At 68.2% G+C, this 56,656-nt stretch carries 52 protein-coding genes, 1 tRNA gene and 4 pseudogenes; 29 read left to right on the forward strand and 28 right to left on the reverse strand.

From position 1 onward, the window contains the following. Window positions 1-70: 70 nt before the first annotated feature. Complete coding sequence (locus ACYVE9_RS00285) at window positions 71-1,081, reverse strand: sigma-70 family RNA polymerase sigma factor (RefSeq protein ID WP_461025616.1); 1,011 nt, start codon at window positions 1,079-1,081, stop codon at window positions 71-73. Between the two features lie 176 nt (window positions 1,082-1,257). Between ACYVE9_RS00285 and ACYVE9_RS00290 the strand changes: the two genes are divergently transcribed. After that, window positions 1,258-1,794 carry a GNAT family N-acetyltransferase gene (locus tag ACYVE9_RS00290; RefSeq protein ID WP_461025617.1) on the forward strand — a complete coding sequence of 179 codons (537 nt, stop codon included), beginning with the start codon at window positions 1,258-1,260 and terminating at the stop codon, window positions 1,792-1,794. 124 nt (window positions 1,795-1,918) lie between these two features. On the opposite strand, the gene ACYVE9_RS00295 is transcribed toward ACYVE9_RS00290, so the two are convergent. After that, window positions 1,919-3,442 (reverse strand): MFS transporter, encoded by a 1,524-nt coding sequence (locus ACYVE9_RS00295; protein WP_461025618.1) that lies wholly within the window; start codon window positions 3,440-3,442, stop codon window positions 1,919-1,921. A 140-nt stretch (window positions 3,443-3,582) separates the two neighbouring features. Continuing rightward, window positions 3,583-4,197, reverse strand: a complete 615-nt coding sequence (locus tag ACYVE9_RS00300) for a TetR/AcrR family transcriptional regulator (protein WP_461025619.1) — start codon at window positions 4,195-4,197, stop codon at window positions 3,583-3,585. Window positions 4,198-4,509: 312 nt separating this feature from the next. Between ACYVE9_RS00300 and ACYVE9_RS00305 the strand changes: the two genes are divergently transcribed. The 6 genes and pseudogenes from ACYVE9_RS00305 to ACYVE9_RS00330 all read left to right on the forward strand — a co-directional run. Continuing rightward, window positions 4,510-5,736, forward strand: coding sequence for a metallopeptidase domain-containing protein (locus tag ACYVE9_RS00305; protein ID WP_461025620.1), 1,227 nt, complete (start codon window positions 4,510-4,512; stop codon window positions 5,734-5,736). Window positions 5,737-5,962: 226 nt separating this feature from the next. Further along, complete coding sequence (locus tag ACYVE9_RS00310) at window positions 5,963-6,529, forward strand: methanogen output domain 1-containing protein (RefSeq protein WP_461025621.1); 567 nt, start codon at window positions 5,963-5,965, stop codon at window positions 6,527-6,529. After that, entirely contained in the window at window positions 6,526-8,346 is a 1,821-nt protein-coding gene (locus ACYVE9_RS00315) for a PP2C family protein-serine/threonine phosphatase (RefSeq protein ID WP_461025622.1), read from the forward strand. The genes ACYVE9_RS00310 and ACYVE9_RS00315 overlap by 4 nt, the downstream gene beginning before the upstream one ends. A gap of 393 nt (window positions 8,347-8,739) precedes the next feature. Then, window positions 8,740-9,705 (forward strand): anti-sigma factor RsbA family regulatory protein, encoded by a 966-nt coding sequence (locus tag ACYVE9_RS00320; RefSeq protein ID WP_461025623.1) that lies wholly within the window; start codon window positions 8,740-8,742, stop codon window positions 9,703-9,705. Between the two features lie 126 nt (window positions 9,706-9,831). Beyond that, window positions 9,832-10,002, forward strand: coding sequence for a 50S ribosomal protein L32 (rpmF, locus tag ACYVE9_RS00325; RefSeq protein ID WP_461025624.1), 171 nt, complete (start codon window positions 9,832-9,834; stop codon window positions 10,000-10,002). Window positions 10,003-10,028: 26 nt separating this feature from the next. Continuing rightward, window positions 10,029-10,163, forward strand: a pseudogene (locus ACYVE9_RS00330) (GTP-binding protein); the annotation flags it as partial. Between the two features lie 58 nt (window positions 10,164-10,221). Here ACYVE9_RS00330 and ACYVE9_RS00335 read toward each other — a convergent pair. Both ACYVE9_RS00335 and ACYVE9_RS00340 read right to left on the reverse strand, forming a co-directional pair. Further along, a complete protein-coding gene (locus ACYVE9_RS00335) occupies window positions 10,222-10,788 on the reverse strand; it encodes an NADPH-dependent FMN reductase (protein ID WP_461025625.1) in 567 nt (188 codons plus the stop codon). 132 nt (window positions 10,789-10,920) lie between these two features. Then, window positions 10,921-11,550 (reverse strand): hypothetical protein, encoded by a 630-nt coding sequence (locus tag ACYVE9_RS00340; protein ID WP_461025626.1) that lies wholly within the window; start codon window positions 11,548-11,550, stop codon window positions 10,921-10,923. 292 nt (window positions 11,551-11,842) lie between these two features. Between ACYVE9_RS00340 and ACYVE9_RS00345 the strand changes: the two genes are divergently transcribed. Beyond that, complete coding sequence (locus ACYVE9_RS00345; RefSeq protein WP_461025627.1) at window positions 11,843-12,493, forward strand: DsbA family oxidoreductase; 651 nt, start codon at window positions 11,843-11,845, stop codon at window positions 12,491-12,493. 125 nt (window positions 12,494-12,618) lie between these two features. Here ACYVE9_RS00345 and ACYVE9_RS00350 read toward each other — a convergent pair whose 3' ends face one another. The 3 genes from ACYVE9_RS00350 to ACYVE9_RS00360 all read right to left on the reverse strand — a co-directional run bounded on the left by ACYVE9_RS00350 (window position 12,619) and on the right by ACYVE9_RS00360 (window position 16,008). Further along, window positions 12,619-13,530, reverse strand: coding sequence for an NADP-dependent oxidoreductase (locus ACYVE9_RS00350; RefSeq protein WP_461025628.1), 912 nt, complete (start codon window positions 13,528-13,530; stop codon window positions 12,619-12,621). 43 nt (window positions 13,531-13,573) lie between these two features. Continuing rightward, the gene (locus ACYVE9_RS00355; RefSeq protein ID WP_461025629.1) at window positions 13,574-14,734 is read right to left on the reverse strand and encodes a nucleotide disphospho-sugar-binding domain-containing protein; all 1,161 of its coding nucleotides are present in this window, start codon (window positions 14,732-14,734) and stop codon (window positions 13,574-13,576) included. 89 nt (window positions 14,735-14,823) lie between these two features. Next, entirely contained in the window at window positions 14,824-16,008 is a 1,185-nt protein-coding gene (locus ACYVE9_RS00360) for an MFS transporter (protein ID WP_461025630.1), read from the reverse strand. Between the two features lie 504 nt (window positions 16,009-16,512). Between ACYVE9_RS00360 and ACYVE9_RS00365 the strand changes: the two genes are divergently transcribed. The 12 genes from ACYVE9_RS00365 (at window position 16,513) to ACYVE9_RS00420 (ending at window position 29,222) form a co-directional block, all read left to right on the forward strand. Then, complete coding sequence (locus ACYVE9_RS00365; protein ID WP_461025631.1) at window positions 16,513-17,268, forward strand: SDR family NAD(P)-dependent oxidoreductase; 756 nt, start codon at window positions 16,513-16,515, stop codon at window positions 17,266-17,268. Between the two features lie 14 nt (window positions 17,269-17,282). Continuing rightward, the gene (locus tag ACYVE9_RS00370; RefSeq protein WP_461025632.1) at window positions 17,283-18,305 is read left to right on the forward strand and encodes an LLM class flavin-dependent oxidoreductase; all 1,023 of its coding nucleotides are present in this window, start codon (window positions 17,283-17,285) and stop codon (window positions 18,303-18,305) included. 2 nt (window positions 18,306-18,307) lie between these two features. Then, window positions 18,308-19,243: an MBL fold metallo-hydrolase gene (locus ACYVE9_RS00375; RefSeq protein ID WP_461025633.1), complete on the forward strand. Its 936-nt coding sequence runs from the start codon at window positions 18,308-18,310 to the stop codon at window positions 19,241-19,243. A 56-nt stretch (window positions 19,244-19,299) separates the two neighbouring features. Then, window positions 19,300-20,154 (forward strand): AfsR/SARP family transcriptional regulator, encoded by an 855-nt coding sequence (locus ACYVE9_RS00380; protein ID WP_461025634.1) that lies wholly within the window; start codon window positions 19,300-19,302, stop codon window positions 20,152-20,154. A gap of 156 nt (window positions 20,155-20,310) precedes the next feature. Next, window positions 20,311-21,096: a 3-oxoacyl-ACP reductase FabG gene (gene fabG / locus ACYVE9_RS00385; protein ID WP_461025635.1), complete on the forward strand. Its 786-nt coding sequence runs from the start codon at window positions 20,311-20,313 to the stop codon at window positions 21,094-21,096. Between the two features lie 81 nt (window positions 21,097-21,177). Continuing rightward, a complete protein-coding gene (locus ACYVE9_RS00390) occupies window positions 21,178-22,446 on the forward strand; it encodes a beta-ketoacyl-[acyl-carrier-protein] synthase family protein (protein WP_461025636.1) in 1,269 nt (422 codons plus the stop codon). Beyond that, on the forward strand, window positions 22,443-23,666 hold the full coding sequence (locus ACYVE9_RS00395) for a ketosynthase chain-length factor (protein WP_461025637.1): 1,224 nt from the start codon (window positions 22,443-22,445) through the stop codon (window positions 23,664-23,666). The genes ACYVE9_RS00390 and ACYVE9_RS00395 overlap by 4 nt, the downstream gene beginning before the upstream one ends. A gap of 67 nt (window positions 23,667-23,733) precedes the next feature. Further along, window positions 23,734-24,189 carry a nuclear transport factor 2 family protein gene (locus ACYVE9_RS00400; protein ID WP_461025638.1) on the forward strand — a complete coding sequence of 152 codons (456 nt, stop codon included), beginning with the start codon at window positions 23,734-23,736 and terminating at the stop codon, window positions 24,187-24,189. Between the two features lie 85 nt (window positions 24,190-24,274). After that, a complete protein-coding gene (locus ACYVE9_RS00405; RefSeq protein WP_461025639.1) occupies window positions 24,275-25,561 on the forward strand; it encodes a DUF6365 family protein in 1,287 nt (428 codons plus the stop codon). Window positions 25,562-25,629: 68 nt separating this feature from the next. Continuing rightward, window positions 25,630-26,796, forward strand: a complete 1,167-nt coding sequence (locus ACYVE9_RS00410) for an acyl-CoA dehydrogenase family protein (RefSeq protein ID WP_461025640.1) — start codon at window positions 25,630-25,632, stop codon at window positions 26,794-26,796. A gap of 244 nt (window positions 26,797-27,040) precedes the next feature. After that, window positions 27,041-28,177: a DegT/DnrJ/EryC1/StrS family aminotransferase gene (locus ACYVE9_RS00415; protein ID WP_461025641.1), complete on the forward strand. Its 1,137-nt coding sequence runs from the start codon at window positions 27,041-27,043 to the stop codon at window positions 28,175-28,177. Window positions 28,178-29,149: 972 nt separating this feature from the next. Further along, window positions 29,150-29,222, forward strand: a tRNA-Arg gene (locus ACYVE9_RS00420). Window positions 29,223-29,293: 71 nt separating this feature from the next. Here ACYVE9_RS00420 and ACYVE9_RS00425 read toward each other — a convergent pair. The 10 genes and pseudogenes from ACYVE9_RS00425 to ACYVE9_RS00470 all read right to left on the reverse strand — a co-directional run bounded on the left by ACYVE9_RS00425 (window position 29,294) and on the right by ACYVE9_RS00470 (window position 36,226). Further along, on the reverse strand, window positions 29,294-30,448 hold the full coding sequence (locus ACYVE9_RS00425) for a tyrosine-type recombinase/integrase (RefSeq protein ID WP_461025642.1): 1,155 nt from the start codon (window positions 30,446-30,448) through the stop codon (window positions 29,294-29,296). Further along, window positions 30,448-30,642, reverse strand: coding sequence for a helix-turn-helix domain-containing protein (locus ACYVE9_RS00430; protein ID WP_461025643.1), 195 nt, complete (start codon window positions 30,640-30,642; stop codon window positions 30,448-30,450). Before ACYVE9_RS00430 ends, ACYVE9_RS00425 begins: the two co-directional genes overlap by 1 nt. Further along, window positions 30,639-32,030 (reverse strand): replication initiator protein RepSA, encoded by a 1,392-nt coding sequence (repSA, locus tag ACYVE9_RS00435; protein WP_461025644.1) that lies wholly within the window; start codon window positions 32,028-32,030, stop codon window positions 30,639-30,641. Before repSA ends, ACYVE9_RS00430 begins: the two co-directional genes overlap by 4 nt. An 89-nt stretch (window positions 32,031-32,119) precedes the next feature. Beyond that, window positions 32,120-32,437 (reverse strand): SpdD-like protein, encoded by a 318-nt coding sequence (locus tag ACYVE9_RS00440; RefSeq protein ID WP_461025645.1) that lies wholly within the window; start codon window positions 32,435-32,437, stop codon window positions 32,120-32,122. A 22-nt stretch (window positions 32,438-32,459) separates the two neighbouring features. Beyond that, on the reverse strand, window positions 32,460-32,615 hold the full coding sequence (locus ACYVE9_RS00445; protein WP_461025646.1) for a hypothetical protein: 156 nt from the start codon (window positions 32,613-32,615) through the stop codon (window positions 32,460-32,462). A gap of 11 nt (window positions 32,616-32,626) precedes the next feature. Beyond that, entirely contained in the window at window positions 32,627-32,818 is a 192-nt protein-coding gene (locus tag ACYVE9_RS00450) for a mobile element transfer protein (protein ID WP_461025647.1), read from the reverse strand. Between the two features lie 32 nt (window positions 32,819-32,850). After that, window positions 32,851-33,505: pseudogene (locus ACYVE9_RS00455) on the reverse strand (DUF2637 domain-containing protein). A gap of 85 nt (window positions 33,506-33,590) precedes the next feature. Beyond that, window positions 33,591-34,946 carry an FtsK/SpoIIIE domain-containing protein gene (locus ACYVE9_RS00460; protein ID WP_461025648.1) on the reverse strand — a complete coding sequence of 452 codons (1,356 nt, stop codon included), beginning with the start codon at window positions 34,944-34,946 and terminating at the stop codon, window positions 33,591-33,593. Window positions 34,947-34,949: 3 nt separating this feature from the next. Further along, window positions 34,950-35,306: an SCO3933 family regulatory protein gene (locus ACYVE9_RS00465; RefSeq protein WP_461025649.1), complete on the reverse strand. Its 357-nt coding sequence runs from the start codon at window positions 35,304-35,306 to the stop codon at window positions 34,950-34,952. 140 nt (window positions 35,307-35,446) lie between these two features. Next, window positions 35,447-36,226: a GntR family transcriptional regulator gene (locus tag ACYVE9_RS00470; RefSeq protein WP_461025650.1), complete on the reverse strand. Its 780-nt coding sequence runs from the start codon at window positions 36,224-36,226 to the stop codon at window positions 35,447-35,449. Between the two features lie 18 nt (window positions 36,227-36,244). Here ACYVE9_RS00470 and ACYVE9_RS00475 point away from each other — a divergent pair, with 18 nt between their 5' ends. Continuing rightward, complete coding sequence (locus ACYVE9_RS00475) at window positions 36,245-36,709, forward strand: NUDIX hydrolase (RefSeq protein ID WP_031186072.1); 465 nt, start codon at window positions 36,245-36,247, stop codon at window positions 36,707-36,709. Window positions 36,710-37,110: 401 nt separating this feature from the next. On the opposite strand, the gene ACYVE9_RS00480 is transcribed toward ACYVE9_RS00475, so the two are convergent. Next, entirely contained in the window at window positions 37,111-38,517 is a 1,407-nt protein-coding gene (locus ACYVE9_RS00480) for a hypothetical protein (protein WP_461025651.1), read from the reverse strand. 479 nt (window positions 38,518-38,996) lie between these two features. On the opposite strand from ACYVE9_RS00480, the gene ACYVE9_RS00485 reads away from it, so the two are divergent. Continuing rightward, a complete protein-coding gene (locus ACYVE9_RS00485; RefSeq protein ID WP_461025652.1) occupies window positions 38,997-39,752 on the forward strand; it encodes a DUF5131 family protein in 756 nt (251 codons plus the stop codon). On the opposite strand, the gene tcmP is transcribed toward ACYVE9_RS00485, so the two are convergent. The 6 genes and pseudogenes from tcmP to ACYVE9_RS00515 form a co-directional block, all read right to left on the reverse strand. Next, window positions 39,749-40,861 (reverse strand): three-Cys-motif partner protein TcmP, encoded by a 1,113-nt coding sequence (tcmP, locus tag ACYVE9_RS00490; RefSeq protein ID WP_461025653.1) that lies wholly within the window; start codon window positions 40,859-40,861, stop codon window positions 39,749-39,751. The two genes, ACYVE9_RS00485 and tcmP, sit on opposite strands and share 4 nt — an antisense overlap. 612 nt (window positions 40,862-41,473) lie before the next feature. Continuing rightward, window positions 41,474-41,779, reverse strand: a complete 306-nt coding sequence (locus ACYVE9_RS00495; protein WP_461025654.1) for a hypothetical protein — start codon at window positions 41,777-41,779, stop codon at window positions 41,474-41,476. Beyond that, window positions 41,776-42,507 carry a GntR family transcriptional regulator gene (locus ACYVE9_RS00500; RefSeq protein ID WP_461025655.1) on the reverse strand — a complete coding sequence of 244 codons (732 nt, stop codon included), beginning with the start codon at window positions 42,505-42,507 and terminating at the stop codon, window positions 41,776-41,778. Before ACYVE9_RS00500 ends, ACYVE9_RS00495 begins: the two co-directional genes overlap by 4 nt. Beyond that, entirely contained in the window at window positions 42,476-42,745 is a 270-nt protein-coding gene (locus tag ACYVE9_RS00505) for a hypothetical protein (RefSeq protein WP_308048163.1), read from the reverse strand. Before ACYVE9_RS00505 ends, ACYVE9_RS00500 begins: the two co-directional genes overlap by 32 nt. Before the next feature lie 199 nt (window positions 42,746-42,944). After that, on the reverse strand, window positions 42,945-43,241 hold the full coding sequence (locus tag ACYVE9_RS00510) for a hypothetical protein (protein WP_461025656.1): 297 nt from the start codon (window positions 43,239-43,241) through the stop codon (window positions 42,945-42,947). A 15-nt stretch (window positions 43,242-43,256) separates the two neighbouring features. Continuing rightward, window positions 43,257-43,531: pseudogene (locus tag ACYVE9_RS00515) on the reverse strand (hypothetical protein). An 80-nt stretch (window positions 43,532-43,611) separates the two neighbouring features. Between ACYVE9_RS00515 and ACYVE9_RS00520 the strand changes: the two are divergent. Then, a complete protein-coding gene (locus ACYVE9_RS00520) occupies window positions 43,612-44,367 on the forward strand; it encodes a GntR family transcriptional regulator (RefSeq protein WP_461025657.1) in 756 nt (251 codons plus the stop codon). Window positions 44,368-44,604: 237 nt separating this feature from the next. Here ACYVE9_RS00520 and ACYVE9_RS00525 read toward each other — a convergent pair whose 3' ends face one another. After that, window positions 44,605-44,976, reverse strand: coding sequence for a hypothetical protein (locus ACYVE9_RS00525; protein WP_461025658.1), 372 nt, complete (start codon window positions 44,974-44,976; stop codon window positions 44,605-44,607). Window positions 44,977-45,465: 489 nt separating this feature from the next. On the opposite strand from ACYVE9_RS00525, the gene ACYVE9_RS00530 reads away from it, so the two are divergent. Beyond that, complete coding sequence (locus tag ACYVE9_RS00530; RefSeq protein WP_461025659.1) at window positions 45,466-46,353, forward strand: hypothetical protein; 888 nt, start codon at window positions 45,466-45,468, stop codon at window positions 46,351-46,353. Window positions 46,354-46,363: 10 nt separating this feature from the next. Here ACYVE9_RS00530 and ACYVE9_RS00535 read toward each other — a convergent pair whose 3' ends face one another. After that, on the reverse strand, window positions 46,364-47,131 hold the full coding sequence (locus ACYVE9_RS00535; RefSeq protein ID WP_461025660.1) for an IS5 family transposase: 768 nt from the start codon (window positions 47,129-47,131) through the stop codon (window positions 46,364-46,366). Window positions 47,132-47,939: 808 nt separating this feature from the next. Then, window positions 47,940-48,344 (reverse strand): annotated as a pseudogene (locus tag ACYVE9_RS00540) (UTRA domain-containing protein); the annotation flags it as partial. A gap of 210 nt (window positions 48,345-48,554) precedes the next feature. On the opposite strand from ACYVE9_RS00540, the gene ACYVE9_RS00545 reads away from it, so the two are divergent. The 5 genes from ACYVE9_RS00545 to ACYVE9_RS00565 all read left to right on the forward strand — a co-directional run bounded on the left by ACYVE9_RS00545 (window position 48,555) and on the right by ACYVE9_RS00565 (window position 56,023). Then, a complete protein-coding gene (locus ACYVE9_RS00545) occupies window positions 48,555-51,683 on the forward strand; it encodes an NACHT domain-containing protein (protein WP_461025670.1) in 3,129 nt (1,042 codons plus the stop codon). Between the two features lie 79 nt (window positions 51,684-51,762). After that, window positions 51,763-52,206, forward strand: coding sequence for a DUF3592 domain-containing protein (locus ACYVE9_RS00550; RefSeq protein WP_461025661.1), 444 nt, complete (start codon window positions 51,763-51,765; stop codon window positions 52,204-52,206). A 199-nt stretch (window positions 52,207-52,405) separates the two neighbouring features. Further along, the gene (locus ACYVE9_RS00555) at window positions 52,406-54,487 is read left to right on the forward strand and encodes a restriction endonuclease (RefSeq protein WP_461025662.1); all 2,082 of its coding nucleotides are present in this window, start codon (window positions 52,406-52,408) and stop codon (window positions 54,485-54,487) included. Between the two features lie 209 nt (window positions 54,488-54,696). Further along, window positions 54,697-54,912, forward strand: a complete 216-nt coding sequence (locus ACYVE9_RS00560; RefSeq protein WP_461025663.1) for a hypothetical protein — start codon at window positions 54,697-54,699, stop codon at window positions 54,910-54,912. A 253-nt stretch (window positions 54,913-55,165) separates the two neighbouring features. Then, entirely contained in the window at window positions 55,166-56,023 is an 858-nt protein-coding gene (locus tag ACYVE9_RS00565) for a hypothetical protein (RefSeq protein WP_461025664.1), read from the forward strand. The last annotated feature ends 633 nt before the right edge of the window (window positions 56,024-56,656 follow it).

Genomic DNA, 56,656 nt, shown 5'->3' on the forward strand with positions numbered 1-56,656 from the left:
GCCGGCGACCGCGGTGTGCGGTCCGCCGGCCCCGGGGCTCGGTGCTGCGGTGGCTGCGTCGGTCGGCGGATCAGGCCGCCGCGTCGAAGCCGGTGTCGTGCGCCATCTTCTTCAGCTCCAGCAAAGCGTGCTTCTCGATCTGCCGGATGCGTTCCCGGGTGAGGCCGTGCTGCCTGCCGACCTCGGTCAGTGTGCGCTCACGACCGTCCTCTATCCCGTAGCGGGCCTTGATGATCGAGGCCGTGCGGTGGTCGAGCCGTGCGAGGAGGTTCTCCAGCTCCTCGCTGCGCAGCAGCGACAGCACCGACTCCTCGGGCGAGATGGCCGAGGTGTCCTCCAGGAGGTCACCGAACTGGGTGTCGCCCTCGTCGTCGACGGACATGTTGAGGCTGACCGGGTCGCGCGCCCAGTCCAGGACGTCGACCACCCGCTCCGGCGTGGAGTCCAGCTCGGCCGCCAGCTCCGCGGGCTCCGCGTCCCGGCCGTGCTCACGGTTGAACTCCCGCTGCACGCGCCGGATCCGGCCGAGCTCCTCCACCAGGTGGACGGGCAGGCGGATGGTGCGCGACTGGTCGGCGATGGACCGTGTGATGGCCTGGCGGATCCACCACGTCGCGTAGGTGGAGAACTTGAAGCCCTTGGCGTAGTCGAACTTCTCCACTGCTCGCACCAGGCCGGCGTTGCCCTCCTGGATGAGGTCCAGCAGAGGCAGTCCGCTGCGCGGGTAGCGGCGGGCGACGGCCACCACGAGACGGAGGTTGGACCGGATGAAGACGTCCTTCGCGCGCTCGCCCTCGGCGACTACCGCGGCCAGTTCCTCTTCGGTCGCGTGGGCGCTCGGCGCGTCCTCCGACGGGGTGTCCCGCCCTTCGAGGATCCGCTGCGCGTAGACACCGGCCTCGATCGTGAGGGACAGCTCCACCTCTCTGGCGGCGTCGAGCAGCGGGGTACGGGCGATCTCGTCGAGGTACATGCCGACCAGATCGCGGTCGGCGATGTCGCCGGCGCGCACACTGCTTGCCCCGCCAGCTTTGGCGCCCTTGGAGCCCGGCTGACGACGGGCGACGGCACGGGTTGCCATGCGTGCTCCCTTGCAAGTGATCAGTTACTGGTCGGTGGCGGACCAGAGAACCCTTACGACATCCGGGTTCCCGCTTCCGAAGGAATCAACGTCGGGAATCCGGACAGAATTCCCAACTTGCTCATCGTTCTTCGGATCATGCAGTACCCTGTCCGGCCGCGGCGAAGGGACAACCAGTGGCGGACCACAGAGACATCCAGGTCAGTGCGGGCACCGAGGGGGACCTCGGAAGCCTCACCCGCATCTACAACCACTACGTCTCCGAGACGCCCGTCACATTCGACACCCGGGTGTTCACCGCGGCAGAGCGACGTCCTTGGCTGCTCTCCCACCCTGAAGACGGCCCCCATCGCTTGTTGGTTGCGCGTGGTCCGGGTACCCGTGCCGTGCTCGGGTACGCCACCAGCAGCCCGATGCACGCCCGGGCCGCCTACGCGACGTCCGTGGAGGTGAGCGTCTACCTCGCCCCGGACGCCGTCGGCCGCGGTGTCGGCACGCTGCTCTACGGCGCCCTGTTCGCGGCGCTGGAGAAGGAGGACGTGCACCGCGCCTACGCGTCCGTCGCCCTGCCCAACCCGGCCTCCGAACGGCTGCACACCCGTTTCGGTTTCCGCCACGTCGGCACCTACCGGGAAGTGGGACGGAAGTTCGGCCGCTACTGGGACGTCGCCCGCTACGAGAAGCCCCTCGACCGACCGGGCCCCGGCGCCTGACACGCCCCCGGACCGCCCCGAGATTCCCGGAACCGGGGACCGAGAGTCAACGACCCACAACCGTCGGCCATCAGCGCTCGGCCCCCGCCCCTGACCCTCCGTCCCGTCCGAAGGTGTCAGCCGGTCAGTGGGCCAGCACCGGCACCTGCTGCGGTTCGTCGTCGGCCGAGCCGTCGTCCGGGCCCGGCTTGGCGGCGTCGGTCTGCACGCGGGCGTCGACGAGCGTCACGGCCAGGGCCGCGGCGACCAGGAGGATGCCGACGGCCCACCAGATCGCCGACGTGTAGCCGTGCACCATCGACTCCAGCACCACCAGCCGCTGCGCGGACCCGGTGGCCGCACCGGCCGCGTTGGCCGCCAGGTACGAGGTGGTGGCGCCGGCGGCGATGGTGTTCAGCAGGGCCGTACCGATGGCCCCGCCGACCTGCTGCGAGGTGTTGACCATGGCGGAGGCGACCCCCGCGTCCTGCGGGCGCACCCCGTGCGTGGCGAGCGACATGGCGGGCATGAAGGCGGTGCCCATGCCCAGGCCCAGCAGCAGCTGCGCGGGCAGGATCAGCGTCGTGTAGGAGCTGTCCGTCTCCAGCTGGGTGAGCAGCAGCATGCCCAGGGACGCCGTCAGGAAGCCCGGGCCCATGAGCAGCCGGGGCCGCACCCGGGTCATCAGCCGGGCGCCGATCTGGGTGGATCCGGTGACCATGCCGACGATCATCGGCAGGAACGCGAAGCCGGTCTTCACCGGCGAGAAGTCCTGCACGATCTGCAGGTAGTAGGTGAGGAAGAGGAACAGGCCGAACATCGCGATGACGGCGAGGCCGAGGGAGAGGTAGACGCCGCCGCGGTTGCGGTCGACGAGCACCCGCAGCGGCAGCAGCGGCGACTGCGCGCGGGACTCCACCAGCACGAACGCGGCCAGCAGCACGACGGCGGCGACGAACATGGACACCGTGACGCCCTCGGACCAGCCGTGCTCCTCGGCGCGGGTGAAGCCGTACACCAGGGTGACCAGTCCGAAGGTCGAGAGCAGCACGCCGGGGATGTCGAGCGAGGAACGGTTGCGGGTCCCGGCGGGCTCGCGGATCACCAGGTAGGCGCCGGCCGCGGCGACCAGCGCGAAGGGGATGTTGACGTAGAACGTCCAGCGCCAGTCGAGGTACTCGGTGAGCACGCCGCCCAGGATGAGGCCGATGGCGCCGCCACCGCCGGCGATCGCGCCGTAGATGCCGAACGCCTTCGCCCGCTCGCGGGCGTCGGTGAACATGACCGACAGCAGGGACAGCGCGGCGGGGGCGAGCAGCGCACCGAAGGCGCCCTGGAGGCCTCGGGCGCCGAGCAGCATGCCCTGGTTGACGGCGGCACCGCCGAGTGCGGAGGCGAGTGCGAAGCCGGCCAGGCCGGTGATGAAGGTCCGGCGCCGGCCCCACAGGTCCGCGATGCGTCCGCCGAACAGCAGCAGACCGCCGAAGGCCAGCGCGTAGGCGGTGATGACCCACTGGCGGTTGCCGTCGGTGATCCCCAGGTCCGCCTGGGCGGAGGGGAGGGCGATGTTCACGATGGTCGCGTCGAGCACGACCATCAGCTGGGCTATGGCGATGAAGACGAGCGCTGTCCAGCGCTTGGGATCAGGTCGGGATGCCGTTTCGGACATGGCGGGGCCACCTCGGGGCGCAGTTGCGAGAAGTCGGACGGAGTGGCCGGTCGGCTCTGGACCGGTCGGGAGTCAGGTGGGGGCTGGAAGGGGGCCGGCTCGTGCGGCCCGCCGCCTGTGGGGCGTGGGGCCGGAACAGGTCATGCGGGTTGCCGGAGTGCCTCCAACGTCGCGGGGGTGCCCGGTAGTTCGGACCTCGCCGGGGCACGCAGCCCGTCGAGGAAGATCTGCACGTGGCGTTCGGTGAAGCGTTCGAGCTGCGCGCAGCCGCTGCCGGGCAGCGGACGGGTCAGCTGGCTGAGGACGACGGTGAGGTCTCCCACCGCGACGTCCGCACGGACCTGGCCGGACTGCTTGGCCTGGTCCAGCAGTTGCTGGATCAGTGCCTCCAACCGGTCTCGGGCGGCGTGGAGTTCGGGGGCCTGCGCGTCGAAGCGGGGGGAGAGCATCGGGCAGAGCGCCCCGATGCGTTCGGCCATCGCTCCGGACACGAAGCGCCGCAGCGCCTCGAAGGCGTCGGTCTCCTCCGCGAGTGCCGCGCGGGCCCGGGCGGCGATGCTCTCGGTGACGGCGAGCACGACGCCGCGCACCAGGGCGTCGCGGTCGGTGAAGTGCCGGTAGAGGGTGGCGTTGCCGACGCCCGCACGGCGGGCGACCTCGTCCAGCGGCACGTCGGGGCCCTGCTCCACGAGCAGCTCCCGGGCGGCGGCTGTGATCCGCTCACGGTTCCGGGTGGCGTCCGCTCGCATCACCATGACCAACTCCTCCGACTGCGCCGCTATGTGTCGTCCGACCGCTACCGCCACCTTGGCCCCCGCCTCGGACATCGGGTCTGCGTCCCGAGCCCCGGGGCGGGAGACCGGCGTGGTGCGGTTGGCGACGAAGCGGGGAGAGACCCCCCGCTTCACTGTCATGACTGCTAAACGGGGACAGGATCCCCGTTAATTTCCCACCCCCGAGTGACCCGCCTCACATTTCCTTTCGCCATCGGTTCGTCACCCACCGTGCTGCACCCGGCCGGCGCACTCCGCCTGGCGACCGGGGACGGCGCCCGCGAGCATCGGCCCATGGAGTCCAGGGGCCGACCGCGGCGCAGCACCGTCCTGGCCGCGATAGGCGCGCTGGCGTTCTCCCACGGCGTCGTACCGGTGGAGGCCGCCGAGCGGGTCCGGCCGGGTTCCCCGCCGTCCGGAGCGTGCGCCCTGCGCGGATACACCGGTGACGTGTCGGAGGCGCTTCCCACCCCCCGTGGTTACGCGCGGGCCCACGGCACCGTGCGGGCGCTCACCCTGTTCGTGGACTTCCCCGACGCACCGGCGACCGTCAGCACGCGGGAACGCTACGCGGAGTTCTTTCCGGAGACCACCGAATATCTGGCCGCCAGCTCCTACGGCCGGCTCGACTACCGCCCCCGCCCGGTGCACCGCTGGTTGCGGATGTCCCGGCCGCTCGATGAGTACGGGATCAGCCGCGGCTCCCGCTGGCACGCGGGCAGCAACCGCGGTTACGACCGGTTGCTGCGCGAGATACGCGCGGCGGTGGCGTCCGAGGTGGACTTCGCCGCCCACGACCTGGTCAACGTGCTGGTGAACCCGGACGCGGGACCGCCCGCCACGGACACCGTGCTGTCGGTGACGTTCGCCGGCCACACGCTGCTGCCGTCGGTGCGCAACGTCAGCTTCGTCTGGAGCCGCCAGCCCGGCGAGAGCGCCTTCCGGGTCCTTCCGCACGAGAACGGCCACGCCTTCGGCCTGCCCGACCTCTACTGGTCCGGCGAGGGGCCGGCGCCCCGGCTGGCCGGCCACTGGGACGTGATGGAGTCGGACTGGGGACCCACCAACGACTTCATGGCCTGGCACAAGTGGAAGCTGGGCTGGTTCGCCGCCGACCAGGTGCACTGCGTGACACGGCCGGGCGTGAGCGAACACCGCATATCCCCCGGCTCGCTACCCGAAGGAGTGAAACTGGTGGCGATACCCGTGGCACGGGACCGGGTGCTGACGCTGGAGGTCCGGGTGCGCGGCCCACTCGACCGCATGGTGTGCCGACCGGGGGTGCTCGTCGCCCGGGTCTCCACCCGGGTGCGCAGCGGAGCCGGTCCGGTCCGGGTCGCCGACGCCCGTCCGTCCAGCGGCGGCTGCGTTGGCCGAGGCGTCGTCGACCTGCACGCCGAACTCAGCGACGCCCCGCACGCCCCGGGGGACTCCTACACCGATCCGGGCACCGGCGTCCGGGTGGACGTACTGGAGGCCGACCCGGACGGCACCCACCGGGTCCGTGTGTCCCGTCCCTGAGGGCACGGGCCGCCCGTCCACGCGCCCCGAGGGCCGGCACGGGACGGGAACCGGACAGCGCGGGGCCGCGCCGGCGTCCACACCCGTACCGCTGGCCGCGTCCGCACCTGCGTGCGCACCCGTGACGGGGAAAGCGGGGGCTTCGTTGCCCCGGACCGAGCAGGTCTTCTAAGTTGTTGCCGTCGTGCGTCCGCACGGCCGGGACGGGACGCGACAGGAGCAGGGCATGAACCGAGCGATGGACAAGGACGTTGCCCTCGATCGCGACGTGTTCCTGCGCACGCTGCTGAGAGAACTGGCCGGCTCGCTGGAGTCGGTGGTGGGCCTGGAGGAGGCCTCCGGGTACATCAGCCTGGTCGGCCAGTCGGTGGGCACCCAGATCGACGAGGCCTACGTCAAGGCGCTGGGCGTCGACCGGCTCACCCCCGCCCAGGTGGCGGACGTCCTCGTCGACCTCAAACGACGCATCCAGGGCGACTTCCACGTCATCGAACAGGATGACGAGAAGATCGTGCTCGGCAACCACGCCTGCCCCTTCGCGGAGAAGGTCATCGGCCGCGAGTCGATGTGCATGATGACCTCCAACGTGTTCGGCACCGTCGCCGCCCGCAACCTCGGCTACGCCAGGGTCGAGCTGCTGGAGACGATCGCCCGCGGTGACGCCGGCTGCCGTGTGGTCGTGCACCTCGCCCCCGGGGCGGACGCGGACGCGAGCCGGGGCCGGGAGTACTTCGGGGACGCCGCACTGCAGCCGGCCCACGAGCCACCGCACCCGGGGCCGGTGGCGGAATGAGCCTGGGCCTGTTTCAGGCCGTCACCAGACTGCTGCCCCACCCGGTGCTGCTGTGCGACGGGACGGGACACGTGCTCGCCGCCAACCCCGCCGCCGCCCGGGCGGTCACCGGGCTGCGGACAGGAGCGGACCTGTTCGACCTGGGCGTCGAGGACCCGACCAGGCTCCGGACCCACCTCGGCAACTGGTTGCGCAGCGGAAGCCTGCTGCCCGGCGTCCTCGCCGTCCGGGACGCCGAGGGCCGCAGCCACCGGTTCCGCTGCCACGGGGCGCGGGCGACCTGGTGGGACGGCCCGAACCCGGCGGCGCAGCTGCATCTGACCCGGCTGGACCAGACCGACCAGTTCGTCGCGCTGAGCCAGCAGGTCGAGGCGCTGAACCGGGAGATCGCCTTCCGGAGTTCCGTCGAGGCGGAACGGGAGCGCCTCCTCGACACCGAGAAGGCGACGCGGGCCCGGCTGCAACGCATGTACCAGCTGACGGCCGCCCTGGCCGCGGCGGCCACGCTGCCGGAGGTCGCCCAGGCCGTCCGCGAGACCGCGCCCGCCGCACTGAACGCCACAGGGGTGCAACTCCGCCTGCGCTGGGAGCGGTTGGTGCCCGCCCTGCATCCGAACGACAATCTGCGCGCCCTCTCCGGCGACATCTGGGCCACCGACCACGACACCCCCGAGGCCCTCACCGGAGGCGACCCCGCGGAGACCGCCCTGAGAAGGGCCACCCCGGCGGAGGCCGCCTCCGTGCGGAGCGCCTCCGCGAGGGGCGCCCACCCGGGGGGTGCCGCCGAGGAGGCCGCCGAGTTCACGGGCCTCTTGAGTACCGCGGTCCGCTCCGTCCGGCCCTCGCTGCCCCGTTCCACCCGGGCCGAGCCTGCGCCTGCGCCGGTGACCGCCCCGCTCGAAGCAGGCGGCGTGGTCCTCGGCAGCCTCGTCATCCAGCCCGACACCGGTGACCCGATCGAACCGGAACACCTCACGGCCATCGTGCAGCAGATCGCCCAGGCCGTGCGGCGGGCGGGCCTGCACGAGCACGAGCACCGGCTCGCCGAACGCCTCCAGCGCAGCCTGCTTCCGCACCTGCCGGCCGTCGACGGCCTGGAGATCGCGGACAGCTACGCACCCGGCGTCGACATGGTCGAGGTCGGCGGCGACTGGTACGACGTCCACAACCTCGACGCCGACCACGTCGGCCTCACCATCGGCGACGTCGCCGGGCACGGCCTGCCCGAAGCAGCCGCCATGGCCCGGATCAGCGCCGCGCTGCGCAGCATCGCGCTCCGCTGCGGACTGCGTCCCGGCACGGTCCTGCGGGAACTCAACGAGTTCCTCGGCACCTACCACGCGGGGCTGATGGCCACCGCCTGCTACCTCGTCTACAACCGGCACACCCGGGTCCTGCGCTACGCCAAGGCCGGCCACCCGCCGCCCCTGCTGATCAGCGCGGACGGCCGCAGCCGCTTCCTGGAGGAGGCGCTGGCACCGCCGCTGGGCCCGATGCCTGGCATGCGGTACCGCGAGGCCGAAACCGTCGTCGACGGCGGGGACACCCTGCTGCTCTACACCGACGGTCTCATCGAACGCCGCGGGGAGAGCCTGGACGTCGGACTGCGCCGGCTCACCGACCTCGCCCGCCGAAGCACCGGACTCCCCGTCGAGAACCTGTGCCGGCGGTTCCTGGACCACCAGCCCGGTGCCGAGTTCCCCGACGACCGGGCGCTGCTCGCCGTCCGCTTCCCCGTCGCACCGCCCGTGGCGTCGTCCGGGGCCGCGGGAAGCACGGTCCGGCCCGCTATCCCGACCCCGAACACCGCCAGGTGACCCGGGCCGGCGGTAGCGACGTCCCGAACGCCGAAGGCGGCCGGGAGGGCGTCTTCTCGCAGGACGGCATGGAATCGTTATGGCGCAATATGCCGCATACCGAACAAAAGGGGTTTGACCGGTCGCCGACCGCGCACCCGTGGCTTGTAACCTCTCCAGTCGGTGCCCGCACCAGCGCTCGTCGAGGACCGTGCTTGAGGGTCGCAGTCAGCCGTGACACCGACGGTCCGCCGCTCAGGGGTCGAGGCGTCGCCCTCACCCGCGAGAGCGGCCGGGGACAGGAGGAGAGGCGGCCACCGGAGCCGCCGCTGGAACGCGCACGCGCGGGCAAGCGGGTGAACGACGCGGACACCGCCGGGCGGACACCGCCCTGATCGTGGAGGAGGGCACCGAGTGGGGAACGGCAGGACGGCAACCGACACCTCGGCGCCGACCGGGGAATCCACGTCCTTCGCGCACCCCGCGTTGTTCTACCGCACCATGGACGCCTACGTGGCGGGGGTCGGCGGTTTCGTACGCAAGGCGCTGGAGGCCGAGGAGCCGGTGTTCGTCGCCGTCCCCGGCGCCCACCTCGACGCGGTACGCGACAGCCTCGGCGACACCGGCAGCGGCGTCGACTTCACGGACATGACGCAACTGGGCGTCAACCCCGGCAGGATCCTCTCCGCCCTCCAGGGCTTCGCCGACCAGCACGAGGGGCGCCCCGCCCGCATCGTGGGCGAGCCGATCTGGCCGACCCGCTCACACGCCGAGATCCTCGAAGCCACCCGGCACGAAGCCCTGATCAACACGGCCTTCTCGGGCCGCGAGGCGACCATCCTGTGCCCCTACGACGTCGCCGCCCTGCCCGAAGCGGTCGTCAGCGACGCCCGGCGCACCCACCCCACCCTCATCGAGGACGGCCGGCAGTCGCCCAGCCCCGCCTACGTCGACCCGGCGGTCGTCTGCGCGGACTGCGACGAGCCGCTGCCCGAACCCGCCGACGCCCGCCCGCTGGCCTACGTCAAGGGCCAACTCGGTCTGGTCCGGGAGCACATCGAGCAGTGGCTGACGGGCACCCGCCTCGATCGCGCCCGCTGCAACGACCTCGTGCTCGCCATCAGCGAGGCCACCGCCAACTCCATCGCCCACGGCGGCGGCAGCGGCACCCTGCGCCTGTGGACCACCGAGGCCGGCACCGCCGTAGCCGAGATCCGTGACAACGGACGCCTGCGCAACCCCCTGGCCGGGCGCCGTCGTCCGTCGATCACCTCGGCCAACGGAGGCCGGGGGCTGTGGATGATCCACCACCTGTGCGACCTCGTCGAGATCCGCGCCACCGACGCCGGCCTCACCCTCCGCCTGCACGTCGCACCCTGAGCGCGCCCCCTCAACACCCCCTGCACGCCGGCCCCGGAGCGGGCATGCGCATTTCGTAATGGAATCCATTTTCATGTAGCGTCTGGCTCTCGTCCGCCCCATCCGTCTCGTCCCCGGAGGACAGCCATGGCCGTGCCCAAGCGCAAGATGTCCCGCAGCAACACCCGCCACCGCCGCGCCCAGTGGAAGGCCACCACCACTCAGCTCGTCCCCGTCACCGTCGACGGTTCCGTCTACCGGGTGCCGCAGCGACTCGCGAAGGCCTACCAGCGCGGCCTGCTGCGCCCGGAGGACTGAGGACATGGCAGCCGACCGCCTAGCCCGTGACCGTGCTCTCCGGCTCGGCGCGGGCAAAGACCACACCGCTCAACCACGTACCGCAGAACCGCGAGGGACTGCGGGTCGCGGTGATCGTCAACGACATGAGCGAGGTCAACATCGACGCCACCTTGAACCGGCACCAAAGCCCTGACAGGAAAACCCCGTTCCGTCGCACTGTGAAGGCACGCCACCGAGCTACAGCCGCTGCGGGACCCGTCTGGTGGCGGCGAGAGTCGCCTCCACCAGGCCCTCAAGACGCGCGACGGCCCCTGGGTCAGTGAAGTGTCCGTCTGCAGTGCGCAGTCGGGTTGCGTTGCCGAGAGCGACGGGCTCGTGTGGGATCACGGTCGCACCGCAGTTGGCGAGAATCTGACACAGGTGGGGCTGTACGTTCGCACCTCCCTCGCGTCCGGGGGAGGCGCTGAGAACTGCCACGGGAAGCTCCGTCAACACCCCGCCGGGTTCCCCCCACGAGAGCCAGTCGAGGGCGTTCTTGAGTATGCCCGGGGGGTAGCCGTTGTAGGCGGGGCTGCTGATGATGAGGGCGTCGGCAGCCCGTAACTCGTCCATGACCGACAGCAGTGGTGACGGGCGTCCCTTTCCCCCCATATCTTCGTCGAACAGGGGAAAAGCGCTCAGAGGCACGACGAAGGTGCCCTGCCCCAGACCCCGTCGTTCGATGAGCCGTTGAACCGTGGCGATGGCGGCGGAGTTGACGGACTTCCGCCGCAGACTTCCCGACATCAGTGCGATCTTGGTCATGTGGCTGTTCTCCTCTGGCGCATGGGGTCGGTCGCCTACGCGGCCCGCCGCACGGCACCGTGGGCGGGGCTTGCGGTGCGCCGGGTCCCGGCGAACCCGGCGCACCGCAAGCCGGTTACCTCGCCTTCCGCGTCAGTTGACGACGGTCGTGGAGAGGGTGACCGGATTGGCCGGGTCCGGGTAGCAGGGCAGCTCGCCGTGTTCAAGGGTGGTCGGGTCCTGGGCCTGCCAGTGGAAGCCCGGGTCTGCGGCGCTGGTACCGCCGACAGAGGTGGTCAGCGTGCCACTGGACGGAGCCTTCAGCCGGACATCGAGGGTGGGCACGTCGGCGTCAACCCCGGCCTTGAAGGGGCCGGTCGCGAAGACCGTGACACGGCCGGGGGTGAAGGTCACCGTCTGCTCGGAGTCTCCCAGGTTGGAGCCGCCGACCAGGTTGTAACCGAGAACCCTCGCCCCCTCCGGGAGGTCGTAGACGAACTTGACGTCCCAGACCTTGGTGTTGAACTCCGTACGCGGGTTGATCGGCTCGGGGTCGAAGGAAACGGTGAAGGGCTTGCGCGCCCTCACGTGAGCCGGAGCGTCCACGTCGAAGGTGCGGCTGTACTCGAGAACGTGGGTCTGGCCCTCGTACTCAACGGGACACAGGTACGGCACGGTCGAGGAACCGGTCGTCGCGGTCGCAGACGACGGAACGGCGAGGGCCGTGCCGGCGGCGAGGGCCGTGACGGCTAGGACACGCGGCAGAGTGCGCTGTGTACGCAACGTATATCTCCTTGATGAGGGGCCTTACTGCTCCTGCACGGAGGTTTCGGCCCGATGAGGAATAGGCGCTTCAGTCACGTCCAAGCCCGGGGCAGGTTTCTCCGCCCCGCGCCTGGTACGCACTCCCATCTTCGACAACACACTTCGAAGCACACTCGAATTCGCGTCCACGGTCTGGCACCGGCTCGCGATTCGCTTGACCTGGAGAGTGGGTGAGCCTGCACAATCAGCATGTTGTCCGCCGTATCGGAACGTGCTCGCCGTTCCGCCCCAGGGGAAGGAATACTGTTCCATGCTGACCGTGGAGATATGGTCCGATGTCGTCTGCCCGTGGTGCTATCTCGGAAAGAAGCGCTGGGAAAGGGCGCTGGCACGATTTCCTGCGGCGGACCAGGTGCACACCGTGTGGCGGTCGTTCGAGCTGCGTCCCCGCCAGCCGTCTGTTCCGGGGGATTCTCTTACGGAGACGATGCGGCGCGACGGGCACTCCGACGAAGAACTCGGCAGCATCTTCCAGTGGATCGGTGGGCTCGGCGAGGAGGAGGGCATCGTCCTGCGGCCGAGCGAGTACCGTCCGGTCAACTCCTTCGACGCGCACCGGCTACTGCACCTGGCCAAGGACCGCGAACTGGTGGACGCGACGAAGGAACGGGTGCTGCGGGCGTACCACAGCGAACTCCTGAACATCGCCGACCACGATGTACTGCGAGGGCTGGCGTCGGACGCCGGGCTGTTGGACAGCGACGTCACCGAGCTGCTCGCGGGCGACGCCTATGCCGACCAGGTACGAGCGGACGAGGCGCGGGCAGCCGTCATCAAGGTCACTTCGGTACCGTCCTTTGTCGTTGACGGGCGCGAGTGTGTGCACGGCATGGTCGACAGTGACGCGATGCTGGCCATGCTGCACCAGGAATGGGAACGAGCGTCCAGCCGCTCCGCATAGGTGAGTGGGCACGGCGGGCCGGGGCCCGCACGGGCAGGCCGCCCGTCTTCCGGGAAGGTGGGTTTCCGGAAGACGGGCGGCCGTTCTTCGCCACTGATGCGGGGGCAGAATGGCAGGGCGTGGCATCAGTCCATGACGATGGCGACCTTGCCCCGTACGTGCCGGGTCTCGACCTCGCGGTGAGCGTCTGCGGCCTCGGCGAGGCCGAAGGTCCGGGCGATCTCGATGCGCAGCTTGCCCTGAGTGTGGAGCTCGACGAGTTCCTGGAGGCGCTCGGTCGAGCGCTGACTGAACAGCGCGAGGATGCCCAGCTCCTCAACGCGCTCGAAGCCCACCAGCGTGCCGATGCGGTCGCGGTTGTCGAGGAGTTCCACCGAGGCGTCGAGTGCCTCGCCGCCGGCGCCGTCGAGGATCGCCGTGACTCCCTGGGGTGCCGCTTGCCGTACCCGCTGGACGAGTCCGGCACCGTACTCGACGGGGACGGCTCCCAGGGAGCGCAGGTAGTCGTGATTGCGAGGGCTGGCCGTGCCGACGACGTTCGCGCCATAGGCACGGGCGAGCTGCACCGCGACGGTGCCCACGCCACCCGCCGCCGCGTGGACGAGCAACGTGTCGCCCTTGCCGACCTTCAACCTGTCGAGAGCGGTGTGCGCGGTCTGGCCTGAAGCGGAGAGCACCCCGGCAACGGTCCAGGGCATGGCGGCGGGCTTGGCCACGATCTGGTCAGTGGGCACCACCAGGTACTCGGCGTGGCCAGCGAGCATGGCCCAGCCCAGGACCTCACTTCCGATGTCGAACCCGTCGGCGCCTTCGCCGATCTGGTCCACCACTCCGGCGAACTCGTTGCCGATCTTCTGCGGGAACGAGAGGGTCTGCCCCGGAGGCGTCCAGCCGCCCCGCACAGCGCAGTCGGAGGCTTGGATACCGGCGGCCTTGACCCGGACCCGGACTTCACCCGGCCCAGGCGCGGGGGTCTCGACTTCGAGGAGTTCGACCACCTCAGGACCGCCGAAGGAGTCGATCGCTGCAGCCTTCAAGGGTTTGCCTTTCGTTCGTTGTTCTACGGGGTATCGAGGGGGTTCATGAGGTGGGCACAGCCGGCTCCACTCGGCCCTGCTCCGCCTGCTGTTCCAGCACGCGGACGACTTCAGCCGGGGTCGGCATACCGGCCATCTCGGCACGGAGGCTCTCTGCCCGTTCCTGGAAAGAGGGAGTGCCGAGGATCTCCCGCACAGCGTCGGTGATGGTCTCAGCCGTGTCCTCACCAGGTGCGATGATCTTCGCCGCTCCGTAGTCCGCGAGGCGGGTGGAGTAGCCCACGACATAGGGCAGATAGGGGATGATCACCTGCGGTACACCGTGTGCCATGCTGCCGAGCACCGTGTTGCCGCCGCCGTGGTTCACCACTACGTCACAGGTCGGAGCCAGGACGTCCAGTGGCAGCCAGCCGGCACGGATGTTGTCCGGGAGCGGCCCGAGGCGGGCCGCCATGTCGTCGGGCGCGCCAACCAGCAGCTCCACGTCCAGATCCTGGACGTTCTTCACCAGCGCGGCGAGCACGTCGAAGTAGTACTCCGGTGTGATGCGGCTGCCCGCCGTCACCATGACCCGAGGGCGCTCTCCCTTGACGTACATCCACGGCTCCAGCTTCTTCGGAGTGGTGTACGGGATGTAGCGCATCGGCTGGGCTGCGGGCGCGTCCCAGAGCCGCAGGCTCGGCGGGCAGGTATCCACGAACAGGTCGGAGCGCGGCATGTCGTACAAGCCGAGTCGCTCAAGGGAGTAGCCGAGTTCGGCCGCGGCGGCGAGATCGATCGTTCGGGGCTCGCCCATGTCCACCGCGTGCTTCACGTAGGGCACGCCGGCGCACGCGGCTACCAGCGGAGCGGCGAAGGCGAAGACACCCCCCACCACGAGGTCCGGCCGCCACCGCTCGACGAGCGGGATCAACCCCTTCAGACACTTCTCAGCGAACCGGCCGAAGCAACGGCCGTTGAACAGGAAGCGCTCGTGCAGGTCTTCGGGAATTACCCGGCGGTTGCCGTCGTCGTCCAGGAGCGTGTCCATCATCGATGTGGAGGTCACGGGAACTCCGGGAAGACCGGCGTTCGTCACGGTCTGCATGACGTCCTCGGGTCCGGCCAGGAAGACCTCGTGTCCCGCGTTGCGGGCGGCCTGTGCCAACGGGATGAGGGAGAAGATCACTCCCGAAGTCCCGCCGCATACGAAGAGAATTTTCATAGCGCAAATCGTCGGTGATGGTGTTCCAGGTTGACTCAAAAACGGTTCGACACCGGTGTGACGACCGATCCGGCGACTGCGGGACACGATCAGGCATCCGCGTTCTGGGCGGCCTGTTCGCCCTGCGGTGCGGGGTCTGTCTTGGGGGAGCCCTTCAGCCGCACGAAGAACATCGTCAGTAGCACGAGAACCGCGAACCCCGCCGCAAACAGGAATCCGCTGGTGATCGAGGTGGCGGTGGCTACGGGACCGATCACCACCGGCGCCACGAACTGGCCTGCGAAGTTGGCCGTACCTGAGAGGGCCAGCGCCTGCCCCCGCATGGAGACCGGCGCGGTCTCCCCGGTCAGCATCGCCAGGGCCGGCACGGAGATACCGCTTCCCGCGCCGAACAGCACGGCCGCGAGCGCGAGCAGGGCCGGCTGGGTGGCCAGCGCTCCGACGAGGAAGGCCGCCGCCCACAGGGTGAGCGCCATGCGCATCAGCGGTGCGTACCCGAGGTGGGCCCGGAGCTTGCCGTAGAAGAAGCCGGAGACGCTGCCCGCGAGGGAGATGCTCGCCGTGATCGCCGCGATGGTGAGGGGGTCGTCCACCCCCAGCTGGTCGAACCGCTGAGGCAGGAAGACGATCAGGACGTACAGCAGGAACGAAGCGATGAGCGAGAGCGCGTAGAGGCCGAGCAGCCGAGGCGTCGACCGCAGCAGAGTCAGCGTCCCCGCCCGTGACGACCGGGGCACCGGAGGGATGTTCGGCATGGCGATCAGCAGCGCAATGGCCGTAGGGATTCCGATGAGGTAGATGGCGAAGGGGCCGTGCCAGGAGAATCCGGCCAGCACGCCCGCAAGCAGCGGCCACACCACTCCCCCCAGGCCGATGGCCGTGGAGCGCCACCCTGCCACCTTGTCGCGCTCCGCGCCTTCGAAGAGGGCCATCAGCGCCACCGTGGTACCGGTGAAGACTGCGGCAGCGCCGATACCGAAGACGAACCGACTGGCGATCAGGGCCGGATACGACGTGGTGACCAGGCCGGCGCCGCCGGCGACGCCGTACAGCACCAGGCCGGCGACCATGGGAGTGCGCAGCCCCCAGCGATCCATCGTCCATCCGACGAGCGGGCTGACGATGGCGAGGGACAAGCCGTGGGCGGTGAGGATCAGCCCGGCGGCGGTGCCGCCGACATCGAGTTCGGTGCGGATCTGGGCCACGACCGGAGTGAGGACCGTGCCCGCCATCACCGTCAGGGTCGAGGCGAGCAGAAGTGTGGCTGTCGTCATGTGACGGCGACCGGCACTGGTGAAGAGCGAAGGCGTGGTCAAAGCGACCTCCAAGTCGGAAGGGTTGAGCGAACGGGGTGGGAGGACGCCCGGTTGACCGCCGGCCCGGACACATGCTGCAACTTCAACCGCAGTTGAGGTCAACGTGGTGGGCAGCAAGGTGCCCCGACCGGTCCGCCCGGCTCCGGTTGCGGACCGGCCTCGAACGATCAGCCTTGCATGCGGCGTTCAAGGATCGTTCAAACACGCTTCAACGGAATCAGGCCCGGCACACACCATGGGGCGCGGAAGCCGGAACCCGGCCACAACGCCGCGCGCGGGACAATTTTGGGTACAGAACGACAAATGGTGGTCAAATCGGGTTGCCTGGAGTCGCTCAATGCTCTTGCATTCACCTATGACAGCACCGGTACTCCCGGAGATTCCAACCGATGGCGCCATTCGGACTTACTACCGGTCCATGTACCTCAGGGAGTTGCGGCACATTCCTACGGAGGGCTTCTTGTGACGGCACAGCGAACGGAAGATCGAGTCGCACTGGTTACTGGTTCCTCCTCCGGAATCGGTGCCGCCATCGCCTCCTGGCTCGCTACAGAGGGAATGCAGGTCGTCATCAACTCGGCACGTTCCCCTGCACAGGGACGCCTGTTCGCGAATTCACTGCCCGACGCTTTCTACGTGCAGGCCGACATCTCTGACGAGGCGGACGCACAACGGCTGGTCGATGCCACCATCGAGAGGTTCGGCAGGCTCGACGTACTCGTGAACAGTGCGGGCACCACCCAGGTGATCCCCCATTCCGACATGGATGCGGCGACACCTGAGATCTGGCGGAAGATTCTGGGCGTCAACGTCATCGGCACCTGGCAGGTGAGCACAGCCGCGGCCCCCTATCTGGCCAAGGCGTCGTCCGGCCCCGGGAACATCGTCAACATCTCGTCCGTGGCGGGCAACCGACCCGTGGGCAGCTCCATTCCCTACGCGGTCAGCAAGGCCGCACTTGACCACATGACGCGGCTACTCGCAAGCGCGCTGGGCCCGAACATCCGAGTCAACTCCGTGGCACCCGCCCTGACGGAAACCCCTTGGACCCGCGACAACCCCTTCTTCCAGAAGATCGCGGAGAAGGTGCGTGAACAGACGCCGCTACGTCGGGTGGGCACCGACACCGACGTGGCGGAAGCGGTCCTTGCGGTCGTGCGGAACTCCCACATGACCGGCGCGGTCATCCCGGTAGACGGCGGCGCCCAGCTGATCTGAGAGGTCGAAGCTCCATGAAGCTCGCAGTCAACCTTCTCGCCTCGGAGGCCGTGCCGCTGGCCGAGGCAGCCGAACAACTGGGGTACGACCTGGTCCTCGCGCCCGAGGGATACCGCAACGACGCCGTGAGTGTCCTGGGCCTGGTGGCGGGCAGAACACAACACATCGGCCTGGGATCGGCGGTCATGCAGATACCGGCCCGTCCGCCGGCGGCCGCGGCGTTGACAGCTGCCACGCTCGACGCGCTGTCCCACGGGCGGTTCAGGCTGGGGCTCGGGCTGTCCAACCCCGATGTGTCCGAGGGCTGGTACGGAGTGCCCTTCGACCGGCCGCTCGCCCGGACCCGCGAATACGTGGAGGTTGTCCGGGCTGCTCTTCGCGGCGGGCCGGTGACGTACCAGGGAGTGCATTTCGCGCTTCCACCCGCTGACCGTTCGGCCGCCCCGCTGCACCTGTACACCGAGGGCTACCGGCCCGAACTGCCCCTCTACCTGGGAGCAGTCGGCCCGGGCAACCTACGCCTGGCCGGAGAGATCGCGGACGGCTGGATCGGCGTGTTCACCTCCCCCGACGGAGTACGGGACGCGTTGGTGCAGATCACCCGGGGACGGGATGTCCGGAAACTCGGACTCGACGGCTTCGAGGTGATCACGTCTCTGCCGACAGCCGTCGCCGACACGGTGGAGGAGGCGGCCGAACAGTTGAAGGGTCAGTACGCCTACCTCATGGGCATCGGCGATCCCGACACCAATTTCTACTGCGCGTTGGCACGCCGCCTCGGCTTCGAGGACAGCGTCGAGCAGATGGTCGCCCGACTGGCAGCCGGTGACCGCGCCGCCGCCCGGGACACCATCCCGACGGAGTTCATCGACATGACGGGCCTTGCCGGCCCACCGGAGCGCATCGCCGTGCGCATGAAGGAGTACGAAGCGGCCGGGGTGACCACGCTGAGCATCATGGTCTCGGCAGCCGCGACCACACCGGAGGGGCGGCTGCGGATTCTGCGTACCTGCGCGAGGGCGGCGGGACTGCAGTGAGCATGCCACCCCACCTCACACGTCCCCTTCCGCACTCCGCCTCGCCGTATCTGTCCGAGGTGGCCGAGGGCACCTTCGCCTACGTCCAACCGGATGGCGGCTGGTGCCTGAACAACGCCGGCTGCCTCGTCTCCGACGGGCAGTCCCTCCTGGTCGACACCGCGGCGACGCAGAAACGGGCACTGGCCCTGAAGGAGGCCATCACCACGGTCTGCGCCAGTCCGCCCCGGTTCGTCGTCAACACCCACTCGCACGGGGACCACACGTTCGGCAACTCCGTCTTCGCGGAGCACGCCGCCATCGTGGCGCACGACGCGACCCGTGCGGAAATGGACGCCTTGGGTCTCCACCTGACAACGCTCTGGCCGGATGTCGGGTGGGGCGAGCTGTCCGTGACGCTGCCCACGGTGACCTACCACGACCGTCTCACACTGCGTGTGGGACAGGAACAGGCTGACCTGATCGCCTTGGGTCCCGCTCACACCGCCGTCGATACGGTGGTGTGGCTGCCACGTCAGCGGGTGCTGTTCGCCGGGGACCTCCTCATGTCCGGTGCCACGCCCTTCTGCCTTATGGGCTCCGTCAGCGGCTCCCTGGAGGCCGTTGCGCAGTTGCGAGCCCTCGACCCCGAGGTCGTGGTGGCGGGTCACGGCCCGGTCACGGGCCCGAGCGTGCTGGACACGGTTGATCGGTACCTGCGCTGGCTTCAGCACGTAGCGGCCGACGGCCTGGCCGCCGGCCTGACACCCCTGGAGGTGGCGCACGAGACCACCCTGGGCGAATGGGCCGAACTGCTGGATTCCGAACGGCTCGTCCCCAACCTGCACCGGGCTTACGCGGAGGCGCAGGGTGCCGTGCCAGGGCAGCAACTGGACGTCAGCGCCATGTTCTCGGACATGGTCACCTACCACGGCGAGCTGCCGACGTGCCATGCCTGAGCGAGCTGCCCGCAGTGCAGGAAAGCACCCATGTGGCGAGACGAGGAGCACCTGACATGCAGTTCAACATCATCGGCTCATTCGAGATCATCGACGACGAGGGCGTGGCGCACACGCCGGGAATGCCGAAGGTCTGCCAGACACTCGCCGTGCTCCTGACCCGCCCCGGAGAGATCGCCAGCTTCGACTGCCTGACCCAGGAGTTGTGGGGTGACAGTCCGCCGCGTACAGCGACGACCACCTTCCAGACCTACATCTACTACGCGCGGCGCATGTTCGTGAACGAGGGGTTGGTTCCCGCCGGCCGAACCCTCTTGAGGACGCACCCGCAGGGCTACACGATCGACGTGGGCGAAGACCAGGTGGATGTGAAGATCTTCGAGAAGCTGGTCGCCGACGGGCGGCGGGAGCTGGAACGGGGCCACGCCGAACGGGCGGCTGAGGTGCTGCGCTCGGCACTCGCCCTGTGGCGCGGTCCAGCGCTGAGCAACTTCCGCGCGGGCCAGGTACTCAAGGGCCGCATCGCCCGCCTGGAGGAACTGCGTGTCCTTGCCCATGAGTTACGAATCGAGGCTGAGCTTGCCCTGGGCAGGCATCGGCTGGTCATTTCCCAGTTGCGGGAACTGGTCAGTGTGCACCCACTCAACGAGTGGTTCCACGGGCAATTGGTCATGGCCTTGCACCGATCGGGTCGTCGGGCAGAAGCCCTGCGCTCATACGAGAACCTTCGTCGCCTCCTCAGCGACGAGTTGGGCGTCGAGCCCGCGGCCGAACTGCAGTGCCTGTATCTGGACCTGCTCGGCCCCAGACAGGAGCGCCGGTCGACAGCCCCGACGGCGGCCCGGCTTACGGGCGTGCCGAGTGCGCACGCGCCCAGGCGCCACGTCAGGTCCCGGCGCCTGAGTGCCTGACGGGCGCCCCCGTCCCTCTCAGCGGCGCGGCCAGCCGCATTCAGCGTGCGATACGCCGTTTCGGTTCCATTTTGAACACGGGTTGAGCCGGCACAGCGATGCTTGACCCGCCCTCGTCTGACTCGCACGAACTCACTCATCTACGGAGGACGAACCATGAGCGCACAGAACACCCGCGTGGCGCTAGTGACCGGAGCCACGAGTGGAATCGGGCTGGCGGTCGCCAGCCATCTCGCCCAGGGCGGGGCCCGCGTATACCTGTGCGGCCGTGACGCGGACCGGGTCGCCGACACCGTGAAACATCTGCGGGACCAAGGCTTAGAGGTGGACGGCACCACCTGCGACGTCACCGTCCGAGCCGATGTCGAGCGGCTCGTCAGTTCGGCGGTGGACCGATTCGGATCGGTCGACATCCTGGTCAACAACGCCGGCCGCAGTGGTGGCGGTGATGTCGCCGAGATGACCGACGAACTGTGGTTCGACGTCATCAACACCAATCTCAACAGCGTCTTCCTGATGACGCGCGAGGTCCTCTCCAACGGCGGAATGCGCGAGAAGGGATGGGGCCGCATCATCAACATCGCTTCCACTGCCGGAAAACAGGGTGCTGTCACCGCCGCCCCGTACTCCGCCTCCAAACACGGCGTCGTCGGCTTCACCAAAGCCCTCGGTCTCGACCTTGCCAAGACCGGTGTGACCGCGAACGCCGTCTGCCCCGGGTTCGTGGAGACCCCCATGGCGGAGAAAGTGCGCCACCACTACGCCGACATGTACGGCGTCAGCCTTGAGCAGGCTGCCGAAAAAGTCACCGCGCGGGTACCGATCGGGCGATACGTCGACGTCGAGGAGGTGGCGGAGATGGTCGGTTACCTGGCCGGCGACGCGGCAGCACCCGTCACCGCACAGGCGATCAACATCTGCGGAGGACTCGGCAACTACTGACCCGGGTGGGCGTGGCACGGCAGCACACCCGTGCGGCCTCCTCGAGTCCTGTTCGCCCGATGACGACATAAGGAGCCAGCCTTGAGCAGGCGAGTAGTAATCACCGGCATAGGTGTGCGGACCGCAGGCGCGTCCGGCCAGAAGGAGTTCTGGGATCTACTGTCCTCCGGCCGGACAGCCACCCGGAATATCTCCTTCTTCGATGCGTCCCCCTTCCGGTCGCGCGTGGCGGGAGAAGCCGACTTCCACCCGCTGGACGAGGGCCTGACCCCCCGAGAGATCCGCAGAATGGACCGGTCCACCCAGTTCGCGGTGGCGTGTACGCGCGAAGCGATGGCTGACAGCGGTCTGGAGTTCGCCGGAGCACAGCCGCACCGGATCGGGGTGACTCTGGGCAGCGCTGTCGCCGCGGCAACCAGCCTGGAGAACGAGTACCAGGTGATGTCGGACCAGGGACGTGAATGGCTCGTCTCGCCCGAATACCTGTCGCCGCACATGTTCGACTACCTCAGCCCAGGTGCCATGGCCGCCGAGGTGGCCTGGGCCGCCGGGGCCGAGGGGCCGGTGACCATGGTGTCCGACGGTTGCACCTCCGGTCTGGACGCGGTGGGCTACGCGGTCCAGCTGATCCGCGAGGGCAGTGCGGACGTGATGATCTCCGGTGCGTCGGACACCCCGATCACCCCCATAGTCGTCGCCTGCTTCGACGCCATCAAGGCGACGAGCAGGCGCAACGACGACCCGGAGCACGCCTCCCGGCCGTTCGACGCCACCCGTGACGGCTTCGTGCTCGCCGAGGGCGCGGCCATGTTCGTACTGGAGGAATACGCGTCAGCCAGACGCCGGGGCGCGACCATCTACGCCGAGGTCACCGGATACGCGACGCGCTGCAACGCCTACCACATGACCGGCTTGAAGAAGGACGGCCGGGAGATGGCGGAGGCGATTCGGACGGCGCTCGACGAGTCGCGGATCGACCCGACGGCGGTGGACTACGTCAACGCCCACGGCTCCGGCACCAGACAGAACGACCGTCACGAGACGGCCGCGTTCAAGCTCAGTCTGGGTGCACACGCCTACGCGGTGCCGGTGAGTTCCATCAAGTCGATGGTCGGTCACTCGCTCGGCGCGATCGGCTCCGTGGAGATCGCCGCCAGTGCCCTCGCCATCAAACACAACGTCGTCCCACCGACGGCCAACCTGCACCAGACCGACCCGGAGTGCGACCTGGACTACGTGCCGTTGACGGCCCGTGAGCAGCGGGTCGACACCGTACTCACCGTCGGCAGTGGCTTCGGTGGATTCCAGAGCGCCATGGTGCTGCGCACCCCGGAGGGAGCGACCCTATGACCAGCACAGCAGTGATCACCGGCCTGGGCATTGCCGCACCGAACGGCCTGGGCGTCGAGGCGTACTGGAAGTCCGTGCTCAGCGGCCAGGGGGGCATCAGGGTGGTCAACCAGTTCGACGCCTCCCGTTACCCCTCCCGGTTGGCGGGTCAGATCGGCGACTTCAACGCCGAGGAGCACCTGCCCGGACGTCTGCTTCCCCAGACCGACCGGTCCACCCAGCTCGCCTTCGCCGCGGCCGACTGGGCCCTGGACGACGCCAGGGTCGGTGTCGGCGAACTGCAGGACTACGACATGGGCGTCGTCACGTCCAACGCGTTGGGAGGCTTCGACTTCACCCATCGAGAGTTCCAGAAACTGTGGGCCCAGGGCCCGGCCTACGTCAGCGTCTACGAGTCCTTCGCCTGGTTCTACGCGGTCAATACGGGGCAGATCTCCATCCGGCACAAGATGCGCGGACCGAGCGCTGCCCTGGTCGCCGAGCAGGCCAGCGGACTGGACGCGCTGGGCCACGCCAGGCGCACCGTCAGGCAGGGCACGAAACTCGTGCTCGCCGGCGGCGTGGACTCCGCACTCGACCCGTGGGGCTACGTCTCCCAGTTGAGCGGTGGCCTGGTCACTACGGCCACCGATCCGGAGCGGGCGTACCTTCCCTTCGACACTGACGCCTCCGGCTACGTACCCGGTGAGGGTGGCGCGCTGCTCGTCGTCGAGGAAAGCGAGAGCGCCCGAAACCGCAAGGTGGACCGGATCTACGGCGAGCTGGCCGGATACGCCGCGACGTTCGATCCGCCTCCCGGCTCGGGCCGTCCGCCCGCCCTCGGCAGAGCGGCGGTCGCCGCCCTCGCCGACGCCGCGATCGCTCCGGAGGACATCGATGTTGTCTTCGCCGACGGGGCGGGGGTGCCCGAGCTGGACGCTGCTGAGGCCGAGGCCATCAGGAAACTGTTCGGGCCGCGCGCCGTGCCGGTCACCGCCCCGAAGTCGCTGACCGGGCGGCTCTACGGAGGCGGCGGACCGCTGGACGTGGCCACCGCAATCCTGTCGATCCGTGACGGCGTGATTCCACCGACGTACGGCGTCTCGAAGGTCCCGGAATCGTACGGCATCGACATGGTGCTCAATGAGCCGCGTGACCGCCCGGTCCATCACGCTCTGGTCCTCGCGCGCGGCCGCAGGGGCTTCAACTCAGCCGTCGTGATCAGGTCGCCCGACCACTGAGCCGTGTGAACGCCGCGCGCCCCCTGCCCCCTACTCCTCTTTTCCTGCTCTCACGGAGTGTGCACCCATGACTGTCGCAGCCAGCTCCCCCTCAGTCCTCCCCGGTTCGCCGGTGACCACCGACCTCTACACCCGGACTCAGCACTTCTACGCGCACCAGATGCAGCACCTCGACGCCGGCCGCTTCGAGGAGTACGTCGCCACGTTCACGGAGGACGGTGAGTTCCAGCATTCCCCCGGCGCACAGCCGGCCGTCGGACGTACCGCGATCTTGGACGAACTCATTGATTTCCACCGCAGGTTCGAGAACGACCCGGTGCAACGGCGGCACTGGTTCAACCATGTCGCCCTTGAGTGGTGCGAGGACGGAAGTATCCGCTCGACGGTCTACGCCCTTGTCGTGACGGTGCGTCCGGGCGGCAAGCCGGAGATAGCCCCGAGTTGTGTCGTGCATGACGTGCTGGCCGATGGCCCGAACGGGATCCAGTTGAAGTCCCGACGCGTCACCCACGATCAACTCTGATCCGCCCGCATGACGCCTCGGACCGCTCGCGCTGAGGCGTCATGCCCCGCTTCTGGGCGCAGCCGGACGCAGATCGGAGGACCTCATGCGACTGCTCTTCATCTCTTCCCTGTCCCTCACCCTGCACGAGACAAGGATGGGCGTCGATCTCGCAGACCAACTGGCTCCTGCAGGAGTGCGGAGCCACTTCGTGGTCGATGCCTACAACGAGGGCCAGTTGAAGGCCACTCGCCACCCCTACACGATCGTCACGTCCGCGCTGGGCTCCCGAGTCCGGGAGAAGGTGGCACAGGTGGTGCGGGAGTTCCGCCCTGACGCGATCGTCCTGTGCGACTACACAGCGCACTGGATGACGCATGTCATCAGCTACGAGACGGACCCGTGGTACGTCGAGAAGTTCGACGTACCCGTCATTCCCATCGATCTGTACGATCTGACGCGCACCCGGCGCGAGGTGGAGATCCTTGGCCGGACCATGCAGGTCAGTGACCGTCTCCTGGCCATGCCCGCGCACTTGTGGCCCGTGCCGGGAGTGCGGCCGCACGCCGACGCGGACAGCCCCGCTTTGCCGTACCGAGCCGAACCCACGGTCCGGCCGCTGTCCCGCGCGGCCCGGCTCGCGGTGCGGTCCTCCCTGGGGGTGAGCGAGTCGGCCCGGCTGCTCGCGGTGCCGTCGCTGCCCTGGCAGCACCTGATGCAGACACGTGCCGGTCCGGCCACGCGTGCGCTGGCCCGCCGTGTCCCTGAGTTGGTCGCCCACTACCTGGCCAGACTGCCGAAGCACACGCACTTCCTGTTCATCGGCCCGGTGTGGGACGCGTTCGACAGGCTGCCGGCTGACCGGGTGGTCACAAGACCCACGTACTCGTCGCAGCAGTACACCGACCTGATCGGCGCGTCGGACGGGGTGTTGGCGCTCTTCCTGCCGTCCTTCGCTCTCGAACGGGCCATGCTTTCCGACGTGCCGGGGCTCTTCACCCTCAACAGCTTCGCGCTGGGCGCCACCTCCGAGCGCGGCACAGTGCCGGGAGCTGACGAGCTGGAGCGGGCCTGCGGCGGGCTGTCCCCCACGGTGCGCGCGTGGCTGGCCGACTTCCCTGACGAGATTCCACCCTTCCACATGTGGCCGCTGAGGTGGACCGGAGTCGTCGGCCCGCTGCTCCAGGACAACCCCTTCACGGACACCGCCGTTCGGGCCGAGCTGTTCGACGAGGAGTCCGTGGTGGCCGGTCTCGAGGCCACCCTCTACGACCCGACGGTCCGAGACACCCTCGCCGAGAGCAGGGCCGGATACCGGGACGCGATGGAGCGCCTCCCCGAGACCACCGAGGTGTTCATGACCGCCGCGCGTCGGGTGGGGCTGAAGGGCTGAACGACAGCCCACACCGCCCGAATCGATCGACTCTCCGGACGACACCGGACCGACATACGGGAGATTCCGTGACCGCTGACACAGCTGTGAAACCCCTGGCCGCCGCCGCCCGGAAAGTCGTCCCACTGGCCACCCGGCACGCCGCAGACGCCGACACCGGCCGCGAGCTCCACCCCGACGTCGTCGACGCGCTTTTGGACGCGGGGTTCGCGCGCCACTTCGCTCCGCTGGGCCTGGCAGAGGAGAGGGCGGGCCTGGTGGAGCAAGGGGGCGGCTTCACAGACCTCCTCGAGGCCACCGCGGCGGTCGGACAAGGCTGCGCCTCCGCCGCGTGGGTCGCCTCCGTGATCGCCAACTCCGGTCGTCTCACAGGCTACTTACCGGCAGCCGGGCAGGAGGAAGTCTGGGCGAAGGGTCCCGAAACGGTGGTGGCCGCGGGGCTCATCCCCGCAGGGACCGCGACCGCGGAGACCGGCGGCTGGCGCGTGGCGGGCCGTTGGCCGTATGTCAGCGGCATCCGGTTCGCCCATTGGGTACTGGTCGCCGCCCGAGCTGAGCTCCAGGGACGTTCAGAGGTGCGTTTGTTCGCGGTCAACCGGAACGATCTCACGGTCGAAGACACCTGGTTCACCCTCGGTATGCGCGGCACGGGCAGCAACACCGTGGTTGTCGACGACGTCACGGTCCCGACGGAACGGTCCATCCTTCTCAACTCCGTTGTGACCGGCGCTGCGTCGGACTCAGCGGCCCGCTGGCACCAGGTACCCCTGAAGGCGGTCAACGGACTGTCCCTGACCGCTCCGCTTCTCGGTGCCGCGCACGGTGCTGTGCGCCGCTGGTCGGAGCTTGTCGGCTATCGCCTGGCCGACGCACCCGCCGGAGTTTCCGGCGCCACTGACCAGAGCGTGTACGAACAGGTCCTCGCGCGCAGCGACGGTGAGATCCACATGGCCGGCCTCGCCTTGACCCGCGTCGCCGATTCGGCCGACTCCGGGGGCGTCGCCGCATCCGGGACGGCACGCAACGTCCGTGACTGCGCCCTGGTCGCGGATCTGCTCAGCACCGCGGTGGACCGCCTGCTGCGCAACGCCGGCACGCGGGCTCACGCCGAGCACGAGGAACTACAGCGCTTCTGGCGCGACATCACCTGCGGCGCGGGGCACAACGCGCTTCAGTTCTCCCCCGCGGCCCAGCTTCTCGCCCGCACGGTCCTCACCCCGGAAACCGCCCAGTAGGAGCGGCTTGAGCCGCATCCCCCTCGCTCGACCACCGGCACTCCCGAGGCGGTACCGAGCGGATCGCTTCGGAACCAGACGATTCGACGCATCCCTACCACGGACACGGTGGCCGGCCCGACGTCGTGGTCGACCCGTCGCGGACCCATTCGGGCTGACGCGCCGGCAGGAGCTGTGGCGGGCCGGCACAGCGACCGCCTGCCAGAGCACATGACAGCCCGCCCAACCCTTTCAGGAGGCAGACGTGATCAATCTCTTCCAGCCGCAAGTCGGCCAAGAGGAACTCAAGGCTGTGGCAGAGGTGTTCGACAGCAAGTGGCTCGGACACGGCCCTCGCACCCAAGCGTTCGAAGCCGCCTTCGCGGAACACATCGGCGCCGCACCCGGACAGGTCATCTTCGTCAACTCCGGCACGGCGGGCCTCTTCCTCGCCTTGGAAACGCTCGACCTGGGCGAGGGCGACGAGGTGGTACTACCGTCACTCAGCTTCGTCGCGGCTGCCAACGCCATCTTGGCGACCGGAGCCCGTCCCGTCTTCTGCGATGTCGACGCGCGCACTCTCAACCCGACGGCCGAGGACATCGAGCGGGCCCTCACTGCGCGCACCAAGGCTGTCATCGTTCTCCACTACGGCGGCTATCCGGGCGACATCACGCGCATCGCCGAACTGTGCCGCGAACGGGACGTCAGCCTGGTCGAGGACGCCGCGTGCTCTCCGGCCTCCCGGGTCGACGGCCGAGCCGTCGGCTCGTTCGGCGACCTGGCCATGTGGAGCTTCGACGCCATGAAGGTCATGGTCACCGGAGACGGCGGCATGCTCTACGTCCGTGATCCGCAGCGGGCCGCCCGTGCTCGTCGGCTCGCCTACCACGGGTTGGGCCAGCCCAGCGGCATTGGATTCGCCAAGGTCTCGCACCGTTGGTGGGAGCTCGACGTTCCCGAATTCGGGCGCCGGGTCATCGGCAACGACATGACGGCGGCGATCGGCACCGTACAACTCCGCCGCCTCCCCGAGCTCATTGCCCGCCGAAAGGAGATCGTCGACCTGTACGACCGTGAACTGACCGGTTTCCACAGCGTGCGCACTCCGCCGCCGCTGCCCGAGGGGCACGAGTCCAGCTACTACTTCTACTGGATCCAACTCAGCCCCGAGATCCGTGACCAGGTGGCCTCCGACCTCTACGCCGCGAAGATCTACACGACCTTCCGCTACGCGCCGCTTCACAAGGTGCCTCTTTACGGGGCCGAGCACCCGCACTTGCCTGGATCCGACCGGGCTTCGGAGACCACCCTGTGCCTGCCTCTGCACCCGGGGCTCAGCGAAGCGGACGTGCTCACCGTGGTGGCTACCCTGCGGAAGGCGATAGCGGCACCGAATTGACCCACCGAACATCCCGGTCGAAGGGCGGGCGCTTCGCCGTCTGCCGGACAGGACCGGATCGAGGTGATGCCAGCTTTGCGGTGGCTCCGGCGCAAAGCGCAAGTGGCCAGGCGTCCAGTGCCGCTGGTCCCGTAACGCAACGGTGCTTCCGACGAGAGCGCACTGCCGGTTCCCGCCTCCGATCCTTATCGGATAGTTCGAGCAGCTGAACGTCCGATGCTGGTCAGAAGGGTGGCGAGGAGCCGGCATGCGGGGTCGCACGGGAAGCCGGAGTCACCGCGCGAGGAGGGGGCATTCCCCGGAGGGCTGCCTCGGACCTGCATCCGACGGCCTCCAGCGCTGAAACTGACAACACCGACGCCGACGCCGACATCAACAAAGGCAGCAAACGGCAAGAAAAGGGGCACGAAGGACGCGCGATGACGCAGATATTCCACGCTTGCCCTGAATGAGTGAACCGGACGTTCCCACAGCGTGGGACTCCACCGAGGCAATCCCTGCTTCGTCGCCGCCGACGCGTGACGCACATCGCCAAGCGCAACGGCCCCGACTGCCAGAGAGGGACATCTCGGACGCCTGCGCCGCAGCCTGGCCCGGCCCTTCCCGCGGGTCTTCGCCCCGAGCCGGGCACCTGGAACGCCGTACATCACTGCGGGGCAGATGGAGATCGAGCCACGGGACCGCACGCCCCGGCGGGTCGACAGCCCCGTACGGGCTGCCGGCTTACGCCTGCAACCCACACCTCTCCGAAATCGATCACCCTCCGCAGCCCTCGGCCAGTCCGCACATCAGGAGGCGTCCCTCGCCCACCGAGGAGGAGTGGTCACCAGACCCCTCGCATCAGCTACGCTGTCCGTGGTCAGCGGGGTTGCACCTGTCACCACCCACGCCAGGGCGTGAGCAGCAACCCCGACCACAAGGCTTGTGCATCAGTCGACCAGAGCTGACTGCCGGTTCCGCAGGCCGCGCCTCGCCTCCGTAGCTCAGGGGATAGAGCACCGCTCTCCTAAAGCGGGTGTCGCAGGTTCGAATCCTGCCGGGGGCACAAGGGAGAAGGCCACCTAGGAAGGTTCCTAGGTGGCCTTTGACATCCACTTCTGACATCAACGCGGGCGATCACCCACGATCAGGGCGCCGCTTCCTGAGCAGCCGGTCCATGTGACTCATGGCCTCGCGCTGCGTGTCCTGCACGACGTGCGTGTAGACGTCCATGGTGATGCTGATCTGAGAGTGCCCGAGGATCTCCATCACGACGCGGGGTGCAACTCCGGCCGCCGTGAGGAGTGTGGCGGTGCCGTGCCGGGCGTCATGCAGCCGGATCACGCGGAGGCCGGCGGACTCGGCGACGCGGGTAAAGGAGCGGTAGACGTTCCGCGGCTCGACCTGACGGCCGGTACGGGTGGTGAAGACGTAGCCGGACTCCTGCCACTGCTTGCCCGCCTTGACCCGAGCAGCCGTCTGCCGCATCCGGTGCCAGCGCAGGGGCGCGATGCAGAGGGCGGGCAGCGGAACGGCCCGGCGACGGCGACTCTTGGGGTCATCGTCGTAGAGGACGCCCCGACGACGCTGCGTCTGCTGGCGGACGTAGAGAACGCGGCTGTCGAGGTCGAGGTCTGACCAGCGCAGGCCGATGATCTCTCCCCGACGGAGCCCCATGGCGATGGCGAGCACGAAGGCCGCGTACAGCGGGTCCTTACGGGAGGCGGCGAGGAAGTCGAGCGTCTCGTCGAGGGTCCAAGGCTTCAGTTCACGATTGTCGGTGCGGGGCGGCTCGACCAGCTTGGCGACGTTGCGTGTGATCAGTTCCTCGCGGCAGGCGGAAGACAGCGCCGATCGCAGGACGCGGTGAGATTCCTTGGCGGTCGCCGCAGTCGTCTCCTTCTCCAAACGGACGAGGAAGCGGCGCACGTCGGCGACGCCGAGCGATTCGAGCCGCTTGGCGCCGAGCAGCGGCACGAGGTAGAGCCGGACGTGCGCCTCGTACTTGTCGTACGTACTGAGCTTCCGCCGAGGCTTGATGACGTTGTCCAGCCAGTAAGGCAACCACTCCGAGAGCTTGGCCGACTTGGTGGGCACGGGCACGCCCTGGTCCACCTTGGCGAGCAGCTTCCGGCGCTTGACGTCGCACTCGGCCCAGGTCTTGCCGTAGGCGAACTTGCGAGCGCGGGTGCCGTCCGGCTGGAGGACGTAGACAGCGCACTGGTACCGGCCGTCCTTGCGCTTGGTGATGGTGCCGGCGCCGTTCGGATTGCGCTTGCGCGGAGCAGCCATCAGGCAGCCTCCTCGATCTGGCCGAGGACGAAGTCCCGCACAGCGGTGGCGGGGATACGACGCGCCCCATCGATCTTGATGGAGACGAGTCGACGCGAGCGGATCAGGTCATAGACCTTCGAGCGTCCGCCCTTGAGACGCGCCATGACTTCCGGCACGGTCAGCAGCTCGGCGGTGGCAGCGGCGGCGGTCATGCTGCGGCTCCTTCCAGGGCCAGTTGGTCTTGCAGTGCTTCGCGTGCGGTTTCTCGGTTGAGCTGGAGGTCCCGGGCGATGGTGGCGGCGAGGGCGGATTCGCCGGGGGTGTGGCCGTGTCCGGCGTACTGCCAGTCGGTGAGAACGAGGACGGTGTCCGGCTCGCGGTCGTCCAGGGCGAGGGCGGCGTGTTCCTGGGCGGCGCGGTAGTCGGCGCGTGTCTGGCGCAGGGCGCCGAGGGTGGTGGAGTAGCGGCGGGACTTGGAGGAGAAGTGGCCGCGGAAGCCGAGCATGTGAGCCCAGGCCCAGAGGCGCCGGTCCGGGTAGAGGCGGTCCAGGTCCCGGCATGCGGTGATGAGTCGGCGGGTGTGGTCCGGGACCTGGTGGCGGTCGAGTTCCGCGAGTTCGCCGATACGGCGGTCAAGCGTGCCGGTGTTCTCGGCGGCTTTGGTGGAGTACTTGGCGACGTAAGAGGCGACGGCCTGTTCGGTGATGTCGGAGCCGTCGCCGAAGGCCTTGACCGGGCGGACGTCGAGCTGTGTGCCCCAGCGGAAGGACCAGGCCGGTTGGTCCCCGGCAGCCGGAACGGAGACGGACGTGTAGGAGTGCGCCGCAGCGGCATGGATGGCGTCGGCGAGGAGGCCGACCGTTGCCCAGGCAGGTGGGGGCGTTCCTGGTCCGTCCGGTCCGTCGAGCCGGATCACCGCATGGAAGTGCAGGGCACCGCGCTTCTGAAACTCGGCGACCTTGCCGTAGGAGACACGAACGCGGTCGGCGAGTTCCCGGCGGGTGAGGCCGGCGCGGGCGGCGAGTTCGCGACGCAGGCGAGTGGTGAACCGCTGCCAGAGCTGCCCAGCGTGGTTGTTGAACAGGACGGCGCCCGCGTAGTCGTACGTCGCCGGGTCGAGGGCCGTGCCCAGTTCCGGGGCGTGCTGGGTGCCGCAGCGGCAGGCGCCGTGGTCGGGCCGGTTGTGGACCGGGCCGAAGGAGGGAGCGGTGAGCGTGGCGAACACGCGCGGGTGATCCCGGACCGTGGTGGGGACGTCTCGGCGGTCGTCTCCGGCCAGGCCCGCGCGGATGAGGTGGTAGGTGTCGCCCGCGTAGGTCCAGGCGCAGGAGGGGCAGCGGGAGGCGCGGCGGTTGCCGCAGGCAAGGCGGAGGCGTCCGCCGGGTTCCACGGCGGTGGTGTAGTGGTGGAGGGTTTCGCCGGTGATCTTGTCCTTGTGGAGGGTCCAGCCGGTGAGGTGGATGGGGTCGGGGCAGCCGCCGGTGCGGCGGATCTGGTCTTCCCAGCGGGTGTAGTCGGGGGCCGAGGCGACGCGGAGGAGGTCGCCGAGAGTGGTCGGGTCGAGCAGCGGGGCATGCGCGGTCGGGGCACGGTGCGCCATGCTGGGTGCTTCCTTCCGGTTATGAGATCGGTTGGGGACGGCACCCGGGCGGCGGATGCTTGGCGGTATCGAGGCCGCCCGGGGGCCGGTCAGCGTTGCTTGGCGTCCGCGTGGACGAGGGAACGGATCACCAGGGCGCAGACGGCGACCGAGGCGCCGGTGATGGCGACGGCCAGGAGCAACGAGACGAGTACGGCGCCGACGACCAGGACGACGGCCGTTCCGCCGCAAAAGAGGGCGAGGGCGGTGCCGGGGGTGAGCTGCACCGTGGGCCGGGTCGGTGCGGGAGTGGCCGGAGCCGGAGGCGGACCCTGCACGCTCGGCACGACAGCGGTCGGCTCCACGACTACGGGCGGCGCGAGGTGGCCGGCGGGCGTGGGGTTGGTCGGGATCTTCGGGCGGAGCATCGGGCTTCTCCCTTCGGTCGTGTTACTTGACGAAGCCGTTGACGACGGGGGCCAGCACGCTGTCGGCGATGAGGAAGCCGCCGAGGAGGAGTACGGCGATGAGCCACCAGGGCGGGCGGATGAGCTTGACGCCGAGGTAGCCGACGGTGAGGAGCGCGAGCCAGAGCGGGATGTCCATCGGGTGGCCTCCTAGCTGACGCGGCAGCGGTAAGTGCGGGCGGCGAGCTGTGCGGCGGACTGGCTGGAGTAGTCGGCGGACCAGCCGCAGCGGTCATTGGTGCACACGGCAGCGTGTTTGGTCTGGCCCCGGCGGTCGCGGTGGGTGCCGATCTGCACGGGGCCGATCCGCATGACGGAGTGGAAGAAGTCGCGGGCGGGCATGTCAGCAGGTCTCCTCTCGGGTTTCGGTCGGGTCAGGTGAGTTGGGCGGCGATGGCGTCGGCGAGGTGGGGCGGGACGCCGAGGCGGGCGCGGAGGGTGTCGGTGTCGATCGGGGCGCCGGTGCGTGCGTGGTGGTCGTCGGCCACTTTGCGGGCGTGGTCGACGAGCGCGGCCGGGACCGGCACGGCTGTGGACAGGGCAGGGGCTTCCTCAATCTGCGGGGCGACGGGGGGGGTCAGGCGCCGGGCCCGGCTCAGCGGCAGCCGTATCGGGCACGGGGCCCTGAGCCGGGACAGAGGGCGCCGGCGGAGCCGGGGCGGGGTCCGCGGGTGAGTGGGCGAGGAATGTGCCGCCCATGAAGGCCAGGGCGGGCCAGGCGGCGACGAGGATGCGCAGCCAGGCCGGAACGTCGCCGAGGTCGAGGAGCCCGGCCGTAGCGACGTTGGCACCGAGCGATGCGACCAGCGCGATGACGAACCAGCACCAGGCCAGCCGGGACGGTCCGTCGGCACGCAGCCTTCGCCAGGCAGCGACCAGGAGCAGGTCGACCGAGACGGGGTAGGCCCAAGCCTTCCAGCCGGTCTGTCCGGCAGCGGCGGCGAGGTCGTGCAGGTGGGCGAAGGACAGCGCCCCGGCGATGACGGCCTGAACGAGTACGGCGTCGATACGGAGAGCGGGGCGAGCCATCACGGCTCCTTCCTGTGATCAGGCATGACGGGGGTAGGGACCCGGCGCGAAGGACGGTCGCGTCTGCCGTGGGAGGGGGGTGGGGTCAGGCTGTGGCGGGGGCTGTCTTGGACAGCGGCACACTGGCCGAGGGCAGCGAAGCGACCGCAGGCCGGAAGGGCGCGAGGGCAGGCAGCTCGGGGGTGCGGTCGGCGTGCTTGTTGCAGACGTTCACGGCCTGGCGCAGTGTGGTGTGCGGGGCGCGGATGCGGTGCCAGCCGCCGGTGGAGTCCCCGGCGATGGCGATTCCGCGTGTCTCGGCGGGAATCTGGATGGCGGCGAGGACGGCGTCCGGGGCGATGTCGCCGAAGGCCATGTTCGCGGACGTCTCGTCGTTGACGCGGTGGGCGGTGCGGCCGGTGAGCTGGGCGCGGAGCATGGTGATGCCCTTGCCGAGTTCGGAGCCGAAGCGCTGCCCGCAGATCTCCAGGTAGACGCCGGCCGCGCGGCCGAGCTGGGCGAGACGGACCAGGGCGGTGATGATCCGGTCCCGGCGCTTCTCTTCCTCCTTGCTGGCGAAGAGCGCGAGTTCGGCGACCTCGTCGACCAGGACGACGACCGGCACCGGCCGCAGGTCCTCGGGCAGATCCCAGATGTCGGCGGCGATCTCCGCATCCGGCACGGCAGCGCTGATCCGCTGCTCGGCGCGGATGAGCTGATACACGTCCTGCATGTGGGACACCAGCGCCTCCAGCAGCTCCAGCGCGGTATCGGGGTTGTCAGCGAGCGCGGAGAACCGGCGGGCCAGCGGGAACAGCTCGACCCCTTGCTTGCAGTCGATGCCGACCAGCGCGACGTGCTGCGGGGCGAGCCCGGCGACGAGGTTGCGCTGATAGACGGACTTGCCGGACTCCGTGGCGCCGAGGGTCAGACCGTGCGGGACGGCGCGGTAGTCGCGGTAGTGCACCGAGCCGTCCTCCCGCAGCGCGACTGGGACACTCATCAGTCGGGTGTCGGTCTTGGCCGGCATCTGCACCCGCTTGAGCACGTCGTAGCCGGTCATCCGGATCTCGACCACACCGGAGCGCAGCTCACGGGAGGTGACGCCGTACATCCCGAAGGAGTGGCGCAGCCGGTCCGAGGCGGCGGCGACGTCGAAGGCGCCCTGTCCCGGTCGGAGTTTGAGCCGGAGGACCAGGCCGGTGTGGGTGGGCCGCAGCCGCAGGATGCGCGCCGCGCGGGATTCCGGTGCCGGGCGGTTGGTCATCCGGGCCAGCATGAGGCGCCAGCGCGAGGGCGGAGCCGTCAGCCCGCAGGCCTCCATGACGGAGGTGTAGCGGACCAGGACGCGCACGACAGCGAAGGTGACCCCGAAGGTCAGCCAGTACCAGGCGGGACGCCGCCACCGCAGGAGACCCGCAGCGGCGACGACCACCAGCAGTAAGACCGTCGGCCACGTCATGGCTCAGGCCGCCTTCGAGCCCGTGCCCGTGGTGGCCAGCGAGGTGACGGCGACCGCGCGGAAGGCGATGCCGTGCCGCTTCTGGCCGTTGAACTCGTTCTCCCACGGCCGGGCGATGAGCCCCGTGAGCGCGGCCGGGGTGCCCAAGGTCAGGTCTCCGGAGATGCCGGTCTCCGGGACGGTGACCGACAGGATCTCGACTTCGTCGTTGGCCGCGAACATCACGTCCACGGTCATCAGCTTCGCGCCGGTCTCGGCGTCGGTGGCGATCTCGCCGGTACGGCGGTCACGCACCTTGGGCTGCGGGGTCTTGGCGACCATCACGGTCGCGGCGGAGGTGTCGACGGGGATCTGACGCACAGCAGAACACTCCTCTATAGATGCTGGACTCCGTCACTCATATATATGAGCGACATGAAGAAGAGTGATCACTCCTGTACATGAGTCAACCCGCCGCGACATCGCGAAGTCACGACGGGTTGCGGGAACTTGAGCGAGCGTCAGTCGGCGGCAGGGATCCGGTACTCGAAAACGAACTGGTCAGCAGCCATGAGCGTGTCGCAGACCTCCACCACGACTCCAGCCGTCGTACGAGCCTCCCGGATCAGATGAACCACCGGCGCACCCGGACTCAGCGCCAGCTCGGAGGCTTCCGCCTTGGAGGCCGGCCGCGCTTGCAGCGTCTCGACAAACTCCGCGAACTCATGTCCATGGTCTTCGAGTCGGGCATAGATGCCACCGCCGCCGGGGTTCTCGGCGAACAACTCGGGGATGTCCTTGACGACGTCCCACGGGAGGTAGGAGGAGGCCGTCTCGACCGGGGTGCCGTTGCGGAAGTAGAGGCGCCGCCGGGCGAGCACCTGGGTGCCGGCGGAAACGCCGAGCCGCTGAGCGGCATCCGCGGGAGCCTCCATGGGCCCGATGTAGAGGACGCTCACCTTGGCCGTGGCTCCGGACTGCGCGGACTCCGCGAGGTACGCGGCCTTGCCGCCCTGGCGGAGCGAACGCCGGAAACGGTCGGAGGAACGGTGCCGCACCGGCGGCCGGTCCTTCACGATCGACCCCTTACCGTGCCGGGTCTCGACCAGCCCGCTCGCCCGCACCTCAACCATGGCCTTGCGGATCGTGCCCCCCGACACGCCGTAGCGGTCCACCAGCTCCGATTCACTCGGCACCATGTCACCGGGCTTGAGCACACCCGCCCGGATCTGCTGCACGATCTCGTCCGCGATCTGCACGTACCGAGGCCCGGACCTGCCCCCCTCTACCGCAGTTCCCATAGTCCTTCTCTGCCTCCTATGCTCCTGTATATGAGTCAACCACAGGAAGCAACGTCGACGCCCCTGCACTCCGTATCCGTAGCCGGAGTCGTCGTGCGCGAAGACGGCCGCCTCCTGGCCATTCGCCGAGCCGACAACGGCACCTGGGAACTCCCCGGCGGCGTACTCGAACTCAACGAGACCCCAGAGGCCGGCGTAGCCCGCGAAGTCTGGGAAGAGACCGGCATCCACGTCGAGGTCGACGAACTCACCGGCGTCTACAAGAACACCACCCGAGGCATCGTCGCCCTGGTCTTCCGCTGCAAGCCCTCCGGCGGCACCGAACGCACCTCAAGCGAGTCCACAGCCGTCTCCTGGCTCACACCCGACGAGGTCAGCGACCGCATGGCCGAGGTCTACGCGATCAGACTCCTGGACGCCCTAGACGGGGCTGGCCCCCACGTACGAAGCCACGACGGCAAGCACCTCATCCCAGCGGGATAAGACTTTCCCTACTTCATCAAGGCCCGCGCACGGCGCGGGCGCGCGCCGCCTCTGCGGCACGGCCCGCCTCCTGTCTGCGCCCCGGCTGGCCGCGCCCGGCGACGCGCTCGGCGGCTGCGGGCATGAAGGGGGACACACCCTCTGTGGCTGGGGCGGTCGGCTCCACGGCTTTAGGCAGCCACTTTGGGGCGAGCCTCTAAGATCTTGGCCCCAACGTCGTGCTTTAACGGGCAGGTCCACAGACTGCCCGACTCGCCATCAGCTTACGGGGCCAAGATCACTCGCCCCAAAGCAGCTCCAGCCCAAAGCCGCTCCGCCGACCGCTCTCAGCTACCCCGCACTATATCCGGATGACTCACCGAGCGCACACTTTGATACCTTCCCTCGAAGGCTCGGGCTACCTATTCCTCTTCTTCCTCTGAATCCAGGGACTGAAGTACGTCCGCCGGCACATCAATCATGTCCACGAGATCTTCCCTATCTTGCTGAACCAGCCAGATAAGGAAGCTTCGGTCTACGATGTTCAGACGTTTGAGTGACTGGTCGTAGTCAAGCACGAGGGGTTTCACGCCCTGCTGCACCTGGAGACTCGCCACCCCTTTCAGGGCCTGAGTAACATTTCCCGCATTCAGCGACGAGCCTCGCGGATGCACACGCGAAAGTATGCGACGAATATTCCGATACGGGAGCCCGCTTTCCAACATCTCAGTCGAGGCCCCAATCAAAGGGACCAGAAGCCAACGGTACATCTCCAAATCGGTTTGACCAAAACCGGCTGCAAAGTTGGTCAGGAAGTCACTGAACCGCGCCGACTGCTTGTCCACTACTTCTTTGATAATGCTGTTCGCGGACGCACCCACGGCTACTGAGCGAGTCGGACTTTGTGTCTCATGGACGCCACTCTTAGTGCAAGCCTGCAGACAAGACTCCTGAACGACATAAATACTGTCGTAGCAACTACTCAGCAAGGTATTCCGGAAAGCAGCGTCGAACTTTATGCCGAGCTTCTCCTCTCCGAGGTCTATGGCCTCTTCCAGTTCCGGACGCAGCCACTTGTCCGCATTGATTGTGGTTATTCGCCCACTGAGGTCACCATTGAACTGCACCAAACGATTTTCCTGCAACCAAACACCAACGACAATGAAGGTGAAGCTGGAACTCTCATGGAAGGCCTTGAGGGCGACCGCAAAGTCTTTTTGCGTTTCCTCAGGGAGGTAGTGAAAGTCCTCAAGGACAATCCATTTGTCGAAGCCGATTTCCTTCAATGCCCAAATCACGTCGTTGACATCGAAGGGATCCAGCTCTAGAGGAGCAGTCGTTACTTCGTTTGTAGTTTGCCGACCACCTTCGCCGCCGACCTGACCTTCGATCCCCTTGCCGAACAGCTTCGCGGAAAGCTTCGCGCTCGCTTGGATCTTATAATGCCCGCTCGCCGCTCGCGTTTCCGTTTGCACGACCGTGTAACCGGCCTGCTTGAGGATGGTCGAGTTTAGCTGCCCGAGATTCCACCTATTCGAGCAAGTGGCGACGATGTATTCATCGTCGCGAAGGTGGTACTTGCGGACGGAGGTCTTTCCCTGCTTCGAGCTTCCGTAGATGACCAAGTGCTGATCGCGGGACAATGCAGCGACCAGCTCATCATCTACGGCAGGCCGTGTGACATAGTTCAGCGGGAGATCGCGAGTGATGCCGAATACGTCAGTAGCCCGCAAGATTTCCTTGCTCACTTTCCCTCCAAGGAATTTAGAGCGCAAAGACGGCACCACCCAGCCGCCGCAAACATCATACTCGTCGCGCTGAGACAGCATCAGCCCATCGCGCTAACGGAGTCGACGAAGCTCTTACCGTCCTTGCTGGCCCTTTCGCGAGGCCGGGGGCAGGCCCAACGCTGGCACACAAGCAAGCGCCCTTCCGGGCCGCCCAGGGGCCGTGGAAGGGCGCTCAACGATGACCAACGTCGACAGCTACCGACAGCTCAGCAGCAGGTCAGGCCGTTGATCGATAAGGCGGCCGCAGGTCACAGCCGCCGTTGATCAGTTGTGACTGAATTGAGTGCATTCAGGAGAGCGCCGAGGCGCTGCCAGGGCAGCAGTGGGGCGACACCCTTGAGTGGCGCGTACCACAAAGGCGTGAACGCGTGTTCGATACTTGGTCTCAGGGCATACAGTCTGGGCGCCGGATGGTTGGATGCCGGTGTCCGGTGGTGTGATGGGTCGTTAGACAGTTAGCGGGCCGTGGCTGTGCCGTCGGTGGGTGGGCTCGGTTCGAGGGGATGGAGGGCCGGCCGGTGAGTGACCGCAGTGCGATCGAGTGGACCGAGGCGACGTGGAACCCGACCACAGGGTGTGACCGTGTCTCCAGCGGATGCGACAACTGCTATGCGCTGACGCTGGCGAAGCGGCTGAAGGCGATGGGGTCGCCGAAGTATCAGGCTGATGGGGACCCGCGCACCTCCGGTCCTGGGTTCGGGTTGACGTTGCACCCGGATGCTCTGCGCGTGCCGTACGGGTGGAAGAGTCCGCGGACCGTGTTCGTGAACTCCATGAGCGACTTGTTCCATGCACGGGTACCTCTCGATTACGTGCGTCGCGTATTCGAGGTGATCGCCGACACGCCGCAGCACACCTACCAGGTGCTCACCAAGCGGGCTCGGCGCCTGAGACAGGTTGCTGATCGCCTGGAGTGGCCGACGAATCTCTGGATGGGCGTATCCGTTGAGAGCGCGAAGGAGCTGCCGCGTGTCGACGACCTACGGCAGGTGCCCGCGGCGGTGAAGTTCCTCTCATGCGAGCCCTTGTTGGGGCCGCTGGATGGGCTGGAGTTGACGGGAATCGACTGGGTCATCGCTGGCGGCGAGTCGGGACCCGGGCACCGACCGCTGGACGCTAGGTGGGTGATGCAGATCCGCGACATCTGCCAGGAATCTCAGGTGTCGTTCTTTTTCAAGCAGTGGGGCGGTCGCACGCCGAAGGCCGGCGGCCGTGAACTAGACGGCCGCACCTGGGATGACTTGCCAGACCACCCTCTGCTGCCTGCAGGCTAGGAGGCTTCGTCGGCGACATCCTCAGGAGCGTAGAACCGCACGGTGCAGCCTTCCGGCCAGGCCGTGCGCGCTTTGACCGGGTCGACACGGATTGCCAGGCCCTGGGCGGCCAGGTTGTCCAGGACCTGGCGCAGGTGTTTGTCCATGTGATTCAACCGGGCCGCCTGACTGGATAGGGTCTCCCACCGCTGCTCGGTGCCAGCGTGGCCGTGCAGGGCGACGTCCAGCCGGTCCACGATCGAGGTCTCGTCAAACAGCGAGGGCGCGTCTGCCGTGTCGGCGGACGCACCCTGTCCGCTGTAGCTGTCCAGCTTCCAAGTAACGGGCGCCCAGCACTTCAGGCCGGCCTCGCTGTGGGTGGCCAGGATCAGGTGGTAGCGCGCGCTTTGATTACTGATTTTGATACCGAAGCTGCCGGTGAACAAGCCTTGACGTCTGAGGCCTTGTTGGTAGGCCGTGGCGAACGCCTCCTTGCGGGCGCCCGCACGACGCTCGGGCGTCGCCACCTGCCAGTGGTCGCCACCGAAGTAGGCGGTCATCGTTTTGTCGAAGCCCTCACGCTGGCAGAAGCGGTGCAGCTCGTTAGTGAAGAGGGTGAACAGCACCTCGTCACGGGGGCCAGTGAGGCACTGGCTGATCAGCGAGAACGGCGCACTCTTCAGGTCAAACGGGTCAATCAGCCACAGCACGGGGGTATCGGCACGACCGCGGTGAGCAAGCGTGGACAACCGGGACTGCTGCTCAGCGAAGGTGCCCGGCGGCTGGATGCTGATGTTCAACTGCGGTGAATGAGGCAACTTAGCGAACTGGCGTTGGAGTTCTTCCACCCGGTCGGGTCGCTCTTCGAGACAGATGAGGTTGAGTCGACCAAAGCGTCGCTGCGCGGTGTGCTCCAGGAAGGTCTTGGCGACCACGATGGAGGAGCCGGGCGGACCGTCGGTGTAGACACCCGGGCCAGCGAATCCGTCCACGATGGTGGCCTCGCGAAACGTCTGGAGGATTTTACCCATCCAGCACTGCAGATAGTGTCGGTATACCAGGTGCTTGACCTGAGTGTGTGGATCACTCTTCCAGACAGTCCGTTCCCGCAGTTCTTCTACTCGCCCCATGGTTCCCTCCCCTGAACCCACACCAGCTGACCACCTAGCGTCACCGCTAGGAGACTTGTTGTCTACAACACCAACTCAGCCAGCTTCATCGGACGCAGCTACCCACGCCGCATGCAGCTGCCACTCGCACGGCAGGAGATGAGCCTCGCGGCGATCTCGGTTCCTGTGCTGCTCCATTCGGGTGTCGTGCTCACTGCCCCGTTGAAGCCTGTGCCTCTCGCTCCGTCCCTACCTCAGTTCCAGTAGACGGCTGACAGCCGCGCGACTGATGGCAACAACAGCGGACTTCAGCGGCTGCTCGGCGCCGCCAAGGGTGACCGCCGTATTCAGGCATCACCGCAGTGGTTAGCAGGGCACTGCGTACGATGTCAGTGACGGCGGTACTGACGGCAACGACGGCGCACGGCAGCGGCACTCAACGGCCCAGCACGGCGCTGGCGTATACCGATCAGGTGGACTCATCAAGGCTCGCCCGCATCTTCTAAGCGCCTGGCGGTCGAGGCCGCCCGGGCCGTCGCTGGGCCGTCCGAGGTCACCCGACGCCAACCAACAACGACAGAAGCCCACGGCATTTGAACTAGTCAGAGCCGTGGACCTCTTCTGTCACGCTGGTCAGCGGCACCGATGATCGGTAGACCGGCTGTCCAAGCGGTGGCCTCGGCTGGTCGCCACGCGGAGCGTGTCCCTCAAAGCTCCGGTCAGGTTCTTCGCCAGAAGCTGCATGTCGTCCGGGGCCGTGTCGGTGGCGAGCATGTCGATCGCCTGGTCCAGTAGTTGGGTTGCCGTGCCGAGTTGTACTGACTCGATGTTGTCGGCCAGGCGGGACATGTGGCCGCCGCTGTCATCGGTGCTGAGAAAGCACGGCTTGCCGTCGGGCCCCGTCCAGGGGAGGAGCCGCAGTTCGTTTGACGTCGTCATGTTTTCGTCGGCCTCTCATCGATCACGTAGTGAGTGGTGAACACCGCGTCGGCCCGATCCCCCGGCAGCACCAGGAGGGCCGCCTCGACCACGCGTCCAGAGGTGTCGGCCGTCTGGCGTATGACGACGAGGACTGCCAGGGCAGAGCTGATCCGGAGGGTGGACGCCTCCTCCGGTGTCGGGAGGCGAACGCTGATCTCCTCCCGGACCTCAGCCGGCGGCGGGCGGAGTTCCCTCAGTCGCGTCACCACCGCCTCGTACGGGAGTGGCTCGCGGAGCACGGCGGCCGGCGCCAGGTCGCAGGGGACGTAGATGCGAGCCAGGCTGTGAGGTTTCTCGTCCTCATGGCCGAGACAGAGGATCTCGATCAAAGGACTGCCGGTCGGCATCTTCAGTAGGGTCGCGAGATACCCGCGGGCCCGCACCCTGGTGGTGTGGACGGTGACGTTCAGGGGTGCTAGATCCGTGCTGTGCGCGTCCGGGGTCCGCCTCCCGCCGACGTACGTGATCCTGTGGAGCGGACGGCGGACGAAGTTCCCCTTGCCGTGGGTCTTCTCGATGAGGCCTTCCGCCTGGAGTACGGCGAGGGCATTCCGCAGCGTCGGTGTACTGACCATGTATTGCGCGGCCAGATGCGCCTCAGAAGGCAAGCGTCCGCCGGGCTTGAGCCGACCGGTGACGATCCGGTCCCGGAGGTCATCGGCGATGGCGTCGCGTCGTGAGGGCACGGGTGGGATCACCGCCTCTCACTCGCACGAGCCGCAGGGCGATGAGCCGGGTCCCCGTGTGGATAGTCAGCAGCTCGCCCGAGTCGAATACGAGTCGCTTGGCTCCGCCGGGCAGTTGGAAGAGGTCGGTCACCCGGCACTGCTGGCCCCCGACCTGGATGACGTCGCCGAGCTGCACGCTGGCCGAGGTGATCTCGACGGGGGAGAGCACCGCGCCGCTGAGTGCTGCCCCCCTCACCGTGCCGCCCCTGTCTGTACTGGGCGCTTGGCGACGGTGTGGCACGAGCAGTCGCAGGTTTCATAGATCACCGGCACGTCGACCGGTGCGGTGAGCGGGGACGACTCCGCGCAGGCGTGGTGTGTGCCGATGCGGCAGGAGGTCGACCGGTAGGACTCGGGCCCCGGTTGGGTGGTGTGGGGCTGTTGGCGGGACGGCATCAGCGGTCACCCGCCGAGGCGTACCAAGGACCGGCGAGGGGAGCGCGGCTCACGGCCGCCGAGCGGTGCCGTGCTCGCGCCTCACTGGCCAGTACGTACGGGCGGCCGAGCGCCGTCTCCTCCCCCACGAGAACGCCCGTGTGCTCGCGGTGCCGACGCAGGAACAGCACCGCGCCGTAAACGACTTCCGGGGAGACGGCCACCGACCGCACAGGCGTTTCGGAGCTGCGGTGCCGGCCCTTGTGGAGGTACCGCTCCCTGAGGCACGAGACGGTACGGCGGATACGATTGAGCACGGTGTTCAGCCCCTATCACTGATGACCCGGTCCCCCGACATCGCCCGTCGCGGGGACCGTTTGTGTACGACCGCCCAGAGGGTGCGATCGTTCGAACTGGTGGCGAGGAGGCCGAAGCGGTCGGCATCGGCTACCGCTTCCAGGACCTCCCGCCATGACTCGGCGGAGAGTGGCTCCGGCACCTCCGCCTCAATGGCCGTGCAGTCGTCGCGCTCCTCCACGCGCGTGGCGAACCCAACGGCCGATAACCGGGCTGCGATGGCCTCCGCGCACACCTTGGAAGCAGGCACAGGGCAGCCCTCCGGGTAGCGGCGATCACTTTGAGTGAAGCTAGTTAACTAGCTTAGAGCTAGTGGACTAGATTTTCCATATGCCTGAGCAACCGCCCTATCTCCGCATCGCCGACGAGCTTCGGCGGCGGATCGCGGAGCACGAGTGGGAGCCGGGGGACCGGCTTCCCTCCCGCGCCCAGATCGGCCAGGAGTACGGCGTCGGCGACAACGTGGTGCGCCGGGCGCAGGAACTGCTGATCTCCCGAGGTGTGCTGGACGGTCGCGCCGGTTCCGGCACCTACGTCGCCGAGCCACGGCAGCGCGTACGGGTGGTCCGGTCGTCGGCGCGTGAGCAGCTCAGCGGCTCACCGTTCCGGGCGGACATGAAGGCCGTGGGCAGGCAGGGCGACTGGGAGAGCCGGACCGAGGCCAAGGTTCCGACACCGGCGGAGATCGCCACGCGCCTCGGTATCGCCGAGGGTGAGCTGTGCGTTCGGACGGCGTACGAGTTCCTTGCCGATGGTAGGCCGGTGCAGCTGTCGACGAGCTGGGAGCCGTACGACCTCACCGCCGGCACGCTCGTCGTCCTCCCCGAGGGAGGGCCGCACGCCGGGGCAGGGGTCGTGAACCGCATGGCGGAGATCGGCATCACCGTCAGCCACGCCGTGGAGCAGCCCGAGCCACGGCAGGCGACCGCCGAGGAGGCCTCACTCCTGGGCGTCCAGAAGGGTGCGCTCGTCACGCACATCCGGCGGACGTACTACAGCGATCAGGGGCGACCTGTGGAGACCGCCGACATCGTCGTGCCCGCCGCGCTCTGCGAGATCGTCTACGAGATTCCGATCCCTCGATAACCGTGCGCGTATGCCCCGCCCGTGCCCGATCGAGTGGGAAACCACGGGGAACGCCGGGCAGCCACAGAGCCCGAGCATGAGAACGACCCCCGACCAACTACCCAGGTCAGGGGCCATTCTCACTGCTCATCGCGCGGAGGTGGTGAGATTCGAACCCATGGCGACATCGCTGCCACGACAGTTTTCAAGATCGCTCAGGGTGAGACTCGCCCATTGCGCCTCCACCAATCTTGTGGTTCAGCTGCTCACAAGACGATCACCGTGCAGTCGTGCCGCTCGCCGCCAATCGCAAGCCGTGCACCGTTCCAACCAGACGTATGGTGACGCGTCCTTGGCCTTGTTCTCGGGCATGTCTGCAAAGTTGCGCCGGTCCCGAACTCGTCCGCACGGCTTGTCAGCTGAGTGATACACGGTGAGATCAGGGCCCGGCGTCTTCCGGACAAGACAGGGCAGGTTAACGTCACTGTTGCCCAGCTCGGCGATCTTGCGGTTAACTTCCCGCACCTTCAGATCGACCGCCACTCGAAGGCGCTGCACCTCCTTGTAATGATCATCGAGCAACTTCAGCTTCTGTAGGCGCAGCTCATTGATTTTTTCTTGCGTGCTCACGGGTCAGCCTCTCTTGAACAACTATTCAAGTCCGTAGCACTTCTTAGCGCGTCGACACCTGCCTCAGCGAGCGCTCGCATGATCCATAAGGGGAATCTGCCATTTTGCCGTGCAACCTGCACCACGTGTGGTAAAGGCGAGGGCGCAAGACGTTGAGGGTTCGGCACGCACCATAAGCGCACCAGATCGAGCGGGGAACAGCGGGGAACCACGGCGAGGAGGGACCAGCCTGAAGAAGCGGCAGGGACACCGTTCGCCCAGTTCAGCGCCCCCGGCTGGTTCCAACGTTCCGCAGCTTCCCAAGCTGAGAGCTCAGGCACCGTCGTCACGGGCCAGCCGGTGCGACTTGCTCTGGTCAACAGCATTGGCAGCGTGGCTGAGGCCGGCGGGAGTACAGCGAAGCGCGTGCGTGCGTGATCAGCCCTGACAGACGATGAGGAACGGGATGCCCGGTGACTACGCCGCAGCCCTGCACACCCAACCCACCGCGTGCGCGAAGATCAGGGGATGGATTTTCAGGGAGTTGGGGCCATAGCCGCCGCTGTCGTTGCTGCCGTTGGGATCCCAACTGCGCTCGTTGTAGGCCGTTGGCAGATGAAGGCAGCCATACGCGCCGCTGAAGAGTCAAGTCGCGCTGGATTCGCCCAGGCAGAGGCCAGTTACCGCGCTGCTCTCGATGCTGTGCGGGCCGAAGCCGTAAACGCACACTCCCAGTGGCGGCGCGGGCTACGGCGAGACGCCTATACAGCGCTGCTCTTGGCCGCCCACCAGGCGAGAACCGCCGGACGACTGCTGACTGAGGGCTCCGTCGAAGACCGCGTGTCTCGCGGGATGTTTGCGACGCAGGGCGCCGCTCTTGCCGAAGCACGGATTGCGATACAGGAGGCAGCTCTTGTCGTCGCCCTGGAAGGGCCGGAGCAGCCCGCCATCAAGGCAGAGGCTCTCGTTCATCGCTGCCAGCGGTTCATCGACGTGCATGGACTAAGAGCAGAGGCAGAGGAGGCCGGACACAGCATCCGGACTGCGCGCGCTGGCCTCGCCGTAGACGACCCGCTGAGCGAGTTTGTCGAAGCCACGGACGTAGTTAGGGCACACATCTATGTGTACCAGGATGGCCCGGCGGCTCTAGAAGCAGAGCTACACGTGCGCTCATCGCCTTCACAGATCCGCGACCTGCAAGACGTCGCTTATGCGAAGCTCTCGCGGATACCCGAGTCTCTTCGCAAGCAGGGGTTGACCTACCTCTTCGCCAGTTTGAGGCACCCGGACTTGGTTTGCGAAGAGCGGCAGGGGGCCGATGCGCAGTTTTTGGACGCCCAAGAGGAGTTCCTCGCCGCTGCCAGGGCTGTTCTGGATGGCGACAGCACGTCTCAGTGAGCCTTTTCCATCATCGGTCTGAGCTGGCCAGATGCAGGGTGAGGACGGCGTGGACCAGGTCGGTGATCCGGGTGGTCGAGCAGCGGAGCTTGCGGAGGAGCCGCCAGGCTTTGAGGATGGCCATGGCCTGCTCGGCGAGGGCGCGGATCTTCGCGTGGGGCCGGTTGGCTGCCTGTTGACCGGTGGAGAGGGTTTCCCACCGGCCCCAGTACGGGGTGCGGACCGTGCCGCCGGCACCCCGGTACCCCTTGTCGGCCCAGCACGTGATGCCGGCCTGGGCGAGGGCGTCGACGATGCCGTGTTCGCGAGCCGCGCGGACGTCGTGGACGGCGCCGGGCAGGGCCGGTGAGGCCCACAGCAGCCGGCCGAAAGGGTCGGCGAGAACCTGCACGTTCATGCCGTGCCTCCTGTGTTTCCCCGAGTAGTGGGGCTGGTCCGCAGCGGTCCGGTCGATGGGCAGCAGGGTCCCGTCCAGCAGCACGAACGCCTTCAGCGATGCCGTCCGGACCGCCTCTGCAAGGGTCGGCGCGAGAGCGGCCAAGACCTCGACGGCCTCGGTGATGTACCGGTACGCGGTCGTGGTTCCGATGCCGAACCCGGCCGCGAGCTGGGCATACGGCTGGCCGTTGCGGAGATGGGCGAGAGCGAGCAGGGCCTGCCGGCCGACACTCAGCCGCCGCCAGCGGGTACCGACCTCTCGGCGGCGCTGACGGAGCTTGGTGGACAGGAAGCGCAGGGCGGAACTGGACACGTCGACGCCCGACGGGTAGACAAGCACACGAAGCCTCTGGTGGAGACGGATTTCTTGGTCGAAAACCCATCTACCAGGGGCTTCACCTGTCTGTCAGCCCGACCACCAAGCATCACCCGCAGATTGGAAAAGGCTCAGTGACGTGGGTCAAAGTCTCAGGCGCAGCGCACGGGCAGGGTAGTTGTTGGGTCAAGTGCCGGGGTGCCGTATGAGTGCAGAGAACACGACCCGGCCGTCAAGCATGAACCGGACCGCGGGGCGGTCGCACCCCATGACGCCCTGCCTGCCGCTGGAGGCTGACGTTGCGGGGGCGTCGTGTCCAGCCGAGTATCGCAGTGAAGCGAGGCCGCATGTGTGCGTTGAAGCGCACTGCCGCTCACGACCTCGTGCGAGACATAGTGGTCAACCGTAGCGCCTTGGTCTCATGTGCAACTTGGTGGCTCGAGCACCGCTGATCTGACATCCACGGCTGACATCAACGACGTCGGACGGAGGCGTACACCAGCGTCTCTGCCCGCCCGTCACACCAGTCGACGGCTGCTGCTGGAGCGGGCCCGGATCGAACTCCTAAAGCGGGTGTCGCAGGTTCGAATCCTGCCGGGGGCACAGAACAAAGGGCCAGCTCAGGAGGGGTTTCCTCCCAGGCTGGCCCTTCGTCGTGCCCGATGCCACGCCGCACGCACGCCGCTGGAGACCACATCCCCGGGGCGGCGGGCACCTCTGCCCCATGAGCGCGCTTCCCAGGGCACGCATCTGGGTTCGCGTCTGCGTGTATACGGAGTCGAGTGCAGAGCGCACCGCCCTTGCCCGCCAATCTCCCATTCGCCCGGGCCGGTCAGGTTGCGGGAAGGTGGTAGTCGAGGACGTAGGCGTCTGCGGCCATCACCGTGTCGCAGACCTCGACCGCGCGGCCCTTGGTGTCGAACGCGGTGCGGATGAGGTGGATGACGGGCACACCGGAGGCCAGGCGGAGTGTCTTGATCTCCAGCAGCGAGGGCATGCGCGCCCGGATCTCCTCGTCGAAGTGGTCGAGCTTGTGGCCGAGTTCTTCGAGTCGGGCGTAGATGCCACCGGGGCCCGGATTGGGCTGGGCGATCGGAGTGTCCCGGGCCAGGTCCAGCGGCAGGTAGGAGGTGGCGAACTCGACCGGGCGGCCGTCCAGCAGGTACCGGCGACGACGAGCCAGCACACGCCGCGGAGCGCCGAGCCTGGCGGAGATGTCCGGGGTCGGCCGCTCTTCCCACAGCAACAGCCCCGGGCGTTCGTCGGACACCCGAGAACGGCGCCAGGGGCAGCGTAGAACGAACTCGCAAAACGGGTGTCGCAGGTTCGAATCCTGCCGGGGGCACCGACCGAAGGGCCAGCTCAGGGGGTTTCCTCCCGGGCTGGCCCTTGCTCCCGTTCGGGGCTCTGCCACGCACCGTCCCCCGTGCGTCTGCCTGCTGCCACAATGCCTGGGGCCGCCTGGAGGAGGAGTTCGGTGATCGCGGAGACAGCGGCATTACGGCTCGGTACGTCCGTGGTGAACGCAGCGGGTCGGTTGTGGCTGGGAGGCAGGCAACGCGAGCAGGAGCGGCTGCTGCCCATGGAGGAACTGGTTCGGGTACGGGTGCCCGGCCTGCGGCTCCAGCGCGAGGTCAGGCAGCAGTTCGAGCAGATCACCAACGCGGTGTTCGACCGGTTGGAGCCCTTCTTGAAGCACGCGTTCCAGCGCTTGGAGGAGGGCGGTCGCCAGGCCGTGATCGACGCCGTGTCCGACACGTTCGCGCAGGCGGACCTCTCCGACGAGGCCCTTCTCGCCGCGAACGCCCAGCCTGCCACGCTCATCCGTCGCATCACCGAGTCCGTGCGCGCACCGGTTGGACTGAACGAGGCGGAAGGCCGCCTGTACGAGATGCTCTTCGCCGAGTGCGTCGAGTACTACGTCCGTATCGTCCGCAGTCTTCCGGCTTTCGAGGAGCGGGCGGCAGTGGAGCTGCTGGCGCGGACTGCTTCGTTGGGTGCCGAGGTGGCGCGAGTTCTGGAACGTCTTCCGGATCGTTCGCTTTTCGCGCCAGAAGGTTTGGACCATGACACCGGCTTCCGCCGTACGTACCTGGAGCTGGTCAGCAGGGACCTGGACGAAGTGGAACTGTTCCGTCGTACGTCCGACCAGGCGACCGCACCCCGCGTACGGCTGACCGTTGCGTACGTCAGCCTGCGGGCCACGGGGGATGACGGGATGCGCCGACGCGCTGCCCCCTCGCTGCCCCGCCTCCGGCCTGACATGAGCTACTGGGACTCGGCGGAGACCGAGAGCTCCGGCACAGGGGCCGAATCCACGTTGGGCGGTGTGTCCCGGGTGTTGCTGCGAGGTGAGGCCGGCTCGGGCAAGACGACGTTGCTGCGGTGGCTGGCCGTCATGGCGGCACGGGGTGCCTTCAGCGGCGAGTTGGCCCACTGGAACGGGCTCACCCCTGTACTGATCAAACTGCGTGAGTACAGCGGCCGTACCCTGCCCAACCCCGAGTCGATGCTCGACGGTGTCGCCGGGCCCATCACCGGAATCATGCCAAGGGGGTGGGTCGAGCGACAGCTCGACAGCGGCAGAGCGCTGCTGCTGATCGACGGCGTGGACGAGCTACTCGACCGGGACCGCCGGGCGGTACGGGACTGGCTGCGCAAGCTCCTGCGCCAGTACAGCGGTGTCCGGGTGGTGGTCACCTCACGCCCTGTTGCAGCCGGCGCGGACTGGCTGCGCAGCGAGGACTTCGTATCGCTCCACCTGGACCGGATGACACCACCGGAACTGGTCGCCTTCGTACGGCAGTGGCACCAGGCCGTCCGTGAGCTCGGAGGCGAACTTCCTTGTGCCGCGGAGGAGATTCCGCAATACGAGCGGTCACTGCTCGCAAGTCTCAAAGACCGCCCTCATCTGCAGTCCCTCGCAGGGACACCGCTGCTGGCAGCCCTGTTGTGCGCCATGCACCTGAACAGGGGCCGCCAACTGCCCCGGGATCGAATGGAGCTGTATCGCAACGCACTGCACACCCTGGTCCACGAGCGGGACGCGGATCGAAACGTGCCGAGTGCGGTGCACAGCAAGCTGAGCCTCGGAGACAAACTCGTCATACTGAGGGATCTCGCGTGGCGGTTGTCGGACAACAACCGAAGTGAGATCGACCTGGAGAGAGCATCCGGATACGTCGCGTCGAGGTTGCGGGCGATGCGCCATCTGGACATTGCGGACGGCGACCTGGTGCTGGACCAGCTACGGCACCGTTCCGGGGTTCTCCGGTCTCCGGCCGAGGGGCGCATGGACTTCGTGCACCGCACCTTCCAGGACTACCTCGCCGCCGAGGAGGCCGCGGAGGAGGACCGCATCGGCAACCTGGTGGGCCGGGCGCATCTCGACCTATGGCGGGAGACGATCATCATGACGGCGGGTCATGCCAACACCCGCCAGCGCGAGGAGCTGTTGGGTGGCATTCTCGACCGTGCCGAGGCGGAGCCCCGGCACACGCGCACACTGCGGCTGCTGGCGGCGGCCTGCCAGGAGACGCTGCCCTCCGTCTCGGACGGGCTTGCGGACCGCCTGGACCAGGCCGTGACCGAACTGCTCCCAGCAAGACGGAAGACGGACCCGCCTGCGCTGGCAGCGGTTGGGCCCAACCTGTTGCGTTGGATGCCGCGATCGCTGGATCAGCTCACCGAGAAGGCCGCAGCGCAGACGGTGCGGACCGTGGCTTTGATCGGGGGCGAGGAGTCGCTTGAACTGCTGAAGGGGTATGTACGGGACGACCGTGACGGCGTCGTCGAGGAACTCATCCACGCATGGGACTACTTCGATGCGGATGTCTACGCCGACAGTGTGTTGACCCGGTTGCCGTTGGCGGGACGCGATGTCACGCTTGCCCACTCCGGCCAGTTGCACGCGGCGAGCCGGCTGCGCTCCCTGACAGACGTACGAGTCACCCACCCCGTGCGGGGGCTCGGGTTCCTCTCCGGACTTCCGCCCTTGCGCGCACTGGTGGTGAGTTCGCTGCGAGAGGAAGCGGACCTGTCCGTGCTCCGGTCCCATCCGGATCTTGAAGAGCTGATGCTGTTCGTCAATTGTCCGGTGAGGGGGGCATCGGTTCTCCCCGACTTGTCGGAGCTGAGCGTGCTGGCCCTCCCCCTGTCCGGCGACCTGGACATCAGTCTCTTGCAACAGATGCCCAAGTTGAAGATCGTCAGCCTTGGACAGGTCAAGAAGCAGACCGGTCTGAGCCCGCTCGCCAGACTCACCGGTCTGAGCAGCCTGCATCTGCTCGGAGACGGAAAGGGCACGACGCAGGGGCTTGAGGAACTGGCCGGCATGACGGGTCTCGAGAGTCTGTGGCTGTATCGCTACGACGTGGACGCGTGGCTCACGGCGCTGAGGAGCGCCCCGCCTTCGTTGATCATGCTGTATCTGGACGGCTGCGTCCTGTCTCCCGACCACCATGCCTTCACGCAGTTCGAGCGCCTTGTTGATGTGACACTCGTCGAGTGCCACACACCAGACGGCGCTCCCCTCACCACTCTGGACATACCGGGCGTGATCACCCATGTCGACTGACGGAATACCTGCCCCGGCCTCACAGAGGAAGGGGCGGTTCGAGAAGGCGTCCGAAGGCAGTGTGCGGCCGGTTGTGGCCGTGCTGACGACGCTGGGGCTCGCCCTGCTTTCGGGGGCACTGTCCGTACTGGTCATGCTTCCGTTGGCCCAGCATCTGCGCTCCTTCCAGGACGGCGAGCAGGTGACCGCGATGTTGCACACCGGAGGCTCGTGCATGGTGGGCCACTGCCAGGTGGAGTTCGAGGCCGACGGGCGGACCGTGGTCGCGGACCTGCCCGCAGGCAGTGGTGGTGGCAAGAGCTCTGTCGGAGACCGGATGACCGTCCGCTACCACCCCGACGCTCCGCGGGAGGCCGTCCGCAATGATGACGTCGGGGGTGGCGGGGCGCTTGTGCTGGTTGTGCTCTCGGCGGTGACGGCCCTGTTCTTCCTGCTGATGTCGGTCGTGGCGTCCGTCCACACGCTGCGGCAGCGGCGCGCCGCGTCACCGCCCGGGCACACTCCGGTCCTCGGCGGCAGGTAGCGGGCCCCAGGCGCACCTGCCGTCAGCACATGCACCACCACGCGTCCGACTCCGTGCAGGTCAGGGAGAGCAGCAGGCATTTGCGGCAAGTGCCTGGGCCGGTACCTGGTTGCCCACTAGAGTCACCTCATCACTGCTGGTTAGGGGCCGGAGCTCGGTGGACGCACGCCGAGTCGCCGGTGGGGAGGACCTGTAGAGCATGAGCCGTCGCTCCAATGGGTTGGTCAGTGTCTGGGCTGAAGCGCAGCGCCAACAGCAACGTCAACGTGAGGCGCAAGTCAGGTACCAGCGGGATCAGGAGCGTCAACAACGCGCCTACCAAAGGGAGGTCACGCGGAGCCACCGTGAACAGCGGGCGGCGTACCGCGAGCAGCGTGAGGCGGAGGCTCGGCGGCGTACGGCGGAACTCGACGCGCGGGTGGAGGCGTTGCAGGGCCTGTTGGCGGCAGGGTGCCGGGCTCCGGCGTTCAGGGCCGAGGCGCTGACGCGGCCCGAGCAGGTCGAGGAGTTCTCGCCGGGTCAGCTGGCGTACCCGATCACCATGCCGGACCCGAGCCGGTACCAGCCGCAGGGCGGCGGGTGGACCGCCGGGCGGAGGGCGCAGGCGCAGGCGGAGGCCCGGTCCAGGTTCGAGCGCGACTGGCAGGCGGCGCAGGCCGCGGAGTCCCAGCGTCTGAGCCAGCTGGCTGCCTACCAGCGGCAGTACCAGCAGTGGGCCGACGCCCGGCTGGGCGAGATCCGGCGGCACAACGCCGGCATCGCGGCCATGACGACGGGGCTTCGCAACGGTGATCCCGAGGCGGCGGTCGAGTACTTCTCCGCTGCCCTGTACGCCTCGACCGGGTGGCCGGACGACCTGCCGCGGCAAGTGTCGGCGGCGTACGACTCCGCCGCGCGCCAGCTGGTCCTGAACTGGGAGTTGCCCGCCTACGACGTCGTCCCGGAGGCGAAGGCGGTGCGCTACATGATCAACGCAGACCAGGAGAAGGAGGCGCCCCGACCGGTCACCCAACGACGGGCCCTGTACCGGGACGTGCTCGCTCAGTGCCTGCTGCTGGTCCTGCGTGACCTTTTCGCGGCCGATGAGTTCGGTGCGCTGGAGTCGGTCGCGCTCAACGGGTTCGTGCACGACCACGACCCGACGACCGGTAGACGGGCCCACATGTTCCTCGGCACGGTCATGGCCTCGCGCTCCACCTTCGCCGCGCTGCACCTGCAGCAGGTGAACGCGGTCAACTGCCTGGTCGACGGGCTCCGCGGGCAGTTGTCGACCCGCCCGGACCAGTACGCGACCGTGCGGCCCGGTCGGGTTCCCGAGGACGTCGGCGACGGCGTCGTCACCCACGGAGGCGACGAGGAACCCGATCTTTACGGCATGGACCCGGTCGCCTTCGAGTCGCTGGTGGCCGACCTGTTCCGGGCCATGGGCATGCAGGCCGTGACCACGCAGCGCTCGAACGACGGCGGTGTGGACGTCGACGCCCTGGACCCGACGCCGATTCGCGGTGGCAAGATCGTCGTGCAGGTCAAGCGCTACCGCAACACCGTGCCCCCGACGGCCGTCCGCGACCTGTACGGGACCGTGCAGGACGCCGGCGCCAACAAGGGTGTGCTGGTCACGACGTCGGGGTTCGGTCCCGGCTCGCACACCTTCGCCAACGGCAAGCCGCTGGAACTGGTGGCGGGCTCCGAGCTGGTCGACCTGCTGCACCGCCACGGGTTGCGCGGACGGCTGGGTGGCGGCGAACCGACGGTTCCCGCCCAGCGGACGGCGCCGGACAGTGAGACGGACTCGGGTGACCACAAGGTGCTGGGCATGGTCTGGTCGGGCAGCGTCGCCCTGGACGTGTGTGCGCTCGTCTGCCAGGGCAACCGGGTGCTGGACGACGACCACTTCGTCTTCTTCAACAACCCCCGCACACCGGACGGCACGGTCCGCGCGCTCATCCCCGTCGCGCCGGACAGGGCCGCGATCCACGTCGACTTCGACGCGCTGCCGGCGCGAGCGGACCGCCTCGTCATCATCGCCGCAGTCGATCCGGTCGCCAATCCCGCGGCCGACCTCTCCGGGTTCACCGACGCCGGTATCCGGCTGCTGGACTCCGAGCGGTCGCCACTCGACGAGCTGAAGGTCTCCGACGGCCGTGCCGGGGAGACGGCGCTCGTGCTGGGTTCCTTCCGCCGCCGCGCGAACGGCGACTGGGAGTTCGTCACCGGGGGCAAGGGTTACCGGGGCGGCCTGGAGCAACTGGTCCAGGAGTACGGCATCGAGGTGGCCTAGCGGCGCGTCCGGCCCGGACGCGGGCGGCTCGGCCGGCGACAGGGCGGGTACGGCCGGGGTGCGGGCCCGCTCGTGGTCGGCCGCTCGGGAGTGGTCGGCCGTTCGGGGTGGTGGGCGCGGCATGCCCTCGGACGGTGGAATCGGGGGGTGGGCGGGGTGAGGGCTGATGGACTGCGAGCTCACCACTTCCTACCCCCTAGGAGAAGAGCATGATGCGTATCCGTACCACGGTCGCCGCTGCCGCCCTGGCCGCCGCCGGCCTGATCGCCGGTGCCGGCGCCGCTGCCGCCTGCGACGGTCCCGACGACACGTACGGCCACGGCTACACCCCGGCGCAGGTCCTGGCGGCGGACTGCAACTCGGTGACGTACCAGGAGGGCGACTTCAGCTCGTCCTTCACCGGCAACGTGTGCATCAACTTCTGATCCGCTGAAGCTGGTCCGTTGACGCGGTCGCCCGCCCCGGGGTGCGTTCCTGCACCCCGGGGCGGGGTCGGTTCCCGCCCCGAGGCCTCGACGGGGGCGCTCCCCTCCCCCGCGCCGGCCCAGGAACGGCAGCCGCGGTGTGGTGGTGTTCTGCCGCATCCGTACCGCTGGTTGACAGTCGGCACCTAGAATCGCTCGCACTTCCCTGCCGTGCGCCGGCTCGGCGGACCACGGGGCTTGTTGGGGGTCGGGTATGCGTCCTGAGCGAGGAATCGCGGTTGTGCTGACCGCCGGTCTGGCCTGTGCGCTGCTGACCGGCTGCGGGTACGGGTCGGCGGAGTCGGACGTTCCGAACATCGACACGTCGTCCGCGACGGAGTCGTCGGTCCCAGGGCCCGGGGCGGCTCCCGACCACTACGGGGACGGCGCGTGGCGGGAACCGGACGCCGACGTGTCCGACGGTCCCGGTAGTACGCCGAGTGTGTACGAGTTCAAGCCGGACCCCGCACGCGTGCCGAAAACGGCCGCCCGGGCGGAGCAGCTGGTGGGCAACGCACAGCTGGAACCGGCGGACTGGTCGGCCGGCATGGTCCGGCACGACCCGTACGAACGCGACGGGACGTGGCCGGTGCTGGGTGGGGACTGCGTCTGGTCGCGCGTCGGCCTGCCCGACCACGTGCTGCACACCTCGACCCGGAACATCGACCTGCCCGCCGAGAACGGCCGGGGGCTGCTCCGGGCGGCGGTGACGGTCAGTGTGCATCGCAGCGTGCGGGACGCAGAGCGGGAGATCAAGGACACCGTGCAGGAGAGCGCCCGGTGCCCGGACCAGGACCTCGGCGGCGGTCAGCGGCTGACGGGCCTGTCCTCGCTGCGGTTCGACGAGCAGGACGTGCGCAACGCGGAGGCTTCCCTGTTCGAGGCCGGCAGGTACCGCGACGGCTCGTCAGCCGGAGACCAGGACTACGTGTGGACGAAGTCGCGGATCGGTCCGGTGACGGCTGCCATCTCCCTCAAGGGCGCCGACGGCCACGAGAGCGGCGACCTGATCCGCCTGGCCAGTGAGGGACTGGCCCGGGTGCTGTACCGCGTCGAGCTGGAGTTGAAGTAGTCCAGGTGCGCGGGCTGGGGCGGGCTTGCTGTGCTGCGGGTGGGCGCCGGAGCGGCTCCGGGGGGGTGCGTGCGGGCGCGAGTGCGGGCGCCGGGGGCCGGAGCGGTGAGGTGATCCGGCCCCCGGCGCGGGGTGGCCGGGCCCGCACGGCACGTGCCGGCTCAGCGTGAGCCTGGGGTCGTTCTGTGACAGGTACACGGACGCAACCCCCACCTCGTGCCCGGCTGCGGCCAGTGCGCCCGCTGAGGTGCACCGTCACGCAGATGGTGCCGCCGATTCCTTAGGTGTTGTACGAGCAGGGGCAGACCTCGGAGGTGCCGCTCTGGGTGCGTTGCGAGGGCAAAATGTGGGTGCTGTCACATTGACGTTCGGTTCCGGACACGCTGCGGGCTGCCCGGGGCTCGTCGGCGGGAGGGCGTGCCCTCCGGTCGTCCTCCGCCGCACGCCCGCCCGGTTGGCGGCGTTCGCCGCGGGGCGGTGGCGTGGGCATGACGCGGGAAGTGCAGGGTCGGCTCGGGGGAACGAGCGGCGCCCGGCGGCCCTCGGGGCGGGTGAGGGGCAGGTCGCGTGAGTCACAGGCGTCACGGGCGTTGCCTGGGATCCCACGGGTGGCAGTCGCCGGGTGGCCGGAAG

It is taken from the genome of Streptomyces sparsus (assembly GCF_054776295.1).

Bases quoted from the DNA above. Each gene is read 5' to 3' on its own strand.
- rpmF (WP_461025624.1), top strand. From the start codon at position 9,832: ATGGCCGTGCCCAAGCGCAAGATGTCCCGCAGCAACACCCGCCACCGC.
- ACYVE9_RS00360 (WP_461025630.1), bottom strand. From the start codon at position 16,008: ATGACGACAGCCACACTTCTGCTCGCCTCGACCCTGACGGTGATGGCG.
- ACYVE9_RS00380 (WP_461025634.1), top strand. From the start codon at position 19,300: ATGCAGTTCAACATCATCGGCTCATTCGAGATCATCGACGACGAGGGC.
- tcmP (WP_461025653.1), bottom strand. From the start codon at position 40,861: ATGGGGCGAGTAGAAGAACTGCGGGAACGGACTGTCTGGAAGAGTGAT.
- ACYVE9_RS00285 (WP_461025616.1), bottom strand. From the start codon at position 1,081: ATGGCAACCCGTGCCGTCGCCCGTCGTCAGCCGGGCTCCAAGGGCGCC.
- ACYVE9_RS00310 (WP_461025621.1), top strand. From the start codon at position 5,963: ATGAACCGAGCGATGGACAAGGACGTTGCCCTCGATCGCGACGTGTTC.
- ACYVE9_RS00305 (WP_461025620.1), top strand. From the start codon at position 4,510: ATGGAGTCCAGGGGCCGACCGCGGCGCAGCACCGTCCTGGCCGCGATA.
- ACYVE9_RS00560 (WP_461025663.1), top strand. From the start codon at position 54,697: ATGATGCGTATCCGTACCACGGTCGCCGCTGCCGCCCTGGCCGCCGCC.
- ACYVE9_RS00395 (WP_461025637.1), top strand. From the start codon at position 22,443: ATGACCAGCACAGCAGTGATCACCGGCCTGGGCATTGCCGCACCGAAC.
- ACYVE9_RS00400 (WP_461025638.1), top strand. From the start codon at position 23,734: ATGACTGTCGCAGCCAGCTCCCCCTCAGTCCTCCCCGGTTCGCCGGTG.
- ACYVE9_RS00370 (WP_461025632.1), top strand. From the start codon at position 17,283: ATGAAGCTCGCAGTCAACCTTCTCGCCTCGGAGGCCGTGCCGCTGGCC.
- ACYVE9_RS00470 (WP_461025650.1), bottom strand. From the start codon at position 36,226: ATGGGAACTGCGGTAGAGGGGGGCAGGTCCGGGCCTCGGTACGTGCAG.
- ACYVE9_RS00295 (WP_461025618.1), bottom strand. From the start codon at position 3,442: ATGTCCGAAACGGCATCCCGACCTGATCCCAAGCGCTGGACAGCGCTC.
- ACYVE9_RS00335 (WP_461025625.1), bottom strand. From the start codon at position 10,788: ATGACCAAGATCGCACTGATGTCGGGAAGTCTGCGGCGGAAGTCCGTC.
- repSA (WP_461025644.1), bottom strand. From the start codon at position 32,030: ATGGCGCACCGTGCCCCGACCGCGCATGCCCCGCTGCTCGACCCGACC.
- ACYVE9_RS00480 (WP_461025651.1), bottom strand. From the start codon at position 38,517: ATGCTGTCTCAGCGCGACGAGTATGATGTTTGCGGCGGCTGGGTGGTG.
- ACYVE9_RS00425 (WP_461025642.1), bottom strand. From the start codon at position 30,448: ATGGCTGCTCCGCGCAAGCGCAATCCGAACGGCGCCGGCACCATCACC.
- ACYVE9_RS00355 (WP_461025629.1), bottom strand. From the start codon at position 14,734: ATGAAAATTCTCTTCGTATGCGGCGGGACTTCGGGAGTGATCTTCTCC.
- ACYVE9_RS00450 (WP_461025647.1), bottom strand. From the start codon at position 32,818: ATGCCCGCCCGCGACTTCTTCCACTCCGTCATGCGGATCGGCCCCGTG.
- ACYVE9_RS00440 (WP_461025645.1), bottom strand. From the start codon at position 32,437: ATGCTCCGCCCGAAGATCCCGACCAACCCCACGCCCGCCGGCCACCTC.
- ACYVE9_RS00315 (WP_461025622.1), top strand. From the start codon at position 6,526: ATGAGCCTGGGCCTGTTTCAGGCCGTCACCAGACTGCTGCCCCACCCG.
- ACYVE9_RS00445 (WP_461025646.1), bottom strand. From the start codon at position 32,615: ATGGACATCCCGCTCTGGCTCGCGCTCCTCACCGTCGGCTACCTCGGC.
- fabG (WP_461025635.1), top strand. From the start codon at position 20,311: ATGAGCGCACAGAACACCCGCGTGGCGCTAGTGACCGGAGCCACGAGT.
- ACYVE9_RS00460 (WP_461025648.1), bottom strand. From the start codon at position 34,946: ATGACGTGGCCGACGGTCTTACTGCTGGTGGTCGTCGCCGCTGCGGGT.
- ACYVE9_RS00565 (WP_461025664.1), top strand. From the start codon at position 55,166: ATGCGTCCTGAGCGAGGAATCGCGGTTGTGCTGACCGCCGGTCTGGCC.
- ACYVE9_RS00345 (WP_461025627.1), top strand. From the start codon at position 11,843: ATGCTGACCGTGGAGATATGGTCCGATGTCGTCTGCCCGTGGTGCTAT.
- ACYVE9_RS00300 (WP_461025619.1), bottom strand. From the start codon at position 4,197: ATGGTGATGCGAGCGGACGCCACCCGGAACCGTGAGCGGATCACAGCC.
- ACYVE9_RS00520 (WP_461025657.1), top strand. From the start codon at position 43,612: ATGCCTGAGCAACCGCCCTATCTCCGCATCGCCGACGAGCTTCGGCGG.
- ACYVE9_RS00375 (WP_461025633.1), top strand. From the start codon at position 18,308: ATGCCACCCCACCTCACACGTCCCCTTCCGCACTCCGCCTCGCCGTAT.
- ACYVE9_RS00495 (WP_461025654.1), bottom strand. From the start codon at position 41,779: ATGACGACGTCAAACGAACTGCGGCTCCTCCCCTGGACGGGGCCCGAC.
- ACYVE9_RS00555 (WP_461025662.1), top strand. From the start codon at position 52,406: ATGAGCCGTCGCTCCAATGGGTTGGTCAGTGTCTGGGCTGAAGCGCAG.
- ACYVE9_RS00475 (WP_031186072.1), top strand. From the start codon at position 36,245: ATGCTCCTGTATATGAGTCAACCACAGGAAGCAACGTCGACGCCCCTG.
- ACYVE9_RS00545 (WP_461025670.1), top strand. From the start codon at position 48,555: ATGCCTGGGGCCGCCTGGAGGAGGAGTTCGGTGATCGCGGAGACAGCG.
- ACYVE9_RS00405 (WP_461025639.1), top strand. From the start codon at position 24,275: ATGCGACTGCTCTTCATCTCTTCCCTGTCCCTCACCCTGCACGAGACA.
- ACYVE9_RS00430 (WP_461025643.1), bottom strand. From the start codon at position 30,642: ATGACCGCCGCCGCTGCCACCGCCGAGCTGCTGACCGTGCCGGAAGTC.